The organism is Phenylobacterium sp. (assembly GCF_044358365.1).
In the GTDB taxonomy this organism is placed as follows: domain Bacteria; phylum Pseudomonadota; class Alphaproteobacteria; order Caulobacterales; family Caulobacteraceae; genus Phenylobacterium.
In genome coordinates this window covers 1-41895 of sequence record NZ_JBIKNZ010000026.1, presented here as the reverse complement: position 1 = coordinate 41895, position 41895 = coordinate 1, and the positions used below count along the sequence as shown (strand labels likewise).

At 66.1% G+C, this 41895-nt stretch carries 41 protein-coding genes and 2 pseudogenes; 19 read left to right on the top strand and 24 right to left on the bottom strand.

The genetic code is table 11. The features are described from left to right. On the top strand, window positions 1-595 hold a 595-nt coding region (locus ACIQ3B_RS09330; RefSeq protein WP_397401864.1), incomplete at its 5' end, for an NAD(P)H-dependent flavin oxidoreductase. A gap of 7 nt (window positions 596-602) precedes the next feature. On the opposite strand, the gene ACIQ3B_RS09325 is transcribed toward ACIQ3B_RS09330, so the two are convergent. Beyond that, the gene (locus ACIQ3B_RS09325; protein WP_397401863.1) at window positions 603-1520 is read right to left on the bottom strand and encodes an alpha/beta fold hydrolase; all 918 of its coding nucleotides are present in this window, start codon (window positions 1518-1520) and stop codon (window positions 603-605) included. A 66-nt stretch (window positions 1521-1586) separates the two neighbouring features. Here ACIQ3B_RS09325 and ACIQ3B_RS09320 point away from each other — a divergent pair, with 66 nt between their 5' ends. Both ACIQ3B_RS09320 and ACIQ3B_RS09315 read left to right on the top strand, forming a co-directional pair. Further along, entirely contained in the window at window positions 1587-1811 is a 225-nt protein-coding gene (locus ACIQ3B_RS09320) for a hypothetical protein (protein WP_397401861.1), read from the top strand. Window positions 1812-2377: 566 nt separating this feature from the next. Further along, entirely contained in the window at window positions 2378-3277 is a 900-nt protein-coding gene (locus ACIQ3B_RS09315) for a cell wall hydrolase (protein WP_397401859.1), read from the top strand. 68 nt (window positions 3278-3345) lie between these two features. On the opposite strand, the gene ACIQ3B_RS09310 is transcribed toward ACIQ3B_RS09315, so the two are convergent. Beyond that, window positions 3346-4281 carry a GlxA family transcriptional regulator gene (locus ACIQ3B_RS09310; RefSeq protein WP_397401857.1) on the bottom strand — a complete coding sequence of 312 codons (936 nt, stop codon included), beginning with the start codon at window positions 4279-4281 and terminating at the stop codon, window positions 3346-3348. An 82-nt stretch (window positions 4282-4363) separates the two neighbouring features. On the opposite strand from ACIQ3B_RS09310, the gene ACIQ3B_RS09305 reads away from it, so the two are divergent. After that, the gene (locus ACIQ3B_RS09305) at window positions 4364-5041 is read left to right on the top strand and encodes a DJ-1/PfpI family protein (protein WP_397401855.1); all 678 of its coding nucleotides are present in this window, start codon (window positions 4364-4366) and stop codon (window positions 5039-5041) included. Window positions 5042-5051: 10 nt separating this feature from the next. On the opposite strand, the gene nadC is transcribed toward ACIQ3B_RS09305, so the two are convergent. From nadC to nadA, 3 genes are read right to left on the bottom strand one after another with little or no spacing between them, the layout of a single operon-like run. Beyond that, window positions 5052-5903, bottom strand: coding sequence for a carboxylating nicotinate-nucleotide diphosphorylase (nadC, locus tag ACIQ3B_RS09300; protein ID WP_397401853.1), 852 nt, complete (start codon window positions 5901-5903; stop codon window positions 5052-5054). Continuing rightward, window positions 5900-7420, bottom strand: a complete 1521-nt coding sequence (locus ACIQ3B_RS09295) for an L-aspartate oxidase (RefSeq protein WP_397401851.1) — start codon at window positions 7418-7420, stop codon at window positions 5900-5902. Before ACIQ3B_RS09295 ends, nadC begins: the two co-directional genes overlap by 4 nt. Beyond that, the gene (gene nadA / locus ACIQ3B_RS09290; RefSeq protein ID WP_397401849.1) at window positions 7420-8535 is read right to left on the bottom strand and encodes a quinolinate synthase NadA; all 1116 of its coding nucleotides are present in this window, start codon (window positions 8533-8535) and stop codon (window positions 7420-7422) included. Before nadA ends, ACIQ3B_RS09295 begins: the two co-directional genes overlap by 1 nt. Before the next feature lie 187 nt (window positions 8536-8722). On the opposite strand from nadA, the gene ACIQ3B_RS09285 reads away from it, so the two are divergent. The 3 genes from ACIQ3B_RS09285 (at window position 8723) to ACIQ3B_RS09275 (ending at window position 10156) form a co-directional block, all read left to right on the top strand. Then, window positions 8723-8956, top strand: a complete 234-nt coding sequence (locus ACIQ3B_RS09285) for a hypothetical protein (RefSeq protein WP_397401847.1) — start codon at window positions 8723-8725, stop codon at window positions 8954-8956. 139 nt (window positions 8957-9095) lie between these two features. After that, on the top strand, window positions 9096-9386 hold the full coding sequence (locus ACIQ3B_RS09280) for a helix-turn-helix domain-containing protein (protein WP_397401845.1): 291 nt from the start codon (window positions 9096-9098) through the stop codon (window positions 9384-9386). A 218-nt stretch (window positions 9387-9604) separates the two neighbouring features. Then, window positions 9605-10156: a hypothetical protein gene (locus tag ACIQ3B_RS09275; protein ID WP_397401843.1), complete on the top strand. Its 552-nt coding sequence runs from the start codon at window positions 9605-9607 to the stop codon at window positions 10154-10156. Between the two features lie 72 nt (window positions 10157-10228). Here ACIQ3B_RS09275 and ACIQ3B_RS09270 read toward each other — a convergent pair whose 3' ends face one another. Beyond that, window positions 10229-11482, bottom strand: coding sequence for a P1 family peptidase (locus ACIQ3B_RS09270; protein ID WP_397401841.1), 1254 nt, complete (start codon window positions 11480-11482; stop codon window positions 10229-10231). A 315-nt stretch (window positions 11483-11797) separates the two neighbouring features. Further along, on the bottom strand, window positions 11798-12193 hold the full coding sequence (locus ACIQ3B_RS09265; protein ID WP_397401839.1) for a type II toxin-antitoxin system HicB family antitoxin: 396 nt from the start codon (window positions 12191-12193) through the stop codon (window positions 11798-11800). Window positions 12194-12376: 183 nt separating this feature from the next. Between ACIQ3B_RS09265 and ACIQ3B_RS09260 the strand changes: the two genes are divergently transcribed. Beyond that, window positions 12377-13582, top strand: a complete 1206-nt coding sequence (locus tag ACIQ3B_RS09260; protein ID WP_397401837.1) for a cell wall hydrolase — start codon at window positions 12377-12379, stop codon at window positions 13580-13582. Window positions 13583-13674: 92 nt separating this feature from the next. Here ACIQ3B_RS09260 and ACIQ3B_RS09255 read toward each other — a convergent pair whose 3' ends face one another. After that, window positions 13675-14163 carry a GNAT family N-acetyltransferase gene (locus tag ACIQ3B_RS09255; protein WP_397401835.1) on the bottom strand — a complete coding sequence of 163 codons (489 nt, stop codon included), beginning with the start codon at window positions 14161-14163 and terminating at the stop codon, window positions 13675-13677. Window positions 14164-14167: 4 nt separating this feature from the next. Then, window positions 14168-15154: a thioredoxin-disulfide reductase gene (gene trxB / locus ACIQ3B_RS09250; protein ID WP_397401833.1), complete on the bottom strand. Its 987-nt coding sequence runs from the start codon at window positions 15152-15154 to the stop codon at window positions 14168-14170. A gap of 92 nt (window positions 15155-15246) precedes the next feature. Between trxB and pseI the strand changes: the two genes are divergently transcribed. After that, window positions 15247-16302 (top strand): pseudaminic acid synthase, encoded by a 1056-nt coding sequence (gene pseI / locus ACIQ3B_RS09245; RefSeq protein ID WP_397401831.1) that lies wholly within the window; start codon window positions 15247-15249, stop codon window positions 16300-16302. Between the two features lie 109 nt (window positions 16303-16411). On the opposite strand, the gene ACIQ3B_RS09240 is transcribed toward pseI, so the two are convergent. The 9 genes from ACIQ3B_RS09240 to ACIQ3B_RS09200 all read right to left on the bottom strand — a co-directional run bounded on the left by ACIQ3B_RS09240 (window position 16412) and on the right by ACIQ3B_RS09200 (window position 25753). Further along, on the bottom strand, window positions 16412-17113 hold the full coding sequence (locus tag ACIQ3B_RS09240) for a WbqC family protein (protein WP_397401829.1): 702 nt from the start codon (window positions 17111-17113) through the stop codon (window positions 16412-16414). After that, window positions 17110-18357, bottom strand: coding sequence for an NAD(P)-binding protein (locus tag ACIQ3B_RS09235; RefSeq protein WP_397401827.1), 1248 nt, complete (start codon window positions 18355-18357; stop codon window positions 17110-17112). The genes ACIQ3B_RS09240 and ACIQ3B_RS09235 overlap by 4 nt, the downstream gene beginning before the upstream one ends. Next, window positions 18354-18998 (bottom strand): class I SAM-dependent methyltransferase, encoded by a 645-nt coding sequence (locus tag ACIQ3B_RS09230; RefSeq protein WP_397401825.1) that lies wholly within the window; start codon window positions 18996-18998, stop codon window positions 18354-18356. Before ACIQ3B_RS09230 ends, ACIQ3B_RS09235 begins: the two co-directional genes overlap by 4 nt. 51 nt (window positions 18999-19049) lie before the next feature. Next, the gene (gene pseG, locus ACIQ3B_RS09225; protein WP_397401823.1) at window positions 19050-20066 is read right to left on the bottom strand and encodes a UDP-2,4-diacetamido-2,4,6-trideoxy-beta-L-altropyranose hydrolase; all 1017 of its coding nucleotides are present in this window, start codon (window positions 20064-20066) and stop codon (window positions 19050-19052) included. Continuing rightward, window positions 20063-20782 (bottom strand): cytidylyltransferase domain-containing protein, encoded by a 720-nt coding sequence (locus tag ACIQ3B_RS09220; protein ID WP_397401821.1) that lies wholly within the window; start codon window positions 20780-20782, stop codon window positions 20063-20065. Before ACIQ3B_RS09220 ends, pseG begins: the two co-directional genes overlap by 4 nt. An 83-nt stretch (window positions 20783-20865) precedes the next feature. After that, window positions 20866-23394 carry a beta strand repeat-containing protein gene (locus tag ACIQ3B_RS09215; RefSeq protein WP_397401819.1) on the bottom strand — a complete coding sequence of 843 codons (2529 nt, stop codon included), beginning with the start codon at window positions 23392-23394 and terminating at the stop codon, window positions 20866-20868. Between the two features lie 131 nt (window positions 23395-23525). Beyond that, a complete protein-coding gene (locus ACIQ3B_RS09210) occupies window positions 23526-24497 on the bottom strand; it encodes a mitochondrial fission ELM1 family protein (protein WP_397401817.1) in 972 nt (323 codons plus the stop codon). A gap of 10 nt (window positions 24498-24507) precedes the next feature. Then, entirely contained in the window at window positions 24508-24981 is a 474-nt protein-coding gene (greA, locus tag ACIQ3B_RS09205) for a transcription elongation factor GreA (protein WP_397401815.1), read from the bottom strand. Between the two features lie 271 nt (window positions 24982-25252). After that, entirely contained in the window at window positions 25253-25753 is a 501-nt protein-coding gene (locus ACIQ3B_RS09200) for an AAA family ATPase (RefSeq protein WP_397401814.1), read from the bottom strand. A 109-nt stretch (window positions 25754-25862) separates the two neighbouring features. On the opposite strand from ACIQ3B_RS09200, the gene ACIQ3B_RS09195 reads away from it, so the two are divergent. From ACIQ3B_RS09195 to ACIQ3B_RS09180, 4 genes are all read left to right on the top strand, one after another. Next, the gene (locus tag ACIQ3B_RS09195) at window positions 25863-28709 is read left to right on the top strand and encodes a PAS domain S-box protein (protein ID WP_397401812.1); all 2847 of its coding nucleotides are present in this window, start codon (window positions 25863-25865) and stop codon (window positions 28707-28709) included. After that, complete coding sequence (locus tag ACIQ3B_RS09190) at window positions 28693-29091, top strand: PleD family two-component system response regulator (protein WP_397401810.1); 399 nt, start codon at window positions 28693-28695, stop codon at window positions 29089-29091. Before ACIQ3B_RS09195 ends, ACIQ3B_RS09190 begins: the two co-directional genes overlap by 17 nt. A gap of 110 nt (window positions 29092-29201) precedes the next feature. Next, window positions 29202-29537 (top strand): ArsR/SmtB family transcription factor, encoded by a 336-nt coding sequence (locus tag ACIQ3B_RS09185; RefSeq protein ID WP_397401808.1) that lies wholly within the window; start codon window positions 29202-29204, stop codon window positions 29535-29537. Window positions 29538-29541: 4 nt separating this feature from the next. Then, window positions 29542-30066 (top strand): SRPBCC domain-containing protein, encoded by a 525-nt coding sequence (locus ACIQ3B_RS09180; RefSeq protein WP_397401806.1) that lies wholly within the window; start codon window positions 29542-29544, stop codon window positions 30064-30066. An 8-nt stretch (window positions 30067-30074) separates the two neighbouring features. Here the strand turns inward: ACIQ3B_RS09180 and ACIQ3B_RS09175 are convergent, their stop codons facing one another. Further along, window positions 30075-30863 carry an SDR family NAD(P)-dependent oxidoreductase gene (locus ACIQ3B_RS09175; RefSeq protein WP_397401804.1) on the bottom strand — a complete coding sequence of 263 codons (789 nt, stop codon included), beginning with the start codon at window positions 30861-30863 and terminating at the stop codon, window positions 30075-30077. 153 nt (window positions 30864-31016) lie between these two features. Here ACIQ3B_RS09175 and ACIQ3B_RS09170 point away from each other — a divergent pair, with 153 nt between their 5' ends. Beyond that, window positions 31017-31391, top strand: a complete 375-nt coding sequence (locus ACIQ3B_RS09170; RefSeq protein WP_397401802.1) for a GNAT family N-acetyltransferase — start codon at window positions 31017-31019, stop codon at window positions 31389-31391. A gap of 8 nt (window positions 31392-31399) precedes the next feature. Here the strand turns inward: ACIQ3B_RS09170 and carB are convergent, their stop codons facing one another. Then, entirely contained in the window at window positions 31400-34693 is a 3294-nt protein-coding gene (gene carB, locus ACIQ3B_RS09165) for a carbamoyl-phosphate synthase large subunit (RefSeq protein ID WP_397401800.1), read from the bottom strand. 210 nt (window positions 34694-34903) lie between these two features. Here carB and ACIQ3B_RS09160 point away from each other — a divergent pair, with 210 nt between their 5' ends. Together ACIQ3B_RS09160 and ACIQ3B_RS09155 are read left to right on the top strand one after the other, a co-directional pair. Further along, entirely contained in the window at window positions 34904-35461 is a 558-nt protein-coding gene (locus tag ACIQ3B_RS09160) for a sigma-70 family RNA polymerase sigma factor (protein ID WP_397401798.1), read from the top strand. Next, on the top strand, window positions 35458-36186 hold the full coding sequence (locus ACIQ3B_RS09155) for an anti-sigma factor domain-containing protein (protein ID WP_397401796.1): 729 nt from the start codon (window positions 35458-35460) through the stop codon (window positions 36184-36186). The genes ACIQ3B_RS09160 and ACIQ3B_RS09155 overlap by 4 nt, the downstream gene beginning before the upstream one ends. Before the next feature lie 97 nt (window positions 36187-36283). On the opposite strand, the gene carA is transcribed toward ACIQ3B_RS09155, so the two are convergent. Continuing rightward, window positions 36284-37474 carry a glutamine-hydrolyzing carbamoyl-phosphate synthase small subunit gene (gene carA / locus ACIQ3B_RS09150; protein ID WP_397401794.1) on the bottom strand — a complete coding sequence of 397 codons (1191 nt, stop codon included), beginning with the start codon at window positions 37472-37474 and terminating at the stop codon, window positions 36284-36286. Between the two features lie 100 nt (window positions 37475-37574). Between carA and ACIQ3B_RS09145 the strand changes: the two genes are divergently transcribed. Next, the gene (locus ACIQ3B_RS09145) at window positions 37575-38006 is read left to right on the top strand and encodes a DUF1330 domain-containing protein (RefSeq protein WP_397401792.1); all 432 of its coding nucleotides are present in this window, start codon (window positions 37575-37577) and stop codon (window positions 38004-38006) included. Between the two features lie 97 nt (window positions 38007-38103). Continuing rightward, a pseudogene (locus ACIQ3B_RS09140) lies at window positions 38104-38800 on the top strand (HAD family hydrolase). On the opposite strand, the pseudogene ACIQ3B_RS09135 reads toward ACIQ3B_RS09140, so the two are convergent. Then, window positions 38793-39050: pseudogene (locus ACIQ3B_RS09135) on the bottom strand (GxxExxY protein); the annotation flags it as partial. The pseudogenes ACIQ3B_RS09140 and ACIQ3B_RS09135 sit on opposite strands and share 8 nt — an antisense overlap. 258 nt (window positions 39051-39308) lie before the next feature. Between ACIQ3B_RS09135 and dnaG the strand changes: the two are divergent. After that, window positions 39309-41225, top strand: coding sequence for a DNA primase (gene dnaG, locus ACIQ3B_RS09130; protein WP_397401790.1), 1917 nt, complete (start codon window positions 39309-39311; stop codon window positions 41223-41225). A gap of 47 nt (window positions 41226-41272) precedes the next feature. On the opposite strand, the gene ACIQ3B_RS09125 is transcribed toward dnaG, so the two are convergent. Beyond that, window positions 41273-41587 (bottom strand): type II toxin-antitoxin system RelE/ParE family toxin, encoded by a 315-nt coding sequence (locus ACIQ3B_RS09125; protein ID WP_397401788.1) that lies wholly within the window; start codon window positions 41585-41587, stop codon window positions 41273-41275. Next, window positions 41584-41895, bottom strand: a 312-nt coding sequence (locus ACIQ3B_RS09120; protein WP_397401786.1) for a type II toxin-antitoxin system ParD family antitoxin, incomplete at its 5' end; no start/stop codon positions are given. The genes ACIQ3B_RS09125 and ACIQ3B_RS09120, both read right to left, overlap by 4 nt.

Sequence of the window (41895 nt, the reverse complement as noted above, 5' to 3'; positions counted from 1 at the left end):
TATGGCGGCGGCGCAGAAGGCCATCGAGGCGGGCGTCGACGGGCTGGTGGTCGAGGGCGGCGAGGGCGGTGGGTTCAAGAACGGCCGTGATGTGGCCACCATGGTGCTTTTGCCGCTGGTGCGTTCCAGGACCGATCTGCCGATCATCGCGGCGGGCGGTATCACCGATGGCCGCAGCATGGCCGCTGCCTTCGCTCTGGGCGCCGAGGGCGTGCAGATGGGGACGCGCATGGTCTCAGCCGCCGAGAGCCCGGTTCACCAGAACTGGAAGGACAGCATCGTTGGCGCCAGGGAAACCGACACGGTGTTCCTCAACCGCCATGGCCCTGGCCCGGCGCTGCGCGCGCTGCGCACGGAGAAGACCACGAAGTTCGAACTGGAGCCGCCGGCGAACATCATGGGCGAGATGGCGAACGCGCTGCAGCTCTACTTCGGCGGCGACATGGAAGCCGCCATCGCCCTGACCGGACAGGTCGCCGGACGCATCGATTCCGTAAAGCCGGTGGCGCAGATTCTCAGCGAAACGATTGCGGAGTTCGAGACGGTGATGGCGGAGCTGGGCGCCAGGTACGGGCGGGCCAGGTCTCTCGCCTGAACCGCGCCTATTTCCGGTCGTTCAGCCAGCTGCGGACCGTCTTGTTGACCAGCGCTTCGGCGTCGTGCTGCACGAAATGGCCAGCGTTCGGGATCATCAGGATGGTGGTGTCCTCGGACACGTAGTTCCAGGTACCCGCGTGGCCTGCGGCATTCAGCGCCGTGTCCTTCATGCCGTGAATCACCAGCACCGGAACCTTGATCATCGGCGGGCTGGCGGCGGTGATGCCGGAGGGCGTAGCGACGGCGTCACCGGTCCCGCGCGGATAGTTGGCGCGGTAGTAGTTCATCATCGAGGTGAGGTTCGAACGCTGGAACGCCTCGAGGTACCCGGCCTTGCGGGGGGTATCCTTGACGCCGGCGACCATGCTGGCCAGGCCCGCCGCCGACAGGTTCTTCTCGAAGCCAGGTTGCTGGAAATTGCGGGCGTATTGGCTGTTCTTCTGCTGCTCGACATTGGTGGCCATCTCGCGGGCGAAGCCGACGGGGTGGGGCACGCTCATAATGACCAGCGTGTTCACCAGGTCAGGACGGTTGAACACCACCTGCCAGGAGATGGCTGCGCCCCAGTCGTGGCCGATGATGATGGCGTTCTTCTGACCCTCTGCCGCGATCACGGCGGCCACGTCGCCGATCAGATTGGGCATGGCATAGGCGGCCTCGCCCTCGGGCTTGTCGGAGAGATTATAGCCCCGGGTGTCCATCGCGGCGGTGCGATAGCCGGCCTTGTTCAACTCGGCCATCAGCGGCTTCCAGGTACCCCAGTAGTCGGGGAAACCGTGGACCATCACCACCAGCGGACCCTTGCCGTCGACCACATAGTGGATCTTCACGCCATTGTTGGTGGCGTACATATCCTGCGGTTTGGCTTGGGCCGCCGAGCCGATGGCCAAGGCCGCCAGAAGACCCATCATCGTGCGCAACATTGCCGCTTCCCCTTTGATTTACGCCGTACCTAGCACGCCGCCTGAGCCCGGCGAAGGCGCTCGCCATTGTATTTGGTGCTGGCGATCCTGGTCGTAGTGGGTGGTGAAGACGCAGCGGGGGTGAAAGATCGGACCGCGCCGACGTTGACGGCGGCCCTGCTCCTGACTCTGGGCATGGCGATCGGGATCGCCGGCGCGGTCCTGGTCTACGTGACCCTCGCTGGCGTGAGCCGCTGGAGACTACGTCAGCTGGACCGCGCTTTCGCGTCGCCTGCGGCGCGGCGGGCCTAGAGGGTGTGGGCGGCGTTTGCCGCGACCAGCAGGACGCCCACCAGTGTCGCCATGGATAGAATTAGATGGCGCATTTTGTGTACGCTCCCGTTGCTCCCTGCGGCAGGTACGGAGCAAGACCTGCGCCAGATGCGTCTGCCACCTGCTCGCGTGGCCACGGTGAAGCTTTGTGCGGGTGCGAACAGAGTAAATCGATATGGTTTCCAAGGGTTTCTTGCCTAACGGAAGACTAGATTTTCCGCAGGCCTAGTCGCCATGAATTGCGCTGATAAGTCAGCATCTTGTGACTGATCATCCGATCTATCGTGCATCAGGCGGCATCGTCGCGTTAATGTTGCGCCGCAAAAACCTGTTGCCATTCATGCCTCGGGCATTCATATACGCTCCACCATTTGCCGTCGCCTCCCCCCACCAACGGAACTCGGGGCAGGCCTGCCGGCGGTCGCTACCAGCATGAGCAGGGGCGAGCGCGGCGACAAAAGTTGGGGGGCAAGTTCGCCCTCGCCGCTGAGGACCGTCCCATTTTGAATTATGGAACGCAAGCGCACGCCGACAGGCGTGGGCTTTTGAGCGCCGCACTGTGGGGATCGGGTATGGGCCTGTTCCTCGGCGCCGCCTATCTGGTGGCCGGCATGAGCGGCCACATCGCCGAGCGTGCTGAAGCCATTCGTATGGCCGAGGTTGCGGCCACGGGCTACACCGGCTCGCACCTGGAGGCTCAGGGGCGGGGCCTTCGCGTGGGTCTGGAGCAGTACGGCTTTCGCGCCGGCATGGATGCGCAGATTGTGGCGATCCGTTTTGGCAATGATCGCGGCGCGGCCAAGGCGATGCGCCGGGCTGATCTCGAGTGTATGACAGAAGCCGTCTACTACGAAGCCCGCGGAGAAAGCGCCCGCGGCCAGGCCGCCGTCGCCCAGGTGGTGATGAACCGGGTCAGTCACCCGGCGTTTCCAAAGACCGTCTGCGGGGTCGTGTTCCAGGGCGCCGGCCGATCAGGCTGCCAGTTCAGCTTCACCTGCGATGGCTCGATGAAGCGCATCCGTGATGCCGAGGCCTGGGACCGGTCCCGCAGCGTGGCGCGGCGCACCCTGGCCGGCGCATCCGGCGCGGACATCGGGCGCGCAACCCACTTCCACACCACGGCGGTCTCGCCGTTCTGGGCGCCGTCCATGTTGCGGGTGGCCCGGGTCGGAACCCACATCTTCTACAAGCTGTCTCCTTACCGCGTTCAGGTCGCGGCGCGTGAAGCATCCAGGGCGGAGAAGGTCGTACTGATCTCCGGCGCTGTCGGGCTCCCCACGGACGTGAACGTGGCGCCTGAACTGGTCGAAACCGCCATCGAAGCGTCCCTGCGTCCGGCGACCGAGCTGCGGAACAAGCCTGTCCCGGTTTCACCCCCTGCGCCGAAGCCAACGGAGGCCGCAGCGCTTGCAGCGCCGCAGTCGGCGACCGTCTCGACCTCCTGAGACGGGGGCTCGCCCGTGCGGCGGTAGAGACGGTGCTTGATGCGGCTGAAGGCGCAGGCCGGAAGGATCTAACTCCGCGCTGACCTGCGCAGCGCCTGTGGGGGCAGGCCGAAGGCGCGCAGGAAGGCGCGGCGCATCCGTTCAGGGTCGCCGAACCCCACGGCCTCGGCAATGCGGTCGATCGGGTCGAAACCGTTTTCGACCGCCGCGCGCGCCGCTTCCAGCCGCAATCGCTCCACCGCCTTGGCCGGGGTCGTGCTGGTCTCGACCACAAAGGCGCGGGCAAAGTTGCGTGGGCTCATCGCCGCCTGGTCGGCCAGTTGCTCCACAGTAAGCGGCAATGCCAGATTGGCGCGGGCCCAGTCCATCAGCGGGCCGAAGCGTCCCGTCCGCCCGCCCAGATCGATGAGCGCCGAGAACTGCGACTGGCCGCCGGGCCGACGCTGATGAACCACCAGCGCCTGAGCGACCATGCGGGCCACCTCAGCGCCCAGGTCGTCCTCCACCAGCGCCAGGGCCAGATCGATGCCGGCGGTGATGCCCGCCGAGGTCCAGACGTCATCGTCCCGGATGAAAATGCGATCGGCGTCGAGTTTTACCCTGGGATAGCGGCGGGCGAAGTCGTCGGTCCGGCTCCAGTGCGTGGTGGCGCGACGTCCGTCCAGAAGGCCGGCCTCGGCCAGCAGGTAGGCGCCGGAACAGACGCTGGTGGGGCGCTGCACCTCGACGGTGCGCAGCCATCGGACGATGCCCTGCAGACCCTCGACATCTCGCGTGCCGTCTCCACCCGAGACCATCACCGTATGGAGGGGGCCCTGGCTGAGCGGTCGGGCTGCGAGGCAGACGCCTGAGGAGCTCGGGATCTGGCCGCCCTCGACTGCTTCGACCGTCAGGTCGTAGCTTCCGGGCCGATAGCGCTCGGCGATTTCGAACACGGCGATGGGGCCCGCGACGTCCAGCAACTGGAAGTCCGGAAAGATCACCAGGGCGAGGCGACGGCTCATGGCAGAAAATGTTGGAATAACGTCATTTCAGCCAAACCATGCGTCGTATAGATCCAGTCCGTCAACTCTCAGGAGACCCCGGATGTCCAGATTCCAGATCGTCTTTGCGCTGTATCCCGGCGTGACCCACCTCGATTTCACAGGACCTCACCAGGTGCTTGTCCGCACCCCGAACGCCGACGTGGTCGTCGCCTCGATGGGGGGGCAGGACATCGACGCCGAGGGCCTCCGGTTCTCGAACCTGGCTGATCTCGCCACGCTGGAGCGCTGTGACCTCCTGTGCGTGCCGGGAGGGTTCGGCACTACAGACGCCATGCTTGATCCGGCCTTCATGGCCGCGATCCGCCGCCTTGGCGCGGGAGCGACCTATCTGACATCGGTGTGCACCGGGTCGCTGATCCTGGGCGCTGCGGGGTTCCTGACGGGCAAGCGGGCCACATCGCACTGGGCCTGGCGCGACCAACTGTCCGAGTTCGGCGCGATCGTTTCCGACGAACGCGTGGTTCGGGACGGCAATGTCTTCACCGGCGGCGGCGTGACCGCCGGGATCGACTTCGCCCTGACCATGCTGGCCGAACTGGCGGGGCAGGACTATGCCGAGTCGGTGCAGCTTGGTCTGGAGTATGCGCCAGCGCCGCCCTTCAACTCCGGACGCCCGGAGCTGGCCCGCCCGGAGGTTCTGGCGCAAATCAAGGCGCGCATGGCGGAAATGGCCGACGCGCGGACGGCAGCGGTCAAAGCGGCGGCTGCGACGAGCTAGGCGCTGTGGCCTAGTTGCCCACCGCATCCAGTCCGATGTCGAGCACCCTGGCCGAGTGGGTCAGGGCGCCGACACTGATCACGTCCACGCCGGTTTCAGCGATCGCGCGGACGGTATCGAGGGTGACCCCGCCGGACGCCTCCAGCACCACCCGGCCCGCTGTGATCTTCACCGCCTCGGCCATGTCCTCGAGCGTGAAGTTGTCGAGCATGATGACGTCAGGGTCGTGGGCCAGGGCTTCCTGGAGCTGGAGCAGGCTGTCCACCTCGACCTCGACCTTGACCAGGTGACCGGCGAAGGCCTTGGCGCGGCGCACGGCCTCACCCACCGAACCGCAGGCGACCACGTGGTTGTCCTTGATGAGGATGGCGTCATCCAGGCCGAAGCGATGGTTGGTCCCGCCGCCGCAGCGCACAGCGTACTTTTCCAGCGCCCGCAGGCCCGGCGTGGTCTTGCGGGTGTCTGTGATCCGGGCCCGGGTGCCCTTTACGGCGTGTACGAAGTCCTGGGTCAGGGTTGCGATGCCGCAGAGGCGGCCCAGCAGGTTCAGGCCGGTGCGCTCGGCCGACAGGATCGCCCGGGCGGCGCCGTTGACATGGGCCAGGGCGGTTCCCGCGCTGATGGTCTGGCCTTCGGTCGCCATCGGGGTGAATATGGCCGTCGGGTCCAGCTCGGCGATGGCCAGCCGCACGCACGACAGGCCCGCCACCACGCCGCCGCGCCGGGCATTGAACACCGCCGTCAATCGCGCATCGGCCGGGATGCAGGCCTGGGCCGTGATGTCGCCGGCGCGCCCCAGATCCTCGGCCAGGGCGGCGCGGACGATGGGGGAGACCAGCAGGTCGGGCAGGGGCTCGATCATTCGGCGGCGAACTTCAGATTGGGGTGTGTGACCTGATCCAGCGTCACGAATGTGCGCTCGGCCGTCGCGTGTTCCGGGAAGTCGGTGCGGTAGTGGCCGCCCCGGCTTTCGCGACGGTTCATGGCGCAGGCCGCCACGAGGCGTGCGGCGACCAGCGGGGCGCTGCGGCCGCCGGCGATCTCCAGCTGGTCGATCAGGTCCAGCAAGCGCTGGAGCCCGGCTGCATCGCGAATGACTCCGGCGTCGCGGCTCATCGCCTGGCGCAGGGTCTGGAGGTCGCCCGGCGCCAGGTCAGCCGCCATGACTGGCTCTGTAGCTCCCGTGACCGGCGCCTCGGCGGCGGCGGCGGCGCGTCCAGCCCTGGCCCCGAACACCGCAGCTTCCAGCAATGAGTTCGACGCCAGTCGATTGGCGCCGTGTACGCCGGTCGAGGCGCACTCGCCGGCGGCATAGAGGCCGGGCAAGGAGGTGCGACCGTCGCTGTCTGTGGCGATCCCGCCCATATGGTAGTGGCAGGCGGGCGCCACCGGGATCAGCTGGGTGCGAGGGTCAATGCCGCCGCCCAGGCAGGCAGCGAAGACGGCCGGGAACTCGTCGGGGAAGTGGGCGCCCACAGCGGCGCGGGCGTCCAGGAAGGCCCCCCGGCCCGCCTCGCGCTCGGCGTGGATGGCGCGGGCCACCACATCGCGCGGCGCCATCTCGGCATCGACGTGATAGGCCGCCATGAAGCGTTCGCCGTCGCCATTGACCAAGGTTGCGCCCTCGCCGCGCAGGGCCTCGGTGGCCAGCGGCGCGGGATCACGGCCGATATCAATCGCGGTGGGGTGGAACTGGACGAACTCGGGATCAGCAATCACCGCCCCCGCCATGGCCGCCAGCCCAAGACCCTCGCCCTGAAGCTCGGCCGGGGTGGTGGTGACCGCGTAGAGCCCGCCGATTCCGCCGGTCGCCAGGATCACCGACCGGGCGGTGATCTCGACGCTGCGTCCCTTGATCCGGGCGACGACGCCCCGGACGCGCCCGTCGGCGCCCTGCAGCAGGCCGGTGAGGTGGGCGCCGGTCCTGACCTCGATGTGTCGCGCGGCCAGCACGGCCACGACCACAGCTTCCATGATCGCGCGCCCGGCCTGATCGCCTTTGACGCGGGCCACGCGGGCGCGGCTGTGCGCGGCTTCCAGGCTCTGGGCGAAGCTGCCGTCCGGGGTGCGGTCAAACGGCGCGCCGAGGGCGGCGAGATGGCGGACCGCGGCGGGGCCATCCTCGGCCAGCAGGCGGGCGACGTCTGCGACGACCAGACCGGCGCCGGCCGTCACAGTGTCGGCCGCATGCAGGGCCGGCGCGTCATCGGCGCCGAGCGCCGCGGCCACGCCGCCCTGCGCCCAGGCAGACGAGCAACCGTGGCTCAAGGGGGCGTCAGTGAGGACCAGAACCCGGGCTGGTGCGGCGCTGAGGGCGGCGCTCAGGCCCGCGAGGCCTGCACCCACCACCACAACGCCGTCGTGGCGCAAGCGCTCCATCAGATCAGTTCCACGTTGACGTGGTGACGGGCCTTGACCAGATCGTAGCGCGCGGGGACCGTCGGCGGCGGCAGGTCGATCATCCGCTGGACCGCCAGCCGGGCGCGATCGGCGATGGCCGGGTCGACCGTCACCTCATAGCGATCGTGGATCAGGGTCTCGTAGATGTTTTCCAGGGTAATCCGCTTCATGTGCGGGCACAGGTTGCAGGGGCCGATGAACTGGGTCTCCGGCGAGTCTGCGGCCACATTGCTGGCCATCGAGCACTCGGTGATCATCACCACCCGCTTGGGGCGGCGCCTGGCGACATAGTCGGTCATGGCGGCGGTGGAGCCGGTGAAGTCCGACGCCTCGATCACGTCCGTGGGGCATTCCGGATGCGCCAGGATCTCGGCGTCGGGGTAAGCCGCGCGCAGCTCCAGGATGTCAGCGGCGTTGAAGCGCTCATGCACCTCGCAGCGGCCCTGCCAGGCGATGATCTTGATGTCGGTCTGGCGGGCGACATTGCGGGCCAGGAACTCGTCCGGGATCAGGATCACCCGGTCGACGCCCCAGAGGCGGGCGGCCTCTTCCACCACCTGAACGGCGTTGGCGCTGGTGCAGCAGATGTCGGTCTCGGCCTTCACCTCGGCGCTGGTGTTGACGTAGGTCACCACCGGCAGGCCCGGATAGCGCTGCTTGATCAGGCGCACGTCGGCGCCGGTGATCGAGCTGGCCAGCGAACAGCCGGCGCGCAGATCGGGGATCAGAACGCGCTTTTCGGGCGACAGGATCTTGGAGGTCTCGGCCATGAAGTGCACGCCGGCCTGGATGATCACCGCAGCGTCGGAACGCGCGGCCTCCTTGGCCAGGCCCAGGCTGTCGCCCACATAGTCTCCGACGCCGTGGAAGATCTCCGGCGTCATGTAGTTGTGCGCCAGGATGACGGCGTTCTTTGCGCGCTTGAGCCGGTTGATCTCGGCGATCAGCGGCGCCTGCTGGCGCCACTCCATCGGCGTGACGTGTTGCTTGACCTTTTCCCAGAGCGGGGCGGTCGAGGTTTCGACCTCGGGGGTGAACGCGAACTGAAATCCGTCGGCGGCCATTGTAACCCTCCTTATGCTCAAAATGAGCATTACTGGGGCCTGTAAAAGGCGTCGAGGCCTTTGGAACCTTGACACCGGTGGTTATGCTCACTTCGAGCAAAAGCAAATATAGACCTATCGACGGTCAGCGCAAGCCGATTTTCCGGAAAACCGCAGGCAGCTTCCAGAAGGGAAGGCCGCGACGTAGGCTAACGACGGCCTTGTTTCTTGGGCGTCATTGACGTATATCACCCTCGTGAAGACGCTTCCGATCACCGTAGCCGAGACGCAAGCATTCGCACGTTTGGCAGAGAAGATCTGGAGCGAGGACGAGCGCGCCGAGCTGGTGGACTACGTCGCCTATAATCCCGAGGCAGGGGATGTGATCCCTGGCACAGGTGGCGTAAGGAAGCTGCGCTGGGCGCGTGCGGGCAGTTGCAAGCGCGGCGGGGCGCGGGTGGTCTATTTCTAAAACCGGCCCGACTGTCCGCTTTACCTGCTGCTGGCCTACGCCAAGGCGCAGGCCAGCGACCTGAGCGCGGACGAGAAGAAGGCGGTGGCCGCCTACGCATCGGCGATCAAGGCCACTTTGGATTGAAGGAGCACAAGCGATGTCGGACTTTGGCAAGGACCTGATCGCGGCGATGGAGGAAGCCGCTGCGCACGCCCAAGGCAAGGGCAAGGTGGCGCGCGTCCAAACCCTCGAGGTGCCCGACGTGCGCGCGATCCGCGAGGGGCTGGGACTGTCTCAGCAGGCCTTCGCCAGCGCCTACCGGATTCCACTGGCGACCTTGAAGGGCTGGGAACAGGGCCGCCGCCAGCCCGACGCCACAGCCAGCGCCTATCTCTCGGTCATCGCCCATCTGCCCCGCGAGGCCCGCGACGTGCTGCGCGCGGCCTGACCGTCCGGGCCGGGCGCCCGGATTGCGTGGAGGGGCTGCGCTTTGTGGTGATCAGGCTGGAAAGTCGTATCCCGACTTTCCGTGCGCTCAGACAGCGGACGTTCCGAATGTCTGCAATGGGGGGAAAGCGCACGTTGACGCTGGAACAACCGCGCTGCAAGCTGTTAGCGTGTAGCCGTCGTTGACGCGCGCTCGGGGCATTCAGATCAGGCTACGACATGGCTGCGGCGAAACCTCGCGAGCGCACCTCTCTTTCAGTCGCGGTGCGTACAGCCGTGCTTACCCAGGCCGGCTATCGGTGCGCCGTCCCAACCTGTCGCGGCATTCTTGCCCTCGACCTTCACCATCTTTGGGAAGTGAACGCCGGTGGCGGCGACGGCGTTGAAAACCTCATTGCACTCTGTCCCACCGATCACGCGCTTTACCACCGAGGGACCATTAGTCAGGACGCCATATACTCCTACAAGGCCATGCTGGTCGCTCTCAACGGGGCTTTCGACAATCCGACAATTGACCTGCTACTATTCCTCGAACAGTACCCCAAGGAAACTTTGATCATCTCTGGCGACGGGCTTCTTAAGTTCGCTAGGCTAATATCGGCGGGACTTGCCGAAGCTGTGATGCTCGCAAACAACTCGAACGAGCTCGTCACCTATACCGTTTGGGTCAGCCCGAAGGGCCAACAGCTGATCAGCGCCTGGAAGACCGGAAATAGGGTGGCGTTGCAGACGGCTCTCACCCCAATAGCGGCCTGCGGCCAGACCCCTTGAATGCCTGAAATGGGTCGTTTCTAACCGTTGGGTTCGGGCCAACAAGCGGACGTTGGTCGCGAACGGGGATGACTACCGCGCAGGTGGAACCAGCATCCCATGCGCGCGCAGCACCTGCTGCAGTTGATCGTGAGGCATGGCCGAGACGGTCCAATAGTCGGCGCCGGTCATCGTCCGCGCCGCCACCATGGCATTGACGACCGCCTCTTCCACGCTCTGCACCGTCGCTTCCAGCAGAGGGTTCATGGCCTCGCTGGTCAGCCGGGAGATGGCGGCTGGCTTGCTTGGATCCGCTTCCCAGTTGCCATCGTCGGCATCGGGATTGGCGGTGGAGAACGCGATGAAGATGTCGCCCGAGCCGTTGGCCTCGTAACCGCCCAGCCGGCCCAGCCCGACCGCGCCCCGGCGCGCCAGGCGCTTCAGCTGATCCGGCGTCAGCGGAGCGTCGGTCGCAATGACGATGATGATGGAGCCGCGATGCTCCCGGTCGGGTGCGTCGGCGATGGCCAGCAGCTTCGGATCGCAGAGCTGAGCCGTCTGCCCGAAGATCGACTGCGGCGGCGAGGTCAGCTTGGTCACGCAGTGCGGCTGCAGTTTCATCTCGCGCGCCACGTGAATACCCGCAATCCTGAGGCCATGGGCCGAGCCGTAGTTGCACTGCACGAGCACGCCCACCGTATAGCCGCCGGCCTGTGCGGACAGGCGGCGTGATGCCGTTCCCGTGCCGCCCTTGAAGCCGTTGCAGACCATGCCCACGCCGCCGCCGACGTTGCCCTCGGCGACGGGGCCTGGGCGGGCGCCGTCCAGGGCGTCGAGAGCGTCCTTCGTGGTGACGTGGTGGCCACCCATGTCGTGCAGTGGCACATCGGCCGTCTCACCCACAACGGGGTACCAGAAGAAGGCGTCACGGCGGCGCTCGGTGAGCCACTTGAACGCCGCATCCCGCACCACGCCCACGCTGCCTGTGCCGGTGATCAGGATCGGCGTTTCGAGAACACCGCTTTCGTCCACCCAGTGCGTGCCGGTCATGTCGCCGTTGCCGTTACCCGCGAAGTATCCGGCGAACACTGACCGCGCATCGGTCTTGCCGCGCGGAAGGATGGCGGTGACGCCGGTCCGGACCGGCCCCTTGCCTCGCAACAGCGGGCCGTCGCCCGTGACCAGGGATTTGAACCCCACTTCTACCCCTGCGACATCCGTGATCGCATTGAGGGGCCCAGGGGAGCCATCGAACGGTACACCGAGATCGCGAGCCCGGGGCTCCGCCGCCAGCGACGGACTCGCAAATGTGCACATGATGACCAGCGCAAGAATCCGTCCGTACATGCTCACCCCCAATGACGGGGAGAAGCTAGACGCCGCGTGGGGAGCACGCAATCGGCTGGACGTCGGTGTAGCGCCAGGAGCGGACGTTGGCCTCGGCCCCGAAAGCGGCCTCTCCCAACGGCCGCAATGGGTCGACAGCAGCCGAAGGCTCGGCGCCCGGAAGCGCGCATTCCGGTTGCGCGTCAGACAGCGGAACCCCCCGGCGTCCGTTGACGGGGGCCTGATATCCGTCGACGCTTGACGAGATATGGCGACGGCAGACCTATCCCTCGCCGCCGATGAACGCTTCAGTCTACCCCTGAAGCCAACACAGGCTCACGCCCCCGCCAGCACCCCCCGCGCGGCCTTCAGCAGAAACCCGGACCGCGTGAACCCCTGCGCCTCGGCATAGGCGTCGATTTCGCGGAGCGCGTCTTCGGGCAGCGTGATGTTGACCCGCACGGTCTTGGCCGGGCCGTCCGCCAGGGCGACCAGGATCGCCACGCCGTCGCGATTGTCGGGGTCTGACATCACGGATTCGAGGCTGGAGGGTTCCGGCAGGGCTTCGCCGTCCTCGGTGAGGCCATCGACATGGAAGGCCAGAGCTTCCTCGGCCATGCCGCGTGCCGCGTCGAGGTCGGCGCCGGCAGTGACGCAGCCCGGAAAGTCGGGGAATGAGACCCCGTAGTCGCTGTCGGCTTCCTTGTGGATCAGGGCGATATACTGGCGCATCTGGGTCACTTCAGTTTCAGGCGACTTGATGACATCACGTCTCTCCACGTGTGTAGTTATACACATCATCGAGAATCTCGGCAAGGTTTGGGCCCCGCCCGCCACGCCAGCGCTTGCACGAAACTTGCGGGGCAAGGGTCATAATCGCGACCCTTTGCGCCTATAAGCGACGCCGGACACCGTATGAGCCCCATGACCCTCGCCCGCCGACACTTGCGAACGCCTGACGCCAGGGCCGGGATTGTCCTGGTGCTGGCCGTGCTGGGCGTCGCCGGCTGCGCGCCATCGGATCAGCAGCAGCTGGCGCAGGACAAGGCGCGGTTTGTCTCGCAGCAGGTCTCGGGGCACGGCCGCCTGACGCTGACGTCGAACATGGACCCGGCGATGCAGGCGCTGGCGCTGCGGTTTGATCCGGGACAGCGGCGGCCGGATCTGTGGGCGCGGCCGCCGGGCTGGGGGCGGCTCGACCTGGATGAGGTGCCGAACCTGGGGCTGGACGACGCGGCGAGCGATGCGGCGGTCGCCGAGGAGATCAATGCGCTCAGGCCCTTCTCGCGGCTGCCGATCCGGCCGATGCGGCCGTTTGTGCTCAAGGGCGGCGCGGAGGATCGCGCGCGGGCGCTGCAGTGCCTCAGCGAGGCGGTCTATTACGAAGCGGCCCGGGAACCCGAGGTCGGCCAGGCCGCCGTGGCCCAGGTGGTGCTGAACCGGATGCGGCATCCCGCTTACCCGAAATCGGTGTGCGGCGTGGTCTATCAGGGCTCGGCGCGGGTCACCGGGTGCCAGTTCACCTTCACCTGCGACGGGGCGCTGGCCTATGCGCCTGAGCCGGGCCTCTGGCGTCGCGCCAGGGCCGTGGCCGAGCGGGCGCTGGGCGGCTATGTCGACAGGACGGTGGGCTCAGCCACCCACTATCACGCCCGATATGTGGCCCCCTACTGGGCGCCGACGCTGGTGAAGATGACCCAGGTGGGCCAGCACATCTTCTATCGCTGGACGGGGCCGTGGGGCGAGCCGGCAGCCTTCACCGGTCGCTATGCGGGTAATGAGGCCTATCTGCCGCCGTCGATTCTGGGAGGGCTGGACCAGCGCACCCAGGGCGGCGTGCTGTCGCCGGAGCTTCAGGGCGTGGCCTCGGAGCGGACGATCACCTTGGCGGTGGCCGGCGAGGTGCGCACCTACAGCGTGGTCGACCCCACCGTGCCCCGGGGCGAGCGCACGCGGGTGATGGGCGTGCTGATGTCGCCGCGTCGCCAGCCGACGGCCGAGGAGATCAAGCGCATCAACGAGAGCCTGGAGGCCATGGAACGCAACATGGGCCAGACGGCCGCATCGGGTTCGGCAGCGCCGTCATTGGGCGCCCCTGCGGCGGCGGCCCCCAGCCTCTAGCGTGGTGTCGACGCCGTTTGACCTGCGTCCTCCCCCCGCTCATCCCGGCGAATGCCGGGATGAGCGGCAGAGTGGGCGGCGGCCCCCAGCCTCTAGCCTGCGAAGGCGTTGGGGTAGGCCACCATCACGGGTTCGGCGAAGGCGCCGGGGTCGATTTCCAGCGCCATGAAGGCGGGCGAGCCGGAATAGGGAGATCGCACATTCGCTGCGGTCTCGGCCAGGAAGCCGAACTTCGGATAATAGCCGGTGTGGCCCAGCACCAGCACGCCGTGGGCGCCGAACTCGCGGGCGTTATCCAGGCTGGAGCGGACCAGGGCGGATCCGATGCCTCTGGTCTGCAGCGCAGGCCGCACCGCCATGGGCGCGAGCGCTGCATAGAAGCGGCCATTGTCGGCCCACAGGCGGCTGAAGAGGATGTGGCCTTCCAGCACGCCATCGACCTCGGCCACCAGCTCGAACATCACGTCGCCATCGTCGCGCAGACGCTGGATCAGCGCCGCCTCATCCGGCTTGCCGAACGCCAGGGTGTTGATCTCGGCGATCCCGGTGTGATCGGTCCGGCGGGCGTGACGGATCGTCATCAGGTCAAGCCCCGACGGGCTCGGCTTTCGCGTGCTGGGCGGCTTCGTGGTCCGCCTCGGCCAGGAATTTCACCGCCTCGAGCGCAGCCATGCAGCCCATGCCGGCGGCGGTGACCGCCTGACGATAGACGTCGTCGGTGACGTCGCCGGCCGCATAGACCCCGGGGATCGCGGTGGCCGCCGTGCCGGCCTTGACCTTCAGATAGCCGCTGGCGTCCATCTCCAGCTGACCCTTGAACAGTTCCGAGGACGGCGCGTGGCCGATGGCGATGAACAGGCCGTCGGTGGCGATGGTCTGGGTCGCGCCGGTCTTGACGTTCTTCAGCCGTACGCCGGTGACGCCGAGCGGGTCGGTGTCGCCCAGCACCTCGTCGACGGCGTGATCCCAGATCACCTCGATCTTGGGGTGGGCCAGCAGGCGTTGCTGCAGGATCTTCTCGGCCCGGAACTCGGCCTTGCGGTGCACCACGGTCACCTTGGCGGCGAAGTTGGTGAGGAACAGGGCCTCCTCGACCGCGGTGTTGCCGCCGCCCACCACCACCACCTGCTTGCCGCGATAGAAGAAGCCGTCGCAGGTGGCGCAGGCCGAGACGCCGAAGCCCTGGAATTTCTGCTCGGTGGGCAGGCCCAGCCACTTGGCCTGGGCTCCGGTGGCGATGATCAGGGTTTCCGCCAGCCAGACCTGGCCACTGTCGGTTTCCAGCCGGAACGGGCGCTGCGACAGGTCGGCCTTGAGCACGATATCGCTGATGATCTCTGTGCCGACGTGGGCGGCCTGGGCCTGCATCTGCTCCATCAGCCAGGGACCCTGGATGACCTCGGCGAAGCCCGGATAGTTTTCCACGTCGGTGGTGATGGTGAGCTGGCCGCCGGGCTGGATGCCCTGGATCATGACGGGGTTCAGCAGGGCGCGAGCCGCATAGACGGCGGCGGTGTAGCCGGCGGGGCCGGAGCCCACGATCAGGCAGCGGACGGAGCGAGGTTCAGACATGCGCGCAATGTAGTGTCGATTCCGGCCGGACGCGACGGCAGAAGACGCTTTGGTTAACATCGCTTTCAGGCAAGCGGCTTTAGGAACCCTGCATGGCCCAGTCCCCGGAAATCGAAATCGCCGGCCGCAAGATCGGCGCAGACTATCCGCCCTATGTGATCTGTGAGCTCAGCGGCAATCACAACGGCAGCCTCGATCGCTGCCTGACGATGGTCGACGCGGCGGCCGACACCGGCTGTGACGCCATCAAGATCCAGACCTACACCGCAGACACCATCACCATGGATGTGGACCGGCCGGAGTTCCGCATTCACGGCGGCCTCTGGGACGGACGCAGTCTCTACGAGCTCTACGAAGAGGCCCATACGCCGTTTGAATGGCATGCGGCGATCTTCGAGCGCGCCAGGGCGCGGGGCGTCACGATCTTTTCCAGTCCGTTCGACGAGACGGCGGTGGACCTGCTGGCCAGCCTGGACGCGCCCGCCTACAAGATCGCCTCCTTCGAGGCCGTGGATCTGCCGCTGATCCGCTATGCGGCGGCCAGGGGCAAGCCGCTGATCATCTCCACGGGCATGGCCAACCTGGCCGAGATCGAGGCCGCGCGGGATACGGCGCTGGCTGCCGGCGCGCCGGGCGTGGTCATGCTGCATTGCGTCTCGAGCTATCCGGCCACCTTCGCCGACGCCAATGTGCGCACGGTGGCCGATATGGCGGGGCGGTTTGGCTGCCCGATCGGACTGTCGGACCACACGCCGGGGACCGCCGCCTCGGTGGCCGCTGTGGCGATGGGCGCCTCAGTGATCGAGAAACACTTCACCCTGGCCCGCGCGGACGGCGGACCGGATGCGGCGTTCAGCCTTGAGCCAGTGGAATTCAAGGCGCTGGTCGACGACACCAGGGCCGCCTGGGCCGCCCTGGGGAACGCACACTATGATGTGCTGGGCTCCGAGCGGGGCTCATTGCTGTTCCGCCGCTCGCTCTATGTGGCGGCGGACGTAAAGGCCGGCGAGACGCTGACGCGCGCCAACGTCCGCTCGATCCGGCCAGGCAACGGTCTGGCCCCCGCGCACTTCGACGAGGTGATGGGGCGCAAGGCGGCCCGCGATCTGGTCCGGGGTGAACCGCTGGCCTGGGATATGCTGGCCTAGAGCCTGTCCGGTTCAGATGGAATCATCTGAACCGGATAAACAGGCTCGTTATCATATGTTTAGAGCACGACGAGCGCTTGAACCGGTATCCACTTCAAGCTGCCGTGCTCTAGTTGGCCTGCATCTGATTGATCAGGTCCCGCGTCCCGGTCCAGCCGAGGTTCATCACCGCGTCGATGAAGGCCATGTAGGGGACGAAGGGCTCATGGCCCTGTGGATAGGCGATCTCCACAAACCCCTGGAAGCGTACCGGAAAATCGGCTCCGGCGAAGACGCCGTCCTCGACCATGTAGTCGCGGGACCCCATCGGCGAGAGGTATTCCGTGGCGTTCACGGCGCGGCAGATCGCCAGCAGGTGCTCGGATCGCTCGCCCGGCGCGCAGAGCGTGGAGGCCCGCACGAAAGCCGTCGCCAGCCCCAGACATTGAGCGGCGGCCTGGATGATCTCGACATTCAAATCCGCCAGTCGGGTGATCGGCGCCTGTAGATGGGTCTCCAGAAACGCCATGCCCTCGGCGAAGTGTGGCCGCCGGGCGTAGGCGTGGCGGATCGAATTCAGGTGCTTTTCACGCCAGCGCTCGGTCTCGGCCGTCTCGATGACCGACAGGCTGGCCTCGCGGTCGGCCTTCTGCACGGGCACGCTCAGCATCACCTCGCCGGCAGCGCCCCAGATGCGATTGCGCTGTTGCCAGGAGCGCCGGGCGAACTGCACATCGTCAAGAAAGACGAAAACGTCCGCTGCCGCGATCAGGTGGAAGTAGCCGAGGTAGGGCAGGTAGGTCGGCTGCATGATCGCAGCTGTCCGGGTCATGCGGCGGCGGCCTGCGCCTCGACGCCCAGGGCTCTGGCCAAGCCGGCGTTGACCTCGGCGAATTTCTGTCCCTTGGCGTAGGGCTCCCAGGCCCCCGCGACGAAGGCGTCGCCCATCCGGTCGGCCAGCGCCAGCCGGAGTTGCGCCAGGCCCTGCATGGCTTCCAGCGAATGATAGATCCAGCGCGGCTTGATGCTGGTGGAGAGGACGTCACCCAGCACCAGTTCGCCCTCGAAGCCCCGCAGCAGGTGATGGATCTCCTGGCGAAGTTCCGTGAGCGGACTCTCTCGGACGCACTCTGCGGTCAGGAGGGTCTGACCGGCGGTCTCATAGATATAGATCCGGAAGCAGGCGCCCTCTGCCGTAAAGTTCTGCACGTAGAAGGGCCTGGCGCCGGTCCAGGTGGCAGCGAAAACGTGAGTGGAGAAGCTCTTGGGCAGCAGTTTTGGCGTGGCGACGCCGACAGCCTTGAACATCGGCGTGGGGTTGGCGGCCCAGACCAGCACTTCGCCGGACGCATGCTCGGCGAGCGCCTGGCGCGGTGACACCAGCGTCTGGTCATGGAGCGTCACGCCGATGGCCTCCAGCGCCAGCCGGCAGCGCCGCAGCAACCCGGTGAAGCCGCCCTTCGGCAGACTGGCCGTCAGGTTCGCCGTACGGCCCCAGAGGGCGCGCGGGATGGCGTAAAGCTCATCGGCCAGCGCGTCGTGGCGCTTGATCTCGGCCAGATCTGCAAGGTTCGACCCGCGCGGAAACACCCTGTTGATCGCCATCGGGACTGCGGCGTCGCCGTGCACAGTCTTCAGGTCATGCCCCAGATGCCACCTCGCATAGCGGGTGAGCCCATCGCGCAGGTCCGGTGGATAGGCGTTCAGCCGGTCGGCCAGGCTGGGACCGGCGGGCGGTGTCAGGCCAATGCCGTGACAGGGCAGGGCCGGGCCGCCAAAATCATCGACATAGGTGACGCCACCCGCGCCGTCGGGACTCACCGATCCGAAGCGGTTGTCGAAATCCTCGAATGTCGGGCCATAGGCTTCCAGCAGGGTGCGGATCGGATCATCCTTCGGCCCGAAGTAGATGCAGCCCTCACGCATTTCCAGGCCGAGCCGGGTTTCCGGCAGGGCGACCCCGCCCAGTTGGTCGAAGCGTTCGTAGAGTTGGATATCACGTACGCCCAGCCGATGGGCTTCGAACGCCGCCAGGATGCCGGTCAGGCCGCCGCCGACGATCTTGACCCGGCTCATCCGCAGCGTCCCCAGACAATGACATCGCTGTTGTTGGGCACGGGGCGTCCGGCCTGAACGTTGTCGAAGCGGCAGGTCAGGACGGTCGGCTCTTCCAGCGACAAGGTGCGGGTCAGGCGTTCGACCAGGCCGGCGGGGCTATAGAACAGGTTGAAAAGACCGGCTTCCCCGGTCTCGGGCGTGGCCAGCCGGTAGCCATCCGGCTCCTCTTCAACGCCACGGCCATAGCGGTAGTCGTCGATCGCGCGTGTCCGGACGAATAGCTCGCATCCGGGTGTGAGATGGGCCCTCAGGCCGATCAGGGCGGCGTCGGCCTGTGCGGATGTCAGGTAGCAGAGCAGGTTGGGGATAATCACGGCGTCGAACGTTCCGGTGATTTCCGGCGCGCCTTGCGAGAGATCGGCCTGGATCAGGTCCGGGCCGCTGCCCAGGTTGAAGCGTGCGTCCTTCAACGCGTCCTGATCATAGTCTGCGCCAACGCAGTCCCAGCCCCACGTCAGGTAAAGCGACAGGTTGTTGCCCGTTCCGCAGCCCAGTTCCAGCACCCGTCCCGGGCGGTCGGACAGGCCGCGCTTGAAGAAGTGCCGTACGACAAACTCGTCCGGATACTTCAGGCCGCGAATCTGGCGGAGCTCACGCATGGGTCCTGCATGGACCCCGGGATACAAACACTTTGTTAAGGCTGTCGCCGATCAGCCTCGCGCCGCGATCAGCTTCAGAAAGATCTCCGCCGTGCGACCGGCGCCCAGGCCGTCACAGACCCCGGCGCTGCGGGCGGCCATTTCCCGGCGGGCTTCGGCGTCACGCAACAGCTTCATGAGGGCGCGATCAAAGGCGGTATCGAAGTCAGCGTCCGCCACGTCCACCACCAGGGCGGCGCCCAGTTCGGCCATCGCGCGGGCCGCGGGCCGCTGGTTCTCCGCGAGTACCACCAGCACGGACGGCAAGCCCAGAACACAGCGCTCCCAGGTGGACGATCCCGGCGCGCCGATGCCTATGTCAGCCTCCGCCGTCAGTCGCGCCATGTGCGGGGTGTCCACATGCAGCAAGATTCGCGGGTCGCGTCGTGCGATCTTGAGCAACCCGGAATAGCTGGGCGTCTCGGCGCCGAGGACGATATCAATGCCGGTATCGTTCAGCCGTGGTCGAACCCGCTCCACCACACGGGCTGTGATCCCGTCCACGTCAGTCAGGCCCATGGCGATCAGAATCCGCTGGACCGGCTCTCCGCGCCAGGCCAGCGCCGGCTCGCGAAGCGCCGCGAACTCCGGTCTGACGGCGGCAAACCCGGGACCCAGCAGCAAGCGCGCATCGTCGGGCGTCAGGCCAAGATAGTCCGTGGCCCGGCGCGCAGGCCCGGCGTCAACCACGACATCCGCGCCCAGGGCCCGATCAGCCAGATCGTCCACCACCAGCACCGGGCGCCCCCGCGCCAGCGCCCGATGATCGCTTTCCCCCAGTCCATAGTGATCGAACACCAAAGCGTCGAAGCTGGCCGATGTGCTGTCCTGGGCCAGATCGGCCGTGTCGATCCTGGCCATATCTGGCGCATAGGCGTCGAGTATCGCGGTCATGGCCGACGGGCCGGAGAAACTGCATGTCGCGCCCTGCGCCTGCAGGGCCTGCGCCAGGGTCAGCGCGCGCATAACGTGACCCCCGCCGACCAGCGGGCCGGCGTCCACGACAAACAGGATCCGTGGGTTGCTCATATCCGTCTATGCCCTCCCAGATGGGCGAGATCAGGGCGAGCGGCGATCAGGTCGCGGATGTCTTGCGATGTAAAGGCCGGCGCGGCTGGATACAGCGCTTCGTAGACCTGCGTGACAAAGGCCAGGTCGTCCGGTGTGTCGACTGTCCAGCGGATGTCGCCATCGTCTGAGCCCGGGCTGTGCAGCCAGGCGATCTTCCACTGATCTGGTCGGGTCCAGAAACCCCAGGTCACGTGTTCACGCTCCTCGGCTGTGGTGGCCGCGGTGGCGGCCTGGCGCAGCGCGGCGGCGCTCACCACCTCGACGTCCAGACCCTTGGGAAAGGCGAAGGTCTGCGCTGTGTTCGAGGTGTAGTCGACGGCTTCTGCCAGGTGCAGGGCGATGGCCGCATCCACCACGTGCGGGTCGATCAGCGGGCAGTCTGCGGTCAGGCGCACCACGTGATCGGCGGGATGGGCGTCCAGGGCGCCGATGAACCTGGCGAGCACATCGTTGAGGGCGCCGCGGAACACTGGAACGCCCGCGCCGGTCAGCACCGCGGCCAGCTGGTCATCCGAGGCTTCGGTGCTGGTCGCCACCACCAGCCGGTCGATCTGCTCCGCGCGCTGCAACCGCTCGATCTGACGCAGCACCATGGGCTGTCCGAGGAGAGGTTTGAGCACCTTGCCCGGCAGTCGGGTCGAGCTCATGCGGGCCTGGAGGACGGCGAGGATCATCACCCCCTGAATGGCCCGATGCGCCCCAAAAGCAAAGGGCCGCCCCGAAGGACGGCCCTGCCAGTCTCAATTTCAGCGCAGGTCTAGATGATGTTGGTTTCGCTGATGTTCGCGAGCGCGCCACCGACAAGGATGATGACCTGGTCCGACGTGCCGTCGCCGTTGAGGTCGACAAAGAGGCCGACGTCGGCCCCGTAGCTGATGGCGGCGTAGAGGCGAGTGCCGTTCAGCGCGATATCGGCAGCCGCCAGGGCGGCGGCGAAGTCATTGGTGCCGCCGGCCGCGCCTTCGAAATAGTTGGCAGCCGACCCTGCGACCTGGGCAAAGTCGAAGAAATCGATGACGGCGTAGTCGGTGATCGTGTCGGCCGTTGCCAGGGTGATCCCGGTTTCGGTGCTGGCGAAGATGAAGGTGTCCGCGCCGGCGCCGCCGGCCAGACTGTCCACGCCGGTGCTGCCGGTGATGGTGTCATTGCCACCGCCGCCGGTGATCGTGTCGTTGCCGCCGCCGCCGTTCAGCACGTCAGCGGCCAGGCCGCCGTCGATGGTGTCATTGCCGGCGCTGCCGGTGACGGTGTCGGACCCGGCGCCGGTGGTGATGGTGTTGTTGCCACCCGCGTCGGTGATCAGGTTGTTCCCGTCGCCGCCGCTGATGCTGTCGTTGCCGGTCGAAGCCTGGATCGTGTCATTCCCGGCGCCACCGCTCAGCTGGTTTGCGCCGCCAGTGTCCGTGATCGAGTTGGCGCCGTCACCCGCAGTGATGGTGTCATTGCCGGAGCCGCTGGAAATCGTGTCCGCGCCTGTCCCTGCGGTGACCACGTTGGCGCCTTCGCCAACACCGATGGAGTTGGCGCCGCCTGCATCGGTGATCGTGTCGTCGCCGGCGCCGCCAAGGATCGAATCAGCGCCTGTACCGGACGAGATCGAGTCATTGCCGCCACCGCCGTCGACGATGGAGTCCACCGTGCTGGCCGAACCGTCGACCGTGTCGTTGTCGTCACCCGCCGTGACCGCGCCGCGGCTGGTGTAGACGATGTAGTCTGCGCCCGCGCCCGTGCCGATGATGTCGAGGCCCGCGCCGCTGTTGACACTGTCTGCGCCGCTGCCGGTGGCGATGGTGTCGTTGCCCGCCGTAGTCGTGATGGTGTCGTTGTCGATCCCGGACGTGACGCTGTTGTTGCCGTCGCCGCCGTTGATCACATTGGCGCCGTCGCCGCCGTCGATCGTGTCGTTGCCGGCGGCGGAGCTCAGGTTGTCGGCGCCAACGCCGCCACTGATCACATTATTGCCGCCGCCCGCGCTGACGGTGTCGTCGCCGTCGCCGCTGGTAATGGTGTCGCTTCCAGCGCCGCTGGAGACATTGTCGGCGCCGCTGCCTGAGGTGATGGCGGTCGAGGCCGTCAGACCACTGATCGTGTCAGCGCCCGTACCCGTGTTGATCGATCCGCCGCCCGAGGACGAAATCACATTGGCCCCGTTGCCGCCGTCGATCACATTCGTGCCGCCGGAGTCAGTGAGGGTGTCTTCGCCCTCGCCGAGGCTGACGTTGTCGTTGCCGCCACCGGTCGTAACATTGTCCAGACCCGCACCGGACGTGATGGTGTTGGCGCCGCCCGTATCCACCAGAGTGTCGTTGCCGTCACTCAGCGAAATGATGTCGTCGCCGGCGCCGCTGCTGACGGTGTCGTTGCCCGTGCCGCCTTCGATGACGTTCGCGCCGTCGCCCGCCGTGATGGAGTCGTTCTCGCTACCTGCGTCAATTCTGTCGGCGCCTGCGCCGGACACGAGAACGTCAGCGCCCGCGCCCAGGGTGATGCTGTTGGAACCGCCGCCAGCGTTCACCGTGTCGCCGCCGCCGCCGCCAGCGATGGTGTCATTGCCGGTTGTCGTGACGATGGTGTCAGCGCCTTCGCCGCCATCCACGTTGTCCTGTCCGCCACTACCGGTCAGGCTGTCGGCGCCATCCTGGCCACCGATGGTGTCGTCGCTGCTCGAACCGGTGACGGTGTCGTCGCCGAGGTTGCCGAGCATGAAGTCCGCACCACCGTTTCCGCTGATGGAGTCATTGCCCTGTCCGCCCAGAATCAGATCGGCATTGGAGCTGCCGGTGATTGAGTCGTCGCCAAGGTTGCCCTGAGCGAACTGGATAACCGCCGCACTGGACGCGCCACCGAGGTCAATGGTGTCATTGTCACGACCGCCATAGATCACATCGTCGCCGGCGCCGCCGTTGAGCGAGTCATCGCCCTGGTTGCCCTGCAGCACATCAGCGCCGCCGTCGCCCTGTAGAGTATCGTTGCCTGAGCCGCCGTAGAGACCGTCGCGGCCCCCGGTGCCGGTGACATTGTCGTTGCCCGTGGTGCCGGCATAAAGCAGCGATCCATCGGAGAATGCCGAGTCGATCTCGCCGCGATAACCGCCCGGATCGTTGAAGGTGACGATCTTGCCCGGAGCCGTCAGCGTGATGAAGTCCGGCGTAGTTGACGTGAACGGCACGAAGGTGACCGACACCTGAGAGGCGGTGAGCCCCGGGGTCGTGAATACCAGCACGTCGTTTGGCTTATACGACAGCGCCTGCGCGGCCGTTATCTCTTCAAAGAAGTAAATCGCCACTGCGCGACTCCCATATACGAATCAGGTTGTGTCCCTAAGGCGGGAGCGTAAAGGCAAATCCTTAGCTAAGGTTACCAAGCCGTACCACCCGGGCAAGAAACCATTCACTCCCGGCGCCATTTGCTGCCCCATCAAGACGATCCGTCGTAACGGCGCAACAGTTCTGCCGCTGCGCGGTCGGTCTCGGCCACCGGGGCATAGAGTCTGGCGGTGAATTCGCCGGCGAACGGCCGGGCGATCCCTCTCGTGCCGAGGTCCGCATGAAACGCCTGCAGCTTCGGGCTCCGGCCGACCATCCCGAGCGTGAACAGAGGTTTGCCTGTCGCCGCCGCGTCTGTGGCCAGATTGGTGGAGTCCTCGGTGACCAGGATCGCATCGGCGCTGGCGAGCATGGCGAAGTAGGGATTCTCCCCCGTTCCGTCCCAGATCTCGCCGGGCAGGCTGGCGAAAACCTCCCGCATGGCGGCCTGCGTTGCAGGCGGCGTTCGACGTGTAAAACTGACCAGGAGCGATCCGCCCGCCGCTTCAACCGCGGCGGTGATCTGCCGCGCCATCTTGATCCCGTGTTGCTTCGGCAGGTCGTGGGCTCGGGAGCGACCACCGATGATGACGGCGATGCGAGGTGTGGGAAGCGCCGCCCATCGTTCCTGGAACTTAGCCCGTTCCAGGTCCAGCCGTTCGCGGCTGATCCGGTTGGGCGCACCCAGGATCGGAAGTACATTGGGACCCGTCAGACCGTCATGCGCAGGCGGGATCACCAGGTCAAAACGATCCAGCGGGGCGCGGGGGTCCTGCGTCTGGACCACGAAGGTCTGCCCGCCGGACCAGGCCAGCATCCGGGTTGAGAGCGGCAGTGTGGCCCGGCCAGCCGCGATCCAGATGTGGGGGTAGGGTTCGCCGATCACGTCGCCGGTGCGCGCACCCGGGGGGATCATCCGCCAGGGCAGGCGGCCCAGACCGGCTTTCCAGCCGATGCGCTTGATCGCGATATGCGCCGGGCGGAGCCGGGCGACCGCTTCGGCCAGACCCAGGGCCTGGGCCTCGATACCGGCGCGCCCGTCGGAAACGGCCCAGATCCTTAAGGGACGCGCCGCGTGCGCCATGGCAGGTGGGTCAGACCCACTCCACCTTGGTGATCTCGTAGGCCTTGATGCCGCCGGGGGTGTTCACCTCGACCACGTCGCCGCTTTCCTTGCCGATGATCGCGCGCGCGATGGGTGAGGTGATCGACACGCGACCGCGCTTCACATCAGCCTCGTGCTCGCCCACGATCTGATAGCGGGCGGCCTCCTCGGTATCCTCGTCTATGACCGAGACGGTCGCGCCGAACTTGATCTGGCTGCCGGAGAGTTTGGACACGTCGATGACCTGCGCGCGCGCCATCTTGTCCTCGATCTCGGCGATCTGACCCTCGATCCAGCCCTGACGATCCTTGGCGGCGTGATACTCCGCATTCTCGGAGAGATCGCCGTGCAGGCGCGCTTCGGCGATCGCACCGATCACCGCTGGACGCTCGATCGTCTTCAAACGCTTCAATTCATCGTCGAGGGCCGTGTAGCCCTCGGCGGTCATCGGAACTTTTTCCATCGTGACTCGAAGTTCGCCCTAGGTGTGATCCCCAAGTCTAGCTGCTGGCGAAAGCAGGCCGGGGGCAGAAAAGCTAGAATTTTTCGATGTAAAAATCAAGAGGCTATAGAACTCAAGCGCCCCGCGCCCGCGACACTAAGCCCTCTCCAGCCCGAGCCAGACTGTAGATGGCGGCGGCAGGCGGCGAAACAAGGTCCTGACGCCCGGGACCGGGTGGTCAGCCGGCCCTCCCAGCTACATCACGGGCGAAACATTCTCGGGCAGCTGAGCGCTACACGCTCTCGCTGATGATCGCGCCGTCCAGTTCACCGGGACCCGGCGGCTCGTAGACGCCCTCGATGAAGTCGAAGAGTTCGGGCGTCACCTCAATGGCGAAGTTTTCGCCCCGCACCACATTGCGATCGGCCACCCTTGCGCGCCGGACCTCGGCGCTGGCGCTGACAAAGTGGAACTGCAGGGGCAGGTCGGTGGCGGCCGCGATCTCGCGCACCCGATCACGATCCGCGCGGCGCATCAGGCCGATGTCCAGGATCACCGACGTTCCCGACGCCAGACACCCGGCCACCACCGACCAGATCTGTCCCTCACAGCGCTGAACGCGCTCGATCATCCAGTCGTACTCGATCGGATCGGGCATGTCGGGGCCGAACAGCCGGGCCATCCAGTCGTCAAGGATGAAGGCCACCGCGCCTTCACGGCGGGCAAAGGCGTGGGCGTAGGTGGTCTTGCCGGCGCCGGAAGGGCCAAAAATCACGTGCAGGGTCGCGGTCATCAGCCTGTTTCTAGAGGTTCAAAACCCTACCGTCGACGCACCGATTCATCTAAAATTCAGGCTTGGGCGGTAACCGTGTGCGCAGGCGTAGTTTTGCGGGACGAGGTTCATGGACGTTACGGCAGAAGCCGCGCGCCTGGCCGCCCTGAAGCGGTTTGAAATCCTGGATACCGGTCCCGAGCCGTTGTTTGACAGCCTCACCACGCTGGCGGCGAAGACGTTCGATGTGCCGATCGCGCTCATTTCTCTGCTGGATTCGCAGCGCCAGTGGTTCAAATCCCGCGTCGGACTCGCGGCTGAAGAGACCGCCGGAGAGATATCGTTCTGCAAGTACGCCATTCAGTCTGACGAGCCGCTGATCGTCCTCGACGCGCTTCTGGATCCGCTGTTTGTCCACGGCCCGCTGGTTGTGGGTTCGCCGCACATTCGCTTCTATGCCGGGGCGCCATTGCGGACGGCAGACGGCTATCGATTGGGGACGCTGTGCATCATCGACCGTTTACCCAAGGCCAAGTTTGATCGTGTCGACGTCGAACGCCTTGAAGCTCTCGCGTCAAGCGTCATGCAGGCACTGGAGTTGCGCGTTGCTGCAATCCAGCGAGAGCAGCTCGCAGCCGTGTTGCAGGAACGCGAGGCTCTGCTGGCCCAGGCCGAAAAAATGGCGGGCATCGGCAGCTGGACCTGGGATGTTGCGGCGAACCAGACGACATGGTCCGACGAGGTCTACCGCATCCATGGGTTTGATCCGTCCCAACCCGCTCCGGATCTTGCAGGCGTTCTTGCCTGCTACTGTCCTGACGACGCCATTGAACTTGAGGGCAAGGTTCAACGCGCGATCAACACCGCGCAAGAATATGAGCTGCAGGCCCGCATCCTGAGGCCTGATGGTGAAGTGCGTGACATTGTTGCGCGCGGCGGATGCCGGCTCGGCGCAGATGGCAAGGTCGCGGGTCTGTTCGGCACGTTTCAGGACGTCACAGCGCTTCGCCTTGCCGACAAGGCGCTACGGGACAGCGAGGCCATGGCGCGGCATCTCATCGAGAATTCAACCGACATGATGGTCCGGATGGACCGAACCGGCCGGATTCTCGAGGTCTCTCCGGCCTGCCGCGCGTTCGGCTACGAGCCCTGTGACCTTGTCGGTCAATCTTCGCTGACCCTCATTCATCCCGAAGACCTGGACGCTGCAATTGCCGTGGCGCGAGACAACTTCTCTGAAGAGCTAATCGACCTCTCGCTGACCCGGGAGTATCGGTTTCGCACAAAGTCGGGCGACTACCGGTGGCTACAGGGAACCCCGACCGTCACCTGCGACAGCAACGGCTCGCCGCTGGAACTGATAAGCTCGTTCCGGGATGTCTCGGATCGGCACGAAGCCGAGCTGGCCCTGGCCGAGAGGGAAGCCCGCTACCGGCTGCTGGCCGAGAACTCCCGCGACATGATCACCTGCTACGACCGCGAGGGCCGGATCACCTATAGTTCACCAGCGGTCGAAGCAATACTTGGCTACAGGCCGGAGGAGGTTGTTGGCAAAAGGCCGTGGTTGTTTGTTCATCCCGATGACGTCGCCATCACGAAGCAGCGAGCCGCGGACTATGTTGCGGCGGGACCTGGCGCTCCCGGCGTGCGCTATGAGTATCGGGGGCTCCGCAAGGATGGCCGCACGATCTGGCTTGAAGTGAGTCCGCGGTCGGTGTTCGACCCCAAGACCGGGCTGCTGCTGGAATTCCAGGACGCAGCGCGTGACATCACCGCGCGCAAGGAGATGGAGCTCGAACTGGCCGCAGCGCGGGACGAAGCCGTTGGCGCCAATGTCGTGAAATCTGAATTCCTGGCCAACATGAGCCATGAAATTCGTACGCCGCTCACCGCCATCCTCGGATTCTCGAACCTGCTCTCGACGCGCAACGACCTCGCCGAGTCGGCCGCGACATATGTCAAACGGGTCCAGGGCGCCAGCAAGGCGCTGCTGGCGATCGTCAACGACATTCTCGACTTCTCGAAGCTGGAAGCGGGCCAGATGTCGATTGCGCCGCGACCGGTCGACGCCGTCGAACTGGCTCATGAAGCGCTGGCGATGTTTGCACCCCAGGCCGAGGCGAAATCGATCTGGCTGGAGTTCGAGCAGGGTAATGCGCCGCCTCCGTTCGTCGAAGTCGACCCGGATCGGCTGCGCCAGATCCTGCTCAACCTGATCGGAAACGCCATCAAGTTCACGGAAGCCGGCGTTGTGCGGGTCCGCATGAACTACTTCGACGACCTGCAAACCTTGCGGTTTGAGGTCCAGGATACTGGCGTGGGCATGGACGCCAGCCAGAGCCTCAAGCTGTTCCAGCGCTTCTCCCAGGTCGACGCCTCGTCCACCCGCAAGCATGGCGGCACAGGACTGGGTCTGGCGATCTGCAAAGCCCTTTCGGAAGCCATGGGCGGCATGATCGGATGCGACAGCGTGCCTGGCGCGGGTTCAACCTTCCACTTTGAAGTCAGTGCGCCCCGATCCGGGCACATCCCGAAGCTTGAGGCTGCGGCAACGACATCCTCGCTGGACGGCATGCGTGTACTGGTCGCTGACGACAATCCGTCGAATCGGGAACTTGCGCGGCTGTTGCTCGAGGAGTTCCAAGTGGAAGTCACGGAGGTGCAAAACGGCCAGCAGGCGGTGGAACTCGCGGCGCTCGAGCCGTTCGATGTAATCCTGCTGGATCTGAACATGCCGGTCATGGACGGACCCACGGCCCTTTCACGCCTTCGAACCGAGGCGGGACCGAACCAGGAGATCCCGATCCTCGCCTTCACCGCCGATCCCAAGGACAGAGCGCTTGGCCCTGACACGCGGTTTAGCGGTCTTGTCCTGAAACCCATTATTGCGGACGACTTGGTCAGCGAACTGCATCGCGTGACCCGTTGGGAGCCGCTTCTGGACGTCCCGGAGTCGATCCATGCAACTGGCCACTGAAGCCGCCCGCCCGCGAATTCTCATCGCAGAAGACGACCCCATGATCATGGAGCTGATCACCACCCGTCTCGAGCTGGCCGGCTTCCGCACATTTTCCGCCCGCAACGGCAAGGATGCGCTCCAGCGCATTGCCGACATCCGGCCCGATGGTCTGGTACTGGACATCAACCTGCCGTTCGTTGACGGATTTCAGGTGCTGGTTCATCTCATGGCGACTGGCGCGTTGCAGCGAACACCGACGCTCGTGCTCACCGCGCGCAATCAGCCCGAGGACGTGAGAAGAGCGATTGGCCTGGGGGCCCGCGATTTCATCTCCAAGCCTTTCAAGGACGATCAGCTGATCGCCCGCGTCGCCCGGCTGGTTCGCAAACAGACTCCTTAGAGATAGGTGCGCATCACCGGCTGAACCGCCGGAGAGGCTCGGCCGCGCCTTCCCGGCCAGCGTCGAAGGCGGATTGCGGCAACTATAATGACCAGTTAGTTATAAAACCCATGAGTTATGAAAAACAGCTCGACGCGATCTTTTCGGCCCTGGCCGACCCGACCCGGCGCGCGATCCTGGCGCGGTTGGCGACGGGTGAGGCTTCGGTGGGTGAGCTGTCTGCGCCTTTCGCCATGAGCCAGCCGGCCATTTCAAAGCATCTGAAGGTGCTGGAGCGGGCCGGGCTTATCCGGCGCAGCCGCGAGGCCCAACGCCGTCCCTGCGCCATCCAGGCCAAACCGCTGGAAGCGGCCAACCTGTGGATCGAGCGCTACCGCGCGCTTTGGGAGGCCAACTACGCGCGCCTCGACGGGGTGCTGGCCGACCTGCAAGCCAACAAGGAATGAAGGCATGCCGAAACCCGTGGACGTGACGACGCCGTCAGATCGTGAAGTGACCGTCACGCGTGTGTTCGACGCCCCGGCGCAGATGGTCTGGGCGGCGCACACCAGGCCGGAGCTCATCCAGCGCTGGCTGGTCGGCTCGGAGGACTGGTTCATGCCCTACTGCAAGGTCGATTTGAGGGTCGGCGGCCGCTACCGCTACATCTGGCAGAACAAGCATACGGGGGGCCGCTTCGGGTCCTACGGCGAACACCAGGAAATCACACCGGTCGAGCGTCTCGTCACCAGTGAACAGATGGATGGCCTGTCCCTCGATGAGCAGATCAACGACGAGCCGGCCTGGGGAGAAGGTGAGCCCGCGATCAATACGCTGACCCTGAGCGAGGCCGGCGCAAAGACGACGCTCTCGCTCATCATGCGATACCCGTCGAAGGATCTCCGCGACATGGCCCTGCAATCGGGAATGTCCGACGGCATGGCCATGGGCTACGATCTGCTGGATGACTTCCTCGCCGCGCAAACTGACCGCTGATTTGGCGGTCAGCGAACGGTCAGGCCGCCGTCGATCACCAGTTCCTGTCCGGTGACATAGCGGCTCTCGGAGGAGCACAGCCACAGCACACCGTTGGCGATGTCCTCGGGATAGCCCTTCACGCCCATCGGCACGGCCATGGCGGACAGCGCGTCCAGATCCGGCGGCGCGTTGGCGCCCGGGTTGGTCGCCGCGCCGACGGTGATCCAGATCGGCGTCTCGATGATCCCGGGATGCACGGAGTTGACGCGGATCCCGTCGCGGGCGTTGGCGCACTCCATCGCCACCGATTTCGTGAACATTCGCACGCCGCCCTTGGTGGCGCAGTAGCCCGCCATGTTGGCCGATCCCTTGAGGCCGGCCACCGACGACATGTTGACGATGCTGCCGCCCTCGCCGGATGCGCGCATCAGCGGGATCGAGTGTTTCACGCCCAGGAAGACGCCGTCGAGATTGATGGCGATCTGCCGCTGCCAGTCGGCCAGCGCCATCTCCAGCACCGACCCGCCGATGCCGATCCCGGCGTTGTTGACCAGAAAATCAAGGCGACCATGTCCGGCCTTGATCGCGGCGATGACGCTGACCCATTCCGCTTCGTCAGTGACGTTGTGGTGCAGGTATTCGGCCTTGCCGCCCGCAGCCTTGATGCCGGCCACCACCTCTGCGCCCAGGTGATCCTGGATGTCGGTGACCACGACGACGGCGCCTTCAGCCGCAAGCTTTTCAGCGCAGCCGCGCCCGATGCCGCTGGCCCCGCCGGTAACCAGTGCAACCTTGCCCTCGACCCGACCTGACATGTGCGTTCTCCCTGATCCTTGTTCAGCATGTTCGTAGCCCAGCGCCAAACCTGCGGCCAGTGTGCTAGAGTCTCGCTCGATCAGATTGATTCAATCTGATCGGGATGACGAGGCCCGACTCTCCAGGTTTTTCGCATTTTCTGCGCCGAACCGGTGTCCACTTGGCTTCAGGACGACCAGTATCGCCTGTGGGCCGTTGGGGCGCCCACGACGGGTGTGGCGGTGGGCTACGCCGTTCTTTGCCCGGTCGATCTGCCGGTCCCGTCCGGTCCGATGGATCTGGAACTGAAACGGATCTATCTGCTGTCAAGGTATCAGGGCGGCGGCGTCGGGGCGCTGCTGCTGGCGAGCGTGATCGCTGCCGCAACTGGCGCAGGGGCCACCCGCCTGCTGCTGGGCGTCTATGGCGAGAACCACCCGGCCCGGGCCTTCTACGCCCGCCAGGGGTTCACGCAGGCCGGAGTCCGCCAGTTCCGCGTCGGCGCCAATGTCTACGACGATCTGGTGCTGGAACGCCCGTTGCGCTGATGTCGCGGCTAGCTATAGCTCTGTAGCGGCCTCACCTCGAGCGGCGCCTTGGCGACCTCGGCGATCGCCTGCGCCGCCGCCAGAGCGGCCGGGGTGGTGGTGAAGTAGGGGATCTTCATCATCAACGACGTGCGGCGGATCTCGAAGCTGTCCTTCAGTGACTGCTTGCCCTCTGTGGTGTTGAAGACCAGTTGCACGTCGCCGTTTTTCATGGCGTCCACGATGTGCGGGCGACCCTCAAGCACCTTCTTGACCAGCTCCACCTTGAGCCCTTGTTCGGCCAGATAGGCGCCCGTGCCGGCCGTGGCCAGAACCCGGAAACCCTGGGCCAGCATCAGACGCACCGGTTCAGCGATCCAGGCCTTGTCGGCGTCCCGCACTGACACAAAGAGGCACCCCTTCTGCGGCAGGCGCGTGCCTCCACCCAACTGGGCCTTGGCGAAGGCGCGGGCGAAGGCCGGGGCAGACGTCGTTTCGCCCTCGCGGATCCAGTCCAGGCCCATCACCTCGCCGGTCGAGCGCATCTCCGGGCCCAGGATGGTGTCGACGCCCGCGAACCGGGCGAAGGGGAAGACGGCTTCCTTGACCGCGATGTGGTCGTAGGGCGCATCGACCAGGCCAAAGTCGGAGAGCGGCTTGCCGGCCATCAGCTTGGCGGCGATCGCGGCGACCGGCTGGCCGATGGTCTTGGCCACAAAGGGCACCGTGCGGCTGGCGCGGGGGTTCACCTCCAGCACATAGATTCGCGGCGTGTCGCTCTGCGGCTCCTCGATGGCGAACTGCACGTTCATCAGGCCGCGCACCTTCAGGGCCCGCGCCATATCTTCGGTCTGACGCTTCAGCTCGGCGATGGTCTCGGCCTTGAGCGAGAACGGCGGCATCGAACAGGCGCTGTCGCCGGAGTGGACGCCCGCCTCCTCGATGTGCTCCAGCACGCCGGCCACGAAGACCGCGCCGGTGTCATCGCAAAGCGCGTCGACGTCCACCTCGGTGGCGCGGCTCAGATATTGATCGATCAGGACGGGGCTGTCGCCGGACACCTGCACGGCCGTGGTGATGTAGCGCTCCAGCTGCTCGTCATCGCGCACGATCTCCATGGCGCGCCCGCCCAGCACATAGGACGGGCGGATCACCACGGGGTAGCCAACCTTGTGGGCCCCGGCGAAGGCCTCGTCACGGGAGCGGGCGATGGCGTTGACGGGCTGGGCGATATTCAGGCGGTGGAGCAGTTGCTGGAACCGCTCGCGATCTTCGGCCAGGTCGATCGCGTCCGGCGAGGTGCCCAGGATCGGGATGCCGGCGTCTTCCAGCGGCTGCGCCAGCTTGAGCGGCGTCTGGCCGCCGAACTGGACGATGACACCCAGCAGCGTGCCCTTGGACTGCTCGACATCGATCAGTTCCAGAACGTCCTCTGCCGTCAGAGGCTCGAAGTAGAGTCGATCGGACGTGTCGTAGTCTGTGGAGACGGTCTCGGGGTTGCAGTTCACCATGATCGACTCGACGCCGATATCCTTGAGCGCGAAGGCGGCGTGGCAGCAGCAGTAGTCGAACTCGATGCCCTGGCCGATCCGGTTGGGTCCGCCGCCCAGGATGATCGCCTTCTTGCGATCGGTCGGGTCGCTCTCGCACTCAGGGACCTGGCCCAGCGCGCCGGTCTCATAGGTCGAGTACATGTAGGGCGTTTCGGCGCGGAACTCGCCGGCGCAGGTGTCGATCCGCTTGAATACCGGGCGTACGCCCAGGGCGCGACGGCGGGTGCGGACCTCGGATTCGGTCGAATGGATCAGCTTGGCCAGACGCGCATCGGAAAAGCCCAGCGCCTTGAGCCGGCGCAGGCCGGCGGAATCGGTGGGCAGACCCTGGCCGCGGACCTGGGCCTCTTCCTGCATCAGGGTTTCAATCTGGCGGAGGAACCAGGGCTCGTAGGAACAGGCCGCGTGGATCTCCTCGCACGTCAGGCCGGCGCGGAAGGCCTGGGCGATCACCAGCAGGCGGTCCGGGGTCGGCGTGCCCAGCGCACGCAGGATGGCGGCGTGGCCCATCTCAGGGTCGTCGGCGCCTGGAATCGCGATTTCATCCAGACCCGTCAGACCGGTTTCGAGACCGCGCAGAGCCTTTTGCAGGCTCTCGGCGAAACAGCGGCCGATGGCCATGACCTCGCCCACCGATTTCATGGAGGTGGTCAGATAGGCCTCGGCGCCGGGATACTTCTCGAACGCGAACCGGGGGATCTTGGTGACCACATAGTCGATGCTGGGCTCGAAGGACGCCGGCGTGGCGCCGGTGATGTCGTTCATCAGCTCATCGAGCGTGTAGCCCACGGCCAGCCGGGCGGCGACCTTGGCGATGGGAAAGCCGGTGGCCTTCGAGGCGAGCGCGGACGAGCGCGACACGCGGGGGTTCATCTCGATGACCACCATGCGGCCATCCGCGGGATTGACCGCGAACTGCACGTTGGAGCCGCCGGTCTCGACGCCGATCTCGCGCAGCACCGCGATCGAGGCGCGGCGCATCCACTGGTATTCCTTGTCTGTTAGGGTCAGGGCCGGCGCCACGGTGATCGAATCGCCGGTGTGCACGCCCATCGGGTCGATGTTTTCGATGGAGCAGACGATGATGCAGTTGTCGGCCTTGTCGCGGACCACCTCCATCTCGTACTCCTTCCAGCCGAGCACGCTCTCCTCGATGAGCACCTCGGTGGTGGGCGAGATATCCAGACCGCGCTCCACGATCTCGCGGAACTCCTCCAGATTGTAAGCGATGCCGCCGCCGGTGCCGGCGAGCGTGAACGACGGGCGGATGATCGCCGGCAGGCCGACGAATTCCAGCCCTTCCAGGGCTTCTTCCATGGAATGGGCCGCCTTGGACTTGGGGCTTTCCAGGCCCAGATGATCCATGGCGTCGCGGAATTTCTGGCGGTCCTCGGCCTTGTCGATCACATCGGCCTTGGCCCCGATCATCTCGACACCATACTTCGCCAGGGCGCCGGAGGCTTCCAGCGCAAGCGCCGTGTTCAGCGCCGTCTGCCCGCCCATCGTGGGAAGCAGGGCGTCGGGGCGTTCCTTGGCGATGATCTTCTCGACCATCTCCGGTGTGATCGGCTCGATATAGGTGGCGTCGGCGACGTCGGGATCGGTCATGATCGTCGCTGGGTTCGAGTTCACCAGGATGATCCGGTAGCCCTCGGCGCGCAGCGCCTTGCAGGCCTGGACGCCGGAGTAGTCGAACTCGCAGGCCTGGCCGATCACGATGGGGCCGGCGCCGATGATCAGGATCGAGGATATGTCTGTGCGTTTGGGCATCACGTCTCGCGCGCATGAACCGGCGCACGCTGAGGGGCGCCGATCCGGTCAATCTGCAGGTTAAGCGGGCGGTTTAGAGAGGGAGCCCCGCGGGCGCAAGCGCCCTCACGCGCAGACCCCGGTTATCGCAAGGCTTGCGTCCTGGCTCCGGGACGGGCAGCCTCGCCGTTCACCCGTCTGTGATGACACTTTCTAGAGTTAGGGTCCCTTTTGGCCGCCGGTGCGACGACCTCGGCCAATCTCTCACAGCTCATGGCGCGCATCGCATCGGGTGAGCGCGAGGCCCTGCGACAACTTTACCAGGCCACCTCTGCGAAGCTTTTCGGTGTCTGCCTCCGTATCCTCTCGGACCGCGAGGAGAGCGAGGACGTTTTGCAGGACGTGTACGTCACAATCTGGCGACGGGCCGACCGGTTTGATTCCTCCCGGGCGAGTGTGATGACGTGGCTGTCCACCATCGCCCGCAACCGGGCGATTGACCGTTTGCGGGCGCGCGGGCCGCTGGCGTACGCCGGATCCATCGAGGGTATGGAGATCCCCGATGGCGCCGACAGCGCCGAGACGTTGTTGTTCGCTGCGGACGACCGCAACAAACTGCACGGGTGCCTGTCCCAGCTGGACGACCGCACCGAGAAAGTGATCCGGACCGCCTTCTTCGAGGGCGTGACGTATGAGGCTCTGGCCCGCAGCATGGATGCGCCTGTGGGCACAGTGAAGAGTTGGATTCGTCGGGGACTGGCGAAACTCAAAGGATGCCTCCAGTCATGAGTGAAGCTCCCGATCTTCCCGAAGGCGAGGCCTTTGCGGCCGAGCACGCGCTGGGCGTGCTGGATGCGCGTGAACGCGCCGAGGCCGAGATGCGCATGGCCCGCGACCCGGCCTTCGCCGCTGATGTGGACGCCTGGCGCCAGCGCCTCGCCCCCATGCTCGACAGCATCGAACCGGTCACTGCGCCGCAAGGCGTCTGGACGCGGATCGAGGCCATGCTGCCCGCCAATGACAATGGTGCGGTGATGAACAAACTGCGGTTCTGGCGGAACGCCGCCGTGGGAGGATTCGCTCTGGCCGCCGCCAGCCTGGCCGGCGTGGTGGTGCAGGTCACCCAGCCACCGGTGACCGTCGAGGCGCCTGCGTCGGCGCCCGGCCAACTGCTCAACGCCAGCCTGACCGCCACCAGCGGCCAGCCGCAGCCGCTTTTCGTGGCGGCCTATGATCCGGACCGCAAGGCGCTGATCATCACCTCGCTGCTGCCGCCCGGCGCCGACCGCGACAAGGTCAATCAGCTCTGGCTGATCGCCGGCCAGGACAAGCCCCGGTCGCTGGGCCTGATCGAGCCCGGCAAGGCCAAGGTCATCGCACTGCCTCTGGAAGTGATGGCCAGGATGTCCGCCGGCGCCAAGCTGGCGGTCTCCATCGAACCGGAAGGCGGCTCGAAGGATCCCAACGGCCCGAGCGGGCCCATCATCGGCCTGGGCGAACTGTCCAGCCTCTAGGGGCAGACCCACAACTCTGCCCGGCTTTTCCTCGCGGTTGACCCTGCCCGTTCAGGGGGCGGGCTGCATGAGGCGTTCGTTCGCGTGGGTTCGCGGTTCAAGACCTTGCGGTCGTTCCGAGCGACTTCCCCGCGTCCATCAGCTCTGCAAACCGGTCAAAGATGTAGAGGCTGTCCGTCGGGCCGGGTGAGGCTTCGGGGTGGTGCTGGACGCTGAAGACCGGCTTGCCCTCGAGCGCCAGGCCGGCGTTGGTGCCGTCGAACAGCGAGACATGGGTTTCCTCGACGCCGCTCGGCAGGCTGTCGCGATCCACTGTGAAGCCGTGATTCATGGAGACGATTTCCACCTTGCCGGTGGTCAGATCCTTGACCGGATGGTTGGCGCCATGGTGGCCCTGATCCATCTTCACCGTCGTGGCGCCCAGCGCCAGCGCCAGCATTTGATGGCCCAGGCAGATGCCGAACACAGGCGTGCCGCTGGCCACAAGCTTGCGGATCTCGGGCACCGAATAGACGCCCGTCGCGGCGGGGTCTCCGGGGCCGTTGGAGAGCAGGACGCCGTCCGGCTTGCGCGCCAGAATCTCCTCGGCGGTGGTGCTCGCCGGCACCACGGTGACCCGTGCGCCCACCGAGACCAGCGATCGCAGGATGTTGCGCTTCACGCCGTAGTCGACGACCACCACATCGTATTTCGGCGTGGCCGGCTTCGCGTAGCCCTCCGGCCAGGACCACAGGCCCTCGTCGTAGGTGAACGCCTGCAGGCAGGTAGCGTCCTTGGCCAGATCCAGCCCTTCCAGGCCTGACCAGGCTTTGGCTTTCGCCAGCAGCGCCTCCAGATCGAATACGCCGTCGGGGCTGTGGGCGATCACACCGTGGGGCATGCCGTTCTCACGGATCGCCCGGGTGAGCGCGCGCGTGTCCACCCCGGCCAGACCCACAACCCCGCGCCGCGCCATCCACGCAGGAAGATCGCAGTCCGAGCGCCAGTTGGCCGGCGGCGTGGGCATATCGCGGAAGATCGCGCCCCGGGCCGCCGTCTCGGCGGCGCCCGACATCTGTTCCAGGTCATCCACATTTGTCCCGACATTGCCAATGTGCGGGAAGGTTAAGGCGACGATCTGGGCCATGTAGGAGGGATCGGTGAGAATCTCCTGGTAGCCGGTCATGGCGGTGTTGAAGCAGACCTCGCCCAACGCCTCGCCCGTGGCGCCCACGCCATGCCCCTGCAGGACGGTTCCATCGGCCAGCACCAGAACGCCGGTGACGCCAGGCAGCAGATCACGGCTCATGGTGGTGGTCCTTTTGACTTGGGCAAACGGCGGCGTTGGTAGTGACTCGCGAAGGTGGGGTCAATGCGGCTAATCTGTCCGCACAAGGCGAGGGAGCAGCATGTACATCGATCCGGGCCGCGATGCGTGGGAAGTCTTCAAGTCGCTGCCGCGCGACCAGCCGATCCAGATGCTCAATCTGGTGAAGCTCAAGCCCCAGGCCGACTATCCCGAGGGGCACCCGGACCACGGCAAGGACCTCAGTGGACTGGACGCCTACCGCGCCTACGGTCGGACCACCGCGCACATCTTCAAGCGTCTGGGCGGCAAACAGATCTGGGCAGGCAAGCCGCAGGTGATGGTCACCGGACCCGACGCAGAGGCCTGGGACATCGCCTTCATCGCCGAGTACTCAAGCTCGGAGGCTTTCATCGCCATGGTGCGCGATCCTGAGTATCGGGTGCTCGTCGCCCACAGGACCGCAGGGGTGGCCGATAGCCGTCTGTTGCGTCTCGAGCCGGTGTCCGATCTCGGGGAGGGGTTCGGCGAGTAGTTGGCAGTAAACGAGGGAAACCCGGTATTCCCGCCAGACGCCGCCTGCGCCGGCTGACGATTGCGCAGACTCATCCGGGCGGCCTATTCAACCGGTTATGCGCATCACCATGGTCGGCCTCGATGCCGACGACACGCTCTGGCACAATGAGACGATCTTCCGGCTGACGCAGGATCGCCTGCGCGAGATGATGGCCGGGTTCGCCCCGCCGGATCTGCTCAATGCCCGCCTGGCCGAGGTCGAGGCCCGCAACCTTCGGCTCTACGGTTACGGGGTGAAGGGCTTCACGCTCTCGATGATCGAAACCGCCATGGAACTGACGGATCACAACCCGCCGGGCCGCCTGATCGCCGACATCCTGGCGGCGGGGCGCGAGATGCTTCAGGAGCCGGTCGAGCCGCTGCCCGGGGGTGGAAAACGCGCTGGCGGAGCTCTCGGAACACTATCGTCTGGTGCTGATCACCAAGGGCGACCTGCTGCACCAGGAGCAGAAGCTGGCCGCGTCGGGCCTGGGCGACCTGTTCGCCGCCGTGGAGATCGTCAGCGAGAAGGACGCCTCGACCTATCTGCGCGTTTTCGACCGCCACGGCACGGGCGCCGCCGAGGCGGTGATGTGCGGCAACTCGCTCCGGTCCGACATCCTGCCGGCCCTGGAGGCGGGCAGCTGGGGCGCCCACGTCCCCTATCCCGTCACATGGGCCCACGAGATGGCCGAGGCGCCGGCGGGCCATGCGCGGTTCGTGGAATTGGGCGCCATCGCCGAATTGCCGGGCTGGGTGCGGGGACTCAGTTAGACGAAACCGCAGAAGGCGCAGAAAGGCTCAGTGCGAAGCGTTCAATCTTCACACGAGGCGTCGCGCCGAAGTTTACGAGCAACCCGAGTTTCATGCCGGTCGCTCTGAGGTAGTTGATGATCTGCGCCCGATGTTCTGGTGCGATGGCGCGAAGCGCCTTGATCTCAAGGACAATTCGTACGCAACATACGAAATCTGCGACGTAGGCCTGACGGAGCAACTGGCCCTCGTAGCTGAGGCGTAATGAGCTCTGCGTCTCTCTGCGTTTTCTGCGGTCCCAATGTCACAGTCTTGGCGGCACCGTCGCCCTTGGTGCAAAGATCGCGAACCGGGGCCATCGGGAAGGCTCCGCGCTTTCTGCGTGATTCTGCGCCTTCTGCGGTCAATACGGACTGTAACTGACGTCGCTCTGCGAGCGCGTTGAATGCGTGCGACTGTTTGGGTCATCCACAGCTCGGTGGGACACATCCACAGGCCAGATGCGACGCGCTGTGGTAGCGGTTTGCCCATGGTCGGTCGGTTTGACGAACGGTTCCTGGAAGAGATCAAGTCGCGGCTGCGCCCGTCCGACGTGATCGGTCGTACCGTGAAGCTGCGAAAGCAGGGCCGCGAGTATGTGGGCCTGTCGCCCTTCAACAAGGAAAAGACTCCCTCGTTCTATGTGAACGACGAGAAGGGCCAGTTCTTCGACTTCTCGTCAGGCAAGACCGGCGACTTGATCACCTTCCTGCAGGAAAACGAGCGGCTGAGCTTCGCCGAGGCGGTCGAGCGGCTGGCGGCGGAAGCCGGCGTGCCGCTGCCCGCCGTCGATCCGCGCGGCGCCGAGCAGGAGAAGGTGCGACAGGGCCTGGCCGAGTGGCTGGAACTGGCCGCCAAATGGTTCGAGGGCGAGCTGAAACGCCCGCCGGCCCGGGAGGCCCGCGCCTATCTGGAGAAACGCGGCCTGCCGGAAAAGGAGTGGTCTCGGTTCCGGCTGGGCTTCTCGCCGTCCGGTCGCACGGCGCTGAAGGACTATCTGGTCACCAAGGGCGCGCGTCCGGCCGAGCTGGTGGAGACCGGCCTGCTGATCGCGCCTGAGGATGGCGGCGCGCCCTACGACCGGTTCCGTGACCGGATCATCTTTCCGATCCTGGATGCGCGGGGCCGGGTGGTCTCCTTCGGCGGCCGGGCCATGGATCCGCAGGCCCGCGCCAAATACCTCAACGGCCCGGAGACCGCCGTCTTCCACAAGGGCCACCAGCTCTATGGCCTGTCCGAGGCGCGCAAGATCCTGGCCGCCGCGCCCACCGGTGAGGACGCGCCCCTGGTAGTGGTCGAGGGCTATATGGACGTGATCGCCTGCCAGCGGGCCGGGATCGCGGGCGTCGCCGCCATGGGTACGGCGCTCGGCGAGGAGCAGATGGAGGTTCTGTGGCGCCACCACCCCGAGCCCACCGTCTGCCTTGACGGCGACCGCGCGGGGAAGGCCGCCGCCAACCGGTTGCTGGAGCGCGCCCTGCCGCTGCTGAAGCCGGGGCGGACCTTCAAATTCGTGTTCATCGAGGGCGGCAAGGACCCCGACGAGGTGCTGCGCGAGCAGGGGGCCCTGGCGCTGAAGGCCCAGCTGGCCAACACCACCCCCTTCGCCGAAGCCCTGTTCAACTTCCATCGCGGCGACGATCCGCTGGACACGCCCGAGCGCAAGACCGCGCTCAAGGTAAAGCTGCGCAAGGTGGCCGCCACCATCGCCGACGGGGATCTGGCCGCCGCCTATCGCGAGGACCTGCTGGCCCGCTACGAGGCGCTGTGGCCCACCCGTCAGCCGGTCTACACCGTGGGGGCTGCGGCGCGCGAGATGTCACGCGCGGGCTGGGACAAGCGTCGCAAGAACAACGCTGCGGCGGTCGGCGCCACCGCCGAGGTCAAGGACGCCTACGATCGTCTGCGCCGCGCACCCCGGCCGCTGGCCGCCGCCCTGGCCATGGCCGCCGTGCGCGACCCCGGGATCATCGACGCGTCTATCGAACGGGTGGGCTCCCACGGCTTTGGCGACGAACAGCTGGATCGCCTGGCCCAGGAACTGGTCAGCCTGCGCTACGAGGCCGAGGGCCTGGAGGCTGACGCTGCGGTGCGCCATCTGCATACGCGCGGCTTTGTCCCCGAGGACTTCACCCGCCTCGAACGCGACGCCCAACGCGCGGGCCTCAGCGCCCCCTTCCTCACCGAGACCGGCGAACGCGCCCGCGACCTCTGGCGCCAGGCCTTTGACCTGCTGATGCAGCTGGAAAGCCTAGAGCGGGCGGTCGAAGGCGCCGCGCAGGACCTCGCCCGCGACCAGGACGCCGCCACACTCATGACCCTGAAAGGCGAGCGCGATCAGTTGCGGCGACTGCTCAATAGCGACTGGGCCAACGAGAACGTGGCTGAGAGTCCCCTGGCGCACTGAGGTGAAAGTACGAGGACAGTTGCAATAGCCCCCACCGCAACCTGGCTTCAACCCTCGAAGTCCTGCCGGAACCTCTCGATCTGGTGCATCCGTTCGTGGAGCACCGTGACGATGCCAACATCTCCGTCGCCGAGAACTTTCCAGTAGATCAGGTGCTGCTCATACCGGCACACGAAGCCCACCACCCCGAACTCGGCCGGGATCGCGCGCCAGACGACATGACGGGCGGCGATCGCCTCGAAGCGGGCGAACAGGCCGCGAATGTAACGCGCCGCCTGATCCGCCCCCCAGGTGCTTTCGGTGTAGCGGTAGATCTCGTCGATCCGCTCGATCGCGGCGGTCTGGACCCGGAACCCGCTCACCGTGCGGCGCGGGCCCGTCCCCGGGCGATCACGGTTTCGGCGTCCAGGGGTTGAAAGCTGTCGTCAGCCAGGGAAAAGGCCATTTGCAGTTCGGCCTTCAGCCGATGGAAGGCGTCGCCCTCGGCGCGTTCCATGTCGCGCCGGATCAGGTCGCGGACATATTCGCTGACGTTCTCATAGACGCCGTCTTCCGCGACATTGGCCGCCACGAAATCCCCGAGCCGGCCAGTGACGCGCACGTTGAGGGTCATGGCCTTGGGCACGGCGCGCTCTCCTGTCGGGCGGTGTCCACAGGATAGGGCAAATTG

What these genes read in the sequence shown, in the direction of transcription:
- ACIQ3B_RS09210 (WP_397401817.1), bottom strand. Translation starts at nt 24,497, where the DNA reads ATGGCGCACGCGGCGCGTCCCTTAAGGATCTGGGCCGTTTCCGACGGG.
- ACIQ3B_RS09260 (WP_397401837.1), top strand. Translation starts at nt 12,377, where the DNA reads ATGAGCCCCATGACCCTCGCCCGCCGACACTTGCGAACGCCTGACGCC.
- greA (WP_397401815.1), bottom strand. Translation starts at nt 24,981, where the DNA reads ATGGAAAAAGTTCCGATGACCGCCGAGGGCTACACGGCCCTCGACGAT.
- carA (WP_397401794.1), bottom strand. Translation starts at nt 37,474, where the DNA reads ATGAGCCGTGATCTGCTGCCTGGCGTCACCGGCGTTCTGGTGCTGGCC.
- nadC (WP_397401853.1), bottom strand. Translation starts at nt 5,903, where the DNA reads ATGATCGAGCCCCTGCCCGACCTGCTGGTCTCCCCCATCGTCCGCGCC.
- pseI (WP_397401831.1), top strand. Translation starts at nt 15,247, where the DNA reads ATGGCCCAGTCCCCGGAAATCGAAATCGCCGGCCGCAAGATCGGCGCA.
- ACIQ3B_RS09325 (WP_397401863.1), bottom strand. Translation starts at nt 1,520, where the DNA reads ATGTTGCGCACGATGATGGGTCTTCTGGCGGCCTTGGCCATCGGCTCG.
- ACIQ3B_RS09185 (WP_397401808.1), top strand. Translation starts at nt 29,202, where the DNA reads ATGAGTTATGAAAAACAGCTCGACGCGATCTTTTCGGCCCTGGCCGAC.
- ACIQ3B_RS09235 (WP_397401827.1), bottom strand. Translation starts at nt 18,357, where the DNA reads ATGAGCCGGGTCAAGATCGTCGGCGGCGGCCTGACCGGCATCCTGGCG.
- ACIQ3B_RS09265 (WP_397401839.1), bottom strand. Translation starts at nt 12,193, where the DNA reads ATGCGCCAGTATATCGCCCTGATCCACAAGGAAGCCGACAGCGACTAC.
- ACIQ3B_RS09220 (WP_397401821.1), bottom strand. Translation starts at nt 20,782, where the DNA reads ATGATCCTCGCCGTCCTCCAGGCCCGCATGAGCTCGACCCGACTGCCG.
- ACIQ3B_RS09270 (WP_397401841.1), bottom strand. Translation starts at nt 11,482, where the DNA reads ATGTACGGACGGATTCTTGCGCTGGTCATCATGTGCACATTTGCGAGT.
- ACIQ3B_RS09195 (WP_397401812.1), top strand. Translation starts at nt 25,863, where the DNA reads ATGGACGTTACGGCAGAAGCCGCGCGCCTGGCCGCCCTGAAGCGGTTT.
- ACIQ3B_RS09155 (WP_397401796.1), top strand. Translation starts at nt 35,458, where the DNA reads ATGAGTGAAGCTCCCGATCTTCCCGAAGGCGAGGCCTTTGCGGCCGAG.
- ACIQ3B_RS09145 (WP_397401792.1), top strand. Translation starts at nt 37,575, where the DNA reads ATGTACATCGATCCGGGCCGCGATGCGTGGGAAGTCTTCAAGTCGCTG.
- nadA (WP_397401849.1), bottom strand. Translation starts at nt 8,535, where the DNA reads ATGCTCATTTTGAGCATAAGGAGGGTTACAATGGCCGCCGACGGATTT.
- dnaG (WP_397401790.1), top strand. Translation starts at nt 39,309, where the DNA reads ATGGTCGGTCGGTTTGACGAACGGTTCCTGGAAGAGATCAAGTCGCGG.
- ACIQ3B_RS09305 (WP_397401855.1), top strand. Translation starts at nt 4,364, where the DNA reads ATGTCCAGATTCCAGATCGTCTTTGCGCTGTATCCCGGCGTGACCCAC.
- pseG (WP_397401823.1), bottom strand. Translation starts at nt 20,066, where the DNA reads ATGAGCAACCCACGGATCCTGTTTGTCGTGGACGCCGGCCCGCTGGTC.
- ACIQ3B_RS09180 (WP_397401806.1), top strand. Translation starts at nt 29,542, where the DNA reads ATGCCGAAACCCGTGGACGTGACGACGCCGTCAGATCGTGAAGTGACC.
- carB (WP_397401800.1), bottom strand. Translation starts at nt 34,693, where the DNA reads ATGCCCAAACGCACAGACATATCCTCGATCCTGATCATCGGCGCCGGC.
- ACIQ3B_RS09200 (WP_397401814.1), bottom strand. Translation starts at nt 25,753, where the DNA reads ATGACCGCGACCCTGCACGTGATTTTTGGCCCTTCCGGCGCCGGCAAG.
- ACIQ3B_RS09190 (WP_397401810.1), top strand. Translation starts at nt 28,693, where the DNA reads ATGCAACTGGCCACTGAAGCCGCCCGCCCGCGAATTCTCATCGCAGAA.
- trxB (WP_397401833.1), bottom strand. Translation starts at nt 15,154, where the DNA reads ATGTCTGAACCTCGCTCCGTCCGCTGCCTGATCGTGGGCTCCGGCCCC.
- ACIQ3B_RS09230 (WP_397401825.1), bottom strand. Translation starts at nt 18,998, where the DNA reads ATGCGTGAGCTCCGCCAGATTCGCGGCCTGAAGTATCCGGACGAGTTT.
- ACIQ3B_RS09280 (WP_397401845.1), top strand. Translation starts at nt 9,096, where the DNA reads ATGTCGGACTTTGGCAAGGACCTGATCGCGGCGATGGAGGAAGCCGCT.
- ACIQ3B_RS09255 (WP_397401835.1), bottom strand. Translation starts at nt 14,163, where the DNA reads ATGACGATCCGTCACGCCCGCCGGACCGATCACACCGGGATCGCCGAG.
- ACIQ3B_RS09240 (WP_397401829.1), bottom strand. Translation starts at nt 17,113, where the DNA reads ATGACCCGGACAGCTGCGATCATGCAGCCGACCTACCTGCCCTACCTC.
- ACIQ3B_RS09295 (WP_397401851.1), bottom strand. Translation starts at nt 7,420, where the DNA reads ATGGAGCGCTTGCGCCACGACGGCGTTGTGGTGGTGGGTGCAGGCCTC.
- ACIQ3B_RS09175 (WP_397401804.1), bottom strand. Translation starts at nt 30,863, where the DNA reads ATGTCAGGTCGGGTCGAGGGCAAGGTTGCACTGGTTACCGGCGGGGCC.
- ACIQ3B_RS09275 (WP_397401843.1), top strand. Translation starts at nt 9,605, where the DNA reads ATGGCTGCGGCGAAACCTCGCGAGCGCACCTCTCTTTCAGTCGCGGTG.
- ACIQ3B_RS09310 (WP_397401857.1), bottom strand. Translation starts at nt 4,281, where the DNA reads ATGAGCCGTCGCCTCGCCCTGGTGATCTTTCCGGACTTCCAGTTGCTG.